The following is a 57671-nucleotide window of genomic DNA, read 5'->3' as shown; positions in this document are numbered from 1 at the left end:
AAAACCGCAATAGGTAGCCGGGTTGCTCCGCGGTGTGCGGCCGATAGGCGATTGATCTATCTCCACAACCTTGTCAACATGCTCCAGCCCTTTTACCGATTTATACGCCATGGGAGCCTTCTTGGAATGATAGGCATGCTGCGATAAAATGGGATACAGTGTCTCATTGATGAGGGTTGATTTGCCGCTGCCGCTGACACCGGTCACCACGATGAGTTTACCCAACGGAAACTTCACGCTCACATTCTTTAAATTATTGCCGGAAGCTCCTTTCAGTTCCAGCGTATTTCCGTTGCCTTGTCTTCGGGTTGCAGGCGTTTCAATTTTCAGATGCCCGTTCAGGTAGCCCGCGGTAATTGTATCCAGCTTCCGGATCTCATTGGGGGTACCCTTTGCCACCACACGCCCACCATGATAACCGGCCTTGGGACCGATATCGATCAGGTAATCGGCCGCCAGCATAATGTCTTTATCATGCTCTACCACTAATACACTGTTACCGATATCCCGCAGGTTTTGCAGGGACGTAATCAGGCGATGGTTATCGCGCTGATGCAGCCCGATCGAAGGTTCATCCAGGATATACGTAATGCCCTGCAATTGCGAGCCGATCTGTGTGGCCAGCCGTATCCGTTGCGACTCGCCTCCGCTCAGGGTTCTGGAGGGGCGGTACAGTGTCAGGTAGGTAAGTCCCACATCCAGCAGGAACTGCAGCCGCTCACGGATTTCTTTCAAAATATCCTTGGCAATCGTATTCTGTTTTTTTGACAACCGGGATTCGATCCCCTTCAGCCAGAGCCCCAGCTTGTCCAGGTTTAAGTTACTGAGCGCTGCAATATTTTTTTCATCTACCCGGAACCACAGGCTCTCCTTTTTCAGGCGATCGCCATTACAGGAAGGGCAGGATTTCAGCATCATAAACTGCTCCACCCATTCCCGCAGCCATTCGGATGTTTGGGTAGAAAAGAACCACCGTTTGAGCATGGGGATAATACCCTCGTAACTGCCGGTGTACATATCGGGGATGGACTCATCTGCGCCATCCAGGTCCAGTTCCTGGCTTGCCCCCCCATCTCCATATAATAGCAGGTCCAACTGACCGGCCGGCAAAGCCTCCACCGGTTTATTCATATTGATCTTATGCTTTTTTGCAAAAGCCACTACCTGCTGAAACACGCTGGCATTGCGCTCTTCCCCCAGCGGCGCTATTCCACCCTCGCTGATGCTTAGCCGGCGATCGGGCAATACCGATCCCATATCTATGGCATAGGCCGTGCCAATACCTTTACAATAAGGGCAGGCGCCATAGGGTGAGTTGAAGGAAAAGGAATTAGGAGAAGGCTCTTCATAGCTGATACCCGTATCCTCGCACATCAGCTGTTTGCTGTATTGAACCGGCTGATCCGATTGTTCTACGAGCAAAAACATCAGTTCCTTTCCCAGTTTCAATGCAGCCTGCACACTCTGGCTCAACCGCGTTTTGGATGCAGCATTTACCTCCAGCCGGTCTACCACAATTTCAATATCATGGATCTTATACCGGTCAACCTGCATTTTGGGCACCAGGTCCCCGATCTCCCCGTCAACCCGCACTTTTAAAAATCCTTTTTTTCGCACATCTTCAAACAACTCCCGGTAATGTCCCTTACGCCCGCGCACCACCGGCGCCAGCAGGTTGATTTTCTGATTCCGGAACCGCTCAAAAATATTATCTACAATTTCTTCCTCGCTCCATTTCACCATCTTCTTCCCGGTATTATAAGAATACGCTTCGCCTACCCGGGCAAACAACAGCCGGAAAAAATCATACACTTCCGTAATGGTGCCCACCGTTGACCGGGGGTTTTTATTGGTCGTTTTTTGTTCGATGGAAATCACAGGGGAAAGCCCGGTGATTTTATCCACGTCGGGACGCTCCATATCACCGATAAACTGACGGGCATACGCCCCGAAGGTCTCCATGTAGCGGCGCTGCCCTTCCGAATAGATCGTATCAAAGGCCAGCGATGATTTTCCGCTGCCGCTGATTCCAGTGATCACAACCAACTCGTTTTTCGGAATAGCAATATCAATATTCTTTAAATTGTGCACCCGGGCTCCCGACACCTCAATGTGTTCCTTATCCGCTTTCACTTGTATATTAAATTTGGAATGATCAAAAAAACAGGCACAAACGTACATTAAATTTTTCATCCATAAATTACATATAGGATGGACGAATCCCGAATGCTTTCGGGAAACAGGAGCGCTCCCTGGCCGAAAAGCAATAATAATTTACAGGAAAACCCTACACTTTTTTTTCTCAATTTGCCAATTCGCCGGAAATGAACAGACCTCCGGAAACATTGAAACTCAATTCATACAAACCGTTTGACTGCAATACCCGATCAAAGAACCCCGCAGGAAGATTATAAGCAAAAATTAAAATATATATTTTTCCGGTTAAACTCCGTGTTTGGCATAATAATTTCAGTATGTAGGATAATTTGAATCATTCTTAAATAAAACGTATTTATGAAAAAAAGATCACTTCTTACATTCATTTTAGCAATAGCCATAACATTGGCAACTTTTGCTCAAACAAGTACCCCTGAGGTTCCCCGGAATTATAAACCACAACCCAAGGAATTACTTCCCATGCCGGATTCGATTACCGAAAACGAAATCTTCCCGGTATTGGGCGCATTTGACCTTACGGATCCCAAGGGGACAGCCTCACACGTAACCATTACCAGGGATAGCGAAAACAAAGGCATTGTATGGGTGAACGGGTTGCCACAGGGCAAGTTCAAGGCCTTAATAAAAGATGCCCCGGCCACTTATAAAATCCCGGCGCAAAAAGCCCTGGCAAATGATGATGCAATGGAAACAACCGAAGAAGATGCAGCGACCACAAAAACCAAAAGCAAGGTGGTAAGCGGTCGCTCCATACAGGAAGGCACATTGATCTTTGATAAAGATGCCAATACATTATATTTAAACATTGGCAACAAATACAATGAAGAGCAGCCTGCCGCCGTATTTCCTGAATTGAACGCGACAGCAGAAGATGCCGCAGCTGTAGCAGAAGTCACCGATGATACCGCTAAAAAATCTCAAAAGGCCACCGCTAAAAAACCGGCTATTAAAGGCATTACCTATACCGGAACAAAAACGGATATAGCAACGTCAGCAATGGAAGTAGCCCCTGCTCAAAATTAATCAGGATCAATTAAAATTGTTAAAATCAAAGGGTTGCCTCAAAACAGGCAACCCTTTTTAACGGATACCGGTCTTTAGCTCAAACTGTCAAATTTTCAAATTACGTTTTGGCATACTATTTGGCAAAACATGAATATCAAAAGAAAAAACATGAAACAACTGAGAAATTTATCGTTTGGAATTGCATTGACCGGGCTAACACTTGCAGGCTGCGATTCTATGAACCGGACGCAAAAAGGAGCAATCATCGGTACCGGTGGTGGCGCTGCTATGGGAGCTGTAATTGGGAAAGCTGCTGGTAACGCGGGGCTGGGTGCCATCATCGGCGCCACTGTAGGCGGGGTAACCGGCGCCATTATTGGCAAAAAAATGGACAAACAGGCAGAGGAGATCAAACAACAGGTTCCGGGTGCAAAAGTGGAACGTGTGGGAGAAGGCATCACCGTTGAGTTTAACAGCGCCGTGCTGTTTGGATTTGACCAATCTTCTATTTCAACAGCCGCACAAAGTACCCTGAACGATCTGATCACCATCCTGAACAAATACCCCGATACCGACCTCGAAATCCAGGGGCACACGGACAATACCGGTACTGCAAAATACAACCAGGCATTATCCGAAAGAAGGGCTTCCAGCGTAGCCAACTACCTGGGATCACATAGTATTTCCCTGGAGCGGATGAGTACAAAAGGCTATGGCTTCAGCGTTCCCAAATATTCCAACGACACGCCTGACGGCCGGGCACAGAACCGCCGCGTGGAATTTGTGATCTCTGCCAACGACAAGATGAAGGCTGATGCTGAAACAGAAGCCAAGAAAGGATAAGAGCAACACTCAAAAAAAATTGATCATTAAACCTATAATTTTATGAAAAAGAAAAATCAGTTATTAAAAGCATTTATGGTTGCTGCAGCAGTCAGCATTTCCGGTGCCGCAATGTCGCAGGTAGAAATCGGCATCCGGGCAGGAGCCAACTTCTCCAATGCAACGATCAAAGATGCCAATGACAAAAAAGCAGACACCAAGCTGAACCCTGGTTTCCACGCGGGAGTAACTTTCGACATTCCCGTAGCAGACGAGTTTTACGTACAGCCAGGCGCGCTATTCAGCACCAAGGGTTTTAAAACCTCGGGCAGCGGAACCATAGGCGGCGCCGCCTATAGCGGAGAATCCAAATGGAATGCCTCTTATATTGAAGTGCCGGTTAACTTTATTTACAAACCCGAGTTGGGAAGCGGAAAACTGTTGTTAGGCGCCGGGCCCTATGTGGCCTACGGCATAGGTGGTAAAGTAAAAACAGACGGAAGCTTTTCAGGTGGTGGCATAAGCGGCAGCAGTTCCAACAGCAGGGACCTTGAATTCAAAGGAGATTACAATGATGGCTCAAGTGACAAAATCATCTATGGTAAACCTTTTGACGCCGGCGCCAACCTCCTTTTTGGTTATGAATTTGCCAACAAACTTTCCTTCCAGCTGAATGGTCAATTGGGTCTTTTAAACATTGTACCCAATAATGATGGTAACAAACCCGATGCAAAAATGAAGAACTCCGGATTTGGAATTTCCGTAGGATATAAATTCTAAAAACAGGTAATCCCAACTCATGAAACATAGAGCCGCCCCCCGGGGCGGTTTTTTTCATACTGGGCATTGACGAAGTCATGCTGAGCACAGCCGAAGTATAATTTTAACCAAATTTTGCATGCCTATGTGCAATGCGCTTTAAAAAACGTATTATCTTAACCCCACAAATAAACTGTTCATAAAAACCGGTTCATTGCTTATGAAGCATCCAGACTTAATACTCCGCATGCTGATCGCCTGTCTGCTTTGTTTGCCCGCCTCCCTCCTTACAGCGCAAACAAAAGTCAGTTTTGAAGGTGGTCCCAATCTGTCTAAAGTGTCCTGGAAAGAATCTTCAAACAGTCCCGCTATTAAAAACAAATGGAACCCCGGCTACCGGCTGGCCCTGCTAACCACCATCCCCATCACCCTGGAGCGGCATTCCCTGCATCTGCAAACGGGCCTGGCTTTTAGCACCAAGGGATACCGCCAGGACTATGATGATGGCAGCGGCAAAGAAGGGGTGCTATCCGTTGACCCCTGGTATGCGGAACTTCCGCTGAATATTCTTTATACCATCCCCGGCAATATTGACCGTTTTTTTATAGGGGCCGGCGGCTATTATGCCTATGGGCTGGGCGGCAAATGGACCCTCAATTACAAGCCCCGCGGCTGGGATAATGGCATCATCGAATATACCGACATCAGTAAACAGAACCCTTATGATAAAAAATTCAACTATGGCCGGAGGCCCGATATGGGCATCAACCTGCTGCTGGGTGTCTTCCTTTCCCCCGATTTTACCCTCGGGATAGCCGGCCAGCTCGGACTGAAAAATATAGCACCACCCGAAAATCATAAAATAACTAAAGAGGAATTCCGTAACCGGACACTGAGCCTTTCAATAGCCTATAATCTTTGATGCCACCCCCTATCTTTGCTCCATGATACAGCCGGAATTAACCTTCATAAAAAAAGCCACTGTCGAAGATGCCGCCATCATCCACCAACTGGCGCAGGAGATCTGGCCAAAGGCCTTTGAACAGATACTCAGCCAGGCGCAACTGGATTATATGATACAGATGATGTACGCCCCCGCGGTTCTCCAAAGTGAAATGGAACGCGGCATTGAATTCTATATCCTCCGTTATAACGGAAAAGACAGCGGCTATACCGCCATTGAACAAAAAGCCCCCCACTCATGGAAACTGCACAAGATATACCTGTCGCAAAAACTGCATGGAAAGGGATTGGGCAAATACCAGTTAAGGAACATGGAAAACCTTGTAAGGGTGTACGGCGCACAGGAGCTATGGCTGAATGTAAACCGGCAAAACAAGGCCGTTGATTTTTACAAAAGCCAGGGGTACCAGATCATAAAAACAGAAGATATCGACATCGGCAACGGTTATTTTATGAACGATTATGTGATGCGGAAAACACTCGGCTGATGCAAACATGATCTTGTTTTCCCTCAGAAACACAGAGATTCCGTTATGCCACTGAGATTCTGAAGGCAATAAACGCCACAAAGACACAAATGCACGAAGCAGCACGAAGTATTAGACAAAGCCGCCGCATCTTTGCTCCTTTGCACCTCCGCGTGAAATATACCGCGATATGCCACTGGCACACCGAATCATTGTACTTCCGTCCTTCAGTGGCATTTACAGAGGAACCAAATGATGGCATCTGGCTGGAGCCCCGCCTATTGCGTACTTTGCGGAAACCCTTGCGTGCTTTGCGGTTAAACAGCTACAGAGTTCAGGTACAGATTTTTGATCTGCCGCTTTGCAAAGTCCTTTTGCCGGGCGAATCCGTCCCCAAAGACCATCAGTGTTTCAGTGCTTCAGTGGCAAATACAGGAGATACCTATTGCCGCTATTGACCTGTTCATTTTTGAAAAGTCAATTTTCTGCAACTGATCCCTTACAACGATATAGCACCCCCACCGGCCCGCATTTACCGCTAGCCAATTCATCTAATTTTTTGTCCCAATACGCTATCCAAACCAGCACCCGGAATCGTGATCTGCAGCTATCGATCCAAAAACAAAACAACAAAACAAATCATAAATATCTACTAATCAATATATAAAAACAAGAACAAATTTCAAATCCCTAACTTTTCCATCCCGCCTTGATGGGATAGGTCCAAAAAGATTTTACACTTTCCAAAAATTCAAACAAGCAGGCCGTTTCCTAAATAGACGGTGTGTATTGCGCTATTCCATTAAAAATTTGTCTAATTTTACAAGCACTCAATTGGATATATTTAAATAACAATTCAAGTTTTATAATGAGCAACGCTACTACATTGTTTGATAAGGTTTGGGACGCCCATGTGGTGCGCCCTATCGCAGATGGCCCGGATGTACTGTTTATTGACCGTCATTTTATTCATGAGGTAACCAGTCCGGTGGCATTTCTTGGTCTTGAAAACAGGGGAATTCCTGTAATGTACCCGCAACGCACTTTCGCTACAGCGGATCATAATACGCCAACAATGAACCAGGACCAGCCCGTCAAAGATCCTTTATCAGCCAACCAGCTGGCAGCGCTCTCCAGCAATGCCACCAAATGGGGCATTTCTTTGTGGGCATTGGGCAGCCCTAAAAACGGGATCGTGCACGTGGTGGGGCCGGAGAACGGCATCACCCAACCGGGAATGACCATTGTTTGCGGCGACTCGCATACTTCTACCCACGGTGCTTTTGGAAGCATCGCATTTGGAATTGGTACTTCCGAAGTGGAAATGGTGTTATCATCCCAATGCATTATGCAGCCCAAACCCAAAAAAATGCGGATCACCATCAACGGCAAACTGGGCAAAGGAGTACTGCCCAAAGATGTGGCGCTGTATATGATCTCCCAGATCACAGCCAGTGGCGCTACAGGTTACTTTGCAGAATATGCCGGTGAGGTTTTCGAAAATATGAGCATGGAAGGCCGTATGACCGTGTGCAATATGAGCATCGAAATGGGTGCACGCGGCGGTATGATTGCACCTGATCAAACCACGTTCGACTATATCAACGGGAAAGACAAAGCGCCTAAGGGAGCCGATTGGGATACCGCCCTTGCGTACTGGAAAACCCTGAAAACTGATGAGGATGCTGTATTTGATAAGGAACTGCACTTTGACGCTGCCGATATCGAGCCCCAGATCACTTACGGTACCAACCCGGGTCTTGGAACAGGTATCACCAATCATATCCCCAAAGCTTCAGAAGTAAAAGACGGTGAAGCCTCCTACAAAAAATCACTGGCTTATATGGACTTTGCAGAAGGGGATGCGATCCTGGGTAAAAAGATCGACTACGTATTCCTGGGTAGCTGTACCAATGGCCGTATTGAAGATTTCAGGGCTTTTGCATCCATTGTAAAGGGCAAAAAGAAAGCCGATAATATTACCGCCTGGCTGGTTCCCGGCTCTCATATCGTGGAAGCCCAGATCAAAGAAGAAGGCATCCTGGAGGTGCTGAACGAAGCCGGTTTTGAACTGCGCCAACCCGGATGTTCCGCCTGCCTGGCGATGAACGAAGATAAGATCCCCGCCGGCAAATATGCGGTAAGCACCAGCAACCGCAACTTTGAAGGCCGCCAGGGACCCGGAGCCCGTACCCTGCTGGCAAGTCCCTATGTGGCTGCTGCGGTAGCGGTAACCGGCGTGGTAACCGACCCGCGGGAGCTGATAGAAGAAGTGAATGGTTAATAGGCAATAATCAATGGTTATTTACCCAGCTACAATACTACTATCAGCTGCGTTGCGTCGCACACTTGTACTGCAGTACTGATCCGGGAGTTTACGCAACATTAGAAGATGAACGTTCCTTCACTACTATACATCAATAACAAAGAACAGGAACCTGAAACTTTAAACTTTAAACAAAAAAAATGGCATACGATAAATTTACAATACTAACATCCACGGCGGTTCCTTTACCCATCGAAAATGTGGATACCGACCAGATCATTCCCGCACGCTTCCTGAAAGCCACGGAGCGTAAGGGTTTTGGCGATAATCTCTTCCGCGACTGGCGTTATAATAACGATGATACCCCCAAACAAGACTTTGTTTTGAACAATCCCATCTACTCCGGCAAGATCCTGGTAGGTGGCAAAAATTTTGGCAGCGGCAGCAGCCGCGAGCATGCGGCCTGGGCCATTTACGACTATGGGTTCCGTTGTGTGATCTCCAGCTTTTTTGCAGATATCTTTAAAGGAAACTCGCTCAACATCGGTTTGCTGCCGGTAACTGTAAGCGAGACCTTTGTTGACAAAATATTCAGGGCCATCGAAGCCGATCCTAAAACCGAAATTGAGGTAAATCTTGCCGAACAAACCGTTACCATCCTGGCCACCGGAGAAAAAGAAGGTTTCGACATCAATGGTTATAAAAAGCATAACATGATGAACGGCTTTGATGACATCGACTACCTGCAATCCATGAAGGAGGAAATTGGCGCCTTTGCAGATAAAAGTCTGTATTAAAATAGTTTTTCAAACATTCCTAATAACAATTCCATCACTGATAAAATGCGGGATTGAAAGTTTTTGAGGCCGAACCGTCTAAAAACAGGATATTATACTTTTTGCGTAACTTTGATATAAATTATATCAAAAAGCAAGATTTTAAATAACAATAATATGCTGCAAATTATTGACCAATACCGTCTGATAAAAGAAAACATTCCAAAACTTTTGGATATCTCCGGCTATCGCAATGATTTTATTGCGAAAAAAATAGGGCTTAGCGCTTCCGCATTTGCCGTAAAAAAGCAGCGCCAAAGCTGGACCGATAAAGAAGTGAAGGATATTGTGGAGGCTATAACCGGTGTAAATGAAGATGTGGAAGACTATGTAATGCTCGAAATCATGCGTAGCCGGAAATCTGAAGAAACCCTGTCACTGGATGATTATAAAAAGCTAACCGCGGAATGGAAGTAAAATTCAAACCGTCTTTTTTTAAAGATCTGAAAACACTGCCCGCAAAAGTAAAAAAGGATGTAGATACTTGTATACATCAACTTGTAATTGCGGCCACGCTCGAATCGGCGGAAGGAATCGATTATAAAAAAATGAAAGGAAAAAAGAACGAGCACTATTATCGGATAAGAATAGGCAATTATCGGATAGGTTGCGAGTACATAAGACCCGATATTATACTGATAACAGTTATGAGCAGAGGGAGTATCTATAAAAGCTTCCCGTAGTATGTAAAATTTTAAAACGCCGGATCGCTTAAAACTTATTTATTAAAAAATGTCTTCCCAAGTTAAATACAATTCAAAAGCAGGAGCCGCACCTTACTATATCGAAATAATGGATACCACACTGCGGGACGGAGAACAGACCAGTGGTGTATCTTTTTCAGCAACAGAAAAACTGACTATTGCCCAGTTACTTCTCACGGAAGTAAAGGTAGACCGTATCGAAATTGCCTCTGCCCGTGTTTCGGAAGGGGAGTTTCAGGCGGTAAAACGCATTACAGATTGGGCAAAGGAAAACGGGCATCTGCATAAAATAGAAGTACTGACCTTTGTGGATGGCGATACTTCCATCAACTGGGTGCAAAAAGCAGGCGCAAAAGTGATGAACATCCTTACAAAAGGATCGCTGAATCACCTCACACACCAGCTCAAAAAAACACCGGAAGAACATTTCAAAGACATTGCCTCCGTTATTAAAAAAGCACAGAAAAAAGGAATCGACTCCAATGTATACCTGGAAGACTGGAGCAACGGGATGCGCAATTCCAAAGAATATGTATTTCAATATCTGGACTTTATTGCGAAGCAACCCATTAAAAGAGTATTGCTGCCCGACACACTGGGCATCCTGATTCCGTCCGAAACCTACGGCTATATTGCGGAGATCACAGAACGGTATCCACAGCTGCATTTTGATTTCCATGGGCATAATGATTATGACCTTGGGGTTGCCAATGCACTGGAAGCGGTAAAAGCCGGCGTCCGTGGACTCCACCTTACGGTTAACGGCATGGGCGAACGGGCGGGAAACACGCCATTAGCCAGCATTGTAGCCGTACTGAATGATTTTCAGAAAACCGTTAAGACCGGCGTCAACGAAAAAGCATTATACAAAATCAGCAAGCTGGTGGAAGCATTTTCCGGCTTTCGGGTATCGCCCAACAAACCGGTAGTCGGCGAAAACGTATTTACCCAAACCGCCGGCATTCATGCCGATGGTGATAAGAAAAAGAACCTGTATTACAACGACCTGATGCCCGAGCGCTTTGGGCGCAAACGCAAATATGCCCTCGGCAAAACATCCGGCAAGGCCAATATCGAAAACAACCTCCAACAATTAGGCATCCAGCTGGCGGATGAAGATCTGAAGAAAGTAACCCAGCGCATTATTGAATTGGGCGACCGGAAAGAAACGGTAACGCAGGACGACCTGCCCTTTATCATTTCTGATGTGCTGGACAGCAATACCGTTGCAGAAAAAGTGCATGTTGAAGACTACGTGCTCACCCACTCTAAAAATATGCGCCCTTCTACCACCGTACGCATCAGATTTGAAGATGGCATTGTAGAAGAGAACGCACAAGGCGATGGGCAGTATGATGCATTTATGAATGCGCTCGGCAAGATTTATGCACAAAAAAAACTACCCCTGGCCAAGCTCACCGACTATATTGTACGGATCCCGCCCGGCGGAAAATCGGATGCGCTTTGTGAAACGATCATTACCTGGAACCACAACGGGCGCGAGTTTACCACCACCGGCCTGGATAGCGACCAAACGGTAGCGGCCATTAAAGCCACGCAAAAGATGCTGAATTTGGTATAGAAAAATTGCAGGGGCATCTGTTTGCCGCAGAAGCGCTGAGACACTGAAGGCTTTGGGCTTTTCCAATTGAAACAGCAATGCAATCATCGCAGCATTAAAAGAATCTGTATTTCTGCGTTTCAGTGGCAATGACACAAAAGGTCCGCAGTTGAAACTCAACCCAGAAGCAAACACACCGCATAACCGCCCCTGCCGGACAGCTGTTGCAGCAAAAAAGGTCATTCCTTATTTTTTTGAAAAAAATAGGTGCGCTTCCTGTAACTTAGAGGCCCACCAGGACGGTCTTTTAAAAAATTTCTATAAAAACGGGTGAACTGGTTAAAATCAAATAAAACAAACGCATGAAAAAAAATATTCTCATTGTGCCCGGAGACGGGATCGGACAGGAAGTAACTGCTGTAGGTAAAAAAGTACTGGATAAAATTGCAGCAAAATATGGTCATGAGTTCACATACGATGAAGCGCTGATCGGCCATGCGGCCATCGAAGCAACCGGAAACCCGCTCCCCGATGAGAGCCTGGAGAAAATGAAAAAATCGGATGCGGTGCTGTTTGGCGCCGTGGGGCATCCGAAATACGACAATGATCCGTCTGCCAAAGTACGCCCGGAACAGGGTTTGCTGAAAATGCGGAAAGAGCTGGGACTATATGCCAACCTGCGCCCCATCAAACTTTTTGATGAACTCCTGAGCGCCTCCAGCATTAAACCGGAGATCCTGAAAGGCGCTGATATTCTTTTTTTCCGCGAACTGACCGGTGATATTTATTTTGGCGAAAAAGGCCGTAAAGACAATGGCTACACGGCTTTTGATATTGCACAATACAGCCGCTATGAAGTGGAGCGCATTGCACGCAAGGCATTTGATGCGGCTATGACCCGTGGAAAAAAACTATGCTCCGTTGACAAAGCCAACGTAATTGAAACCAGCCGCCTTTGGCGCGAAGTGGTACAACAGGTGGCTAAGGAATACCCCGAAGTGCAGGTAGAGCATCAGTTTGTAGATGCAACTGCCATGCTGCTCATTAAAGACCCCAAACGCTTTGATGTGGTAGTTACAGCCAATCTTTTTGGCGACATACTTACCGATGAAGCCTCCCAGATTGCAGGCTCCATGGGGATGCTGGCATCGGCCTCCATCGGGGACGGAACCGGAGTTTACGAACCCATTCACGGATCCGCACACGATATAACCGGCAAGGGAATTGCAAATCCTATGGCATCCGTGCTATCCGCAGCACTATTGCTGGATATTTCCTTTGGAATGAAACAGGAAAGCGAAGATGTAATCAATGCAGTTGACCAGGTACTAAAAGCGGGTTTCCGTACCGGCGACATTGCAGATGCCACAACGCCTAAGGAAAAAATACTGGGCACCGATGCTATTGGTGAAGAGTTGCTGAGCAGGATCTGATCATAAATCCTGTTTAGAGCGGCAGCGCTAAAAAAACGCGCCGTATACAAAAGTTAAGAACAAAAGCGGGCCCCGGTCCGCTTTTACAATTCCGGCAGCTTATGAAAAGCGATAGCTACGCGGTTGAGCATGTTCATGTGCGCTATGGCCAATGCCAAATCAGTAAGATCCTTGTCATTAAAATACTGCCGCGCCACTTCAAAAACAGAATCGCTCACTTCCCGGCCCGGCAGCAAGGTCATATCCTCTGCAAACGCCAATGCGGCTTTTTCTGCTCCCGTAAAAAAAGGCATATACTTCCAGTTAGAAATCCCGTTCAGCTTTCGTGGCTTCTCTCCCGCCGCAACGGCATCTTTCCAGTGCAGGTCTACACAATAGGGACAACCATTGATCTGCGATACCCGCAGGTACACCAGGTGCAAAAGGGCCGGAGCCAGGCTCGTTTTTCTTAAATAGCCATACATGGCCAACAGGGTCTTATATCCTTCGGGAGCCGTTGCTGCATAATCGATACGCATAAAAATTATTTTGAGCGCTAAAATAATGATATTTTTTTTGGAGCCCGGCACCCGGATCCCCTTCAGGTTGAATGCCCATGCTCACATTCCCGCATCTGCAAATTTTCAAATTTTCAAATTTTCAAATCTCATATCTTTGCGCCATGCAAAAAGTAGGGATTCTTGGAGGCGGTCAATTGGGAAGAATGTTGCTGCAAACAGCAGCCAACTATCCTGTAGAAACATATATTCTCGAAAACGATGACCATTGCCCGGCAGCCCACCTGTGCCATCACTTTATAAAAGGCGACATCCGCGATTATGACGCAGTATATGCATTTGGGAAGGGGCTGGATGCGCTTACCATTGAAATTGAAAACGTAAATGTAGATGCGCTGGAAGCCCTGGAAAAAGAAGGGGTCACTATTATTCCGCGGCCATCTGTACTGCGTACCATCCGCAATAAGGCGGCCCAGAAAAAATACTATACCGACCATCAGATCCCCACGGCAGCGTACATCCTCACCCACAATATCCAGGAGCTATCTGAACAGGCGCATTTCTTTCCGGCTGTGCATAAAATTGCAGAAGGCGGCTATGATGGACGCGGCGTTCAGATCATCGAAAACGAAGAAGACGTGGCAAAAGGTTTTGACACCATGTCGGTGCTCGAAAAAAAAGTAGATGTAGCGAGGGAAATTGCAGTAATGATCGCCATCAGCCGTTCGGGCGAGATCGCCATTTATCCTGCCGTTCAGATGGTGTTTGACAAAACACTGAACCTGCTCGACTTTCAGCTATGCCCGGCAGATCTCGAAGAAAAGACCTACTGGAAGGCGGAGGCCATCGCTTTATCAACGGTAAAAAACTTCAACTCTCCCGGCATTTTTGCCGTGGAATTGTTTGTAACCCCCGATGGTGAAGTGCTGGTGAATGAAACCGCCCCCCGGGTACATAACAGCGGGCATCATACGATTGAAGCCCACTACAGCTCCCAGTTTGATATGGTATGGCGCATCCTCCTAAACTACCCTTTGGGACATACCGATGCCATTATGCCCTCGGTAATGCTCAATATCCTGGGTAAGGAAGGCTATTCCGGCGATGCGGTGTATGAAGGATTGGATGAGATGCTGAAAATAGAAAACGCTTTTTTTCACCTGTATGGGAAAAAACAAACAAAGGCGGGCCGTAAAATGGGGCATGTTACCATTATGAGCCATGAAAAAGCCGATCTACTGCACCAGGCCAACAAGATCAAACACGGCCTTTCGGTAATTGCAAAAGAGTAATGTCTAACCGTCTTGTGTAAAAAGCCGGCAGACTGCATCCTGAAAAAAATCCTTTACAGGCCAAAACATTTACGCGCATGAAAAAACAATGCTTCGCGTTTCTGACTGGATTGCTGTTGAGTATTACGGCTGCATTAGCACAAACGGCTGCAGGCCTTCCAACGGTGTCCCCGCTTTTTATTGTGGATTCTACCATCATCGACAACCTGGACTACCTACCTCCCGAAGACATTGAATCCGTTACCATATTAAAAGGAAAAGAAGCGGTTGCTCTGTATGGCAGCAGGGGCGCCGGTGGTGTTGTCGTTGTACATACCAAGGATTCCCGGCAGTACCTTAGCGCAGAAGATTTTTTAGCCCTGCACCAAATAAAACTAACGCCTTATACGGTGCTGATGTTGAATGACCGGCTGATCCCCGACCCCTGGCGTTTCCGGATCGACACTTCACAAATTGTACGGGTGACCCGTTCAACATTCCACAACCTTTCCTATCTCGATACTGCCAGTAAAAATCTACAGCTGATAAAGATTTACACAAAAACAGTGGAAGTTAACAGACCAGAAAAGCCGGCGGGAGCCCCGGCAAAAAATATGCGTCTCCCCGCCAATCCTCACACGGGTTTTAAAAACCTGCAGACCATCCGGTCGGCCGGATCACGGCTGATCTATATCCAGCGTTATTGGTTATCAAACGGGAAAAAGTTACTATAATGGAAGATCAGCACAGGAATATTACCGCACTCATTCAACTGTTATTAAATGCAGAGGACGCTCCAAAAGAGTAATCCCTACCTTGGTATAAGGCTCACCGGAAGGATCACCTCGTAAAACCAGCGCCTGCCGGGCGTTACAGGGTCCGGGGTTAACAGCCGGCCCATCCTGAAGCCAAAGGTAAGCGGATGCTGGTTCCACCATTGGGTATCCAGGTAAACTTCGCCTCCGGTACTTTGGAACCCTGTATAACTACCCCGCTGCCGGCCATTAACAGCCGTATAATCGTAAAAGGCGGCGCCTCTTACACGCCGCAGATAAAAAATATTGGCAAAGCCCCAATCCGGATACCACAGAGGCAAATGATAACTGGCCGTAACGGTTGCAATGCGGGCAGAATCGGGGCCGTTAAATCCTCTTGCGAAATTGATCCGGCTGCCAAAAAGCCGGTCTTTGGAAAAAGCCTCCTGGTAACCCGCGCCCAATATAAAGCTGTGGGTGGCAAAAAGCCCGGGCAGGTACACCGCTCCTTTTGCAACAAGCTGCTGGCTGCTCCATTTATTGATCGCATACCGGTACTGGCCGCTGATACTAAGACCCCAGCGGGGATAAATATCCTGTACGGCCTGCTGCACCTGTGTTCCAAAGCCCAGGCTATGAGTTATATAGCCAAAATCTGCCGCGGGAAACAATGCCTTGTTTACGCCCTTGGTACGGTCCTGGCGGTAGCCGATACTGCTGCCTGCATTAAAAAAGCGAAACCAGCGCCCGTCATTCCAGCTCAACGGAACCGTCAGCGACAGAAAATGATCCCATTGATCCCATTCCTTCAGCTTTTTTTGTACCTGCTGATGGCGGTTCATCCGGTATTGGGTATTAATACCAATATAAGGAAACCATCCTGCATACGTAATATTGCCGCCAACGGCATGCGTACGGTCATTTTCGTTATATAAATAATACAATTGTGTTTCGGTAGTGTTCAGTGTATTGTTGCCATAGATGGCAAAGCTGTATTCGGGATCATCATAGTTTGGCCGCCAGCTGTGGAGATTGATGGGTCTTGTCAATGATCCATATTTTTTTGAAACCGGTAGCGGAGCTTCCCCATCCAGCGGGCCGTTTCCCGCCATGAGCGTATCACTGATGATCCCCGTAGTACCGGCCGTAAAGAAACCGGGGCTCACCGGATCCCACTCAGCCGCCGCTGTTGGTAACTGCCGGAGCTGGAAACCATCGGCTGTAAACTGGCTCCAGGTAAGCCTGCCGGGCCCAGCGTTTACAAAGTAGCTGTTATTTTCCCTGCTCTTTAATTTTCGCAATGTGCCGGAAGTTATCGTTACCGAATAGATCTGGTCTTTTAAACCATCCGATCCGGTAAAATAAACGGTATCGCCTGCTATGGCAACCTGCCCTACCGTTTTAAAGGAAGCGGGGGTAAGCGCACGGACATGTTGCTGTTGAAGATCGATGATCCCGATATAAGAAGTCCCCTTCATCTCCCGGATAGCAGCCACTACCCGGTTGGCATCGATGATTTTCGGATTTGCAAAATAATCAATGCCGGCTGCCGAAAAAGCCCGGAGGAGGTTCCCGCTGCCGGCATCCAGCTCCACGAGGGAGGAATGTTCCTGCAAGTCCACTTTATTAGCAACAATCCGGCTGCCGTCTGTCGAAATATCCGGGGAAAAATAGCGGGTCTTTTTTGTAAGCCGCCGCTGTTTACCGGATTGCAGGTCCAGCACCCGCAGCGCGCTGTATGTTTTCCAGGCCCAGCGCGGATCCGTTTCAATGGCAGCATACACGATCCGGCCGTTGGCATAACCATACTGCCGCTCACTGCTGATATCCCTGAAACGCAGGCGATGCTCCCACTCCTTGCTCCGGATATAAAAAGCAGGCCGTTGTTTATTGGATACTTTTAAATAAAGCAGGGAATCGGCCCCTACCTGGTAAGGATAATAGTAACTGGTAAGGGTTTTGTGATCTGCCGGCAGCAAGGCAAGTGCACTATCCGTATAGGTTCCTGCTGTCTGCAAGCCATAGCGATCTTTATAAAAATCAAAGGCCTTGTTTGTAAACTTCCTGTACGAAAGCCCGGTATATCTTCTGATGGCTTGCTGCATGGGGTATAGCAATCCTTTATAAGCAGCGGCATCAGCAGCCACTTTTCCCCAAAAACCCGGTCCGTATTGCGCATAGCCATAGTTGGTAAGCAGGTAACCCAGGTCGTAATGATTGGGTACATAATCCTTCAATGATCCATTCCTCAGTTTCATCCAGCTATATTGCTTGCCATCATTCCACAAAGAGGGGTAAGCCTTTAAAAAAGAAGGCATACGCCCCCGGCCCTGGGCAGACAGGCTGGTTTCCTGGTAAACGGCATCTCCTTCAAAAAACCAGTTGGGCACCGCCGCACTCACGGCCAACGCATAGCCCTCCTGACCAAAAAGTGTTTTCATTACACGGCTAAGCCCCCGGTTAAAATTATTATACTGCTCTACATGGCGGTACTCATGCAGCGCCAGGTGATCGGGCCAATGCAGGCTACCCTGATCAAAATTATCTGCCGGCGGGGTAAGGTAAAACTCGCTCCGGAATGGCCCCAGGCTCACATAGCCATTGGAGTTCACGGGCTGGTTTTGCAAAACGACATCGATCTTCTTCAGCCGGTTTCCCAGCGGGTGGTAGGTTCCGGCGGCCAGGCGGTGAACAATCGCCGCCACGCGCCTTGCTGTGGAATCCAGCCCCCGGGGGTAAATGACCCGCACCGTATCTGTACTTATCTGCCGCCAGCGCACAGATGGAGGATTACCGCCAAACTGCTGTGCCCCGGCACCCGTTACTACCCCCAAAAGCAGGATCAAATACAATAATTTACGCATACCCGATTTTTAAATATACTTTCAGAAACGGTTGTGCAGCCCCTTGCAAAGCAACGCCGTATCCTTGTAATTAAAATTATAAAATTAATGATAGAACCTTCGCAAATTTGCCTGTACTCCCCGAATAAAGTACTTTTACAAATATTTTAATCGTGTAATTTACTGAAGAAACTAAAAAAGATATTACTCATTGTTGCGGGAACGCTTGCAGGCCTTGTTATTATCCTGTGGCTGGTGCTGCAAACGCCGGGAGTTCAGAATTGGCTCATCAGCAAAGTAACAAAACGCTTGTCAAAAGATCTTCAAACCCGGATTGATATCCGGCATGTTGATTTCTCCTTTTTTAATAAAATGCACCTGCGCGGAGTGCTGGTTGAGGACCGGCAGAAGGATACGATCCTGAGCGCAGGTTCCGTCACCGTCAATATTACCGACTGGTTCTTTATTAAAAAAAATATCGAATTAAAATACATCGGTTTAACCGATGCCTATATCCAGCTGCAGCGAACCGATTCCGTTTGGCGCCACCAGTTCCTGCTGGACTACTTCAGTACCCCGGCAAGCAAAACGTCCAAAAAGGAGGGGGCGGTCAATATCGCTTTTAAAGAAGTGGACCTGAAGAATATCCTTCTGAAAAAAAGAGATGGCTGGACGGGTGAGGACCTGACATTTTCCCTTACTTCGCTCCATTTAGATCCGAAACACGTTGATTTTGACAAAAAGCTTATCGATATCAGCACCCTGGTCATTAACAAACCCTATGTGGCCCTGCGTTCCTACAAGGGCAACAAACCTGAAATACCCAAAACAGACCGCCCGGCCAGCAAACCCAAACAGCCCAAAAACAAGGAACCCGGTGATCTTGAATGGAATAGCGGCAAATGGGAGGTCAAAGCAGGGAACGTTACCATCAACAACGGTACTTTTAAAACAGACAACGACTCCATACCTCCGGATGACGGCGCTTTTGACGGGCAGCATATCGAATTTTCAAAGATCGATATTGATCTTAAAAAAGTACGTTGGTGGATGGATACCATTACCACCCATATTGCCCTTACCACCCGGGAGCGAAGCGGGCTTGTAGTAAGAAACCTGGATGCCAATGCCAAAGTAACACCCAAAGAAATCACGTTTAACAACCTCGATCTGCAAACCAACGACAGCCGGCTAACGGACTATTTCAGTATGAAGTTTGCCAGCTTCGCCCAGATGAATCATTTTATTTCGGACGTTCATATGGAAGGACGTTTCAAAAAGGCGAATATCAACAGTGATGATATTGCTTTTTTTGCGCCGGCCATGCGCACCTGGAAAAAGAAGATTTTTTTAAGCGGAATCATTAAAGGACCCGTGGCCTCGCTTACGGGCCACAAGCTTGAGATCCAGGCAGGAAATCAAACCTATTTTACCGGGGATGCATCGCTGAGCGGGCTGCCCGAAATCGAAGAAACTTTTATTGATATTAAAGCGAACGACTTCCGTACCACATATTCAGATGCGCTTTCTTTTGCCCCCGCATTAAAAAAAATCGACATTCCGGACCTCTCCCGTCTGCAGTACCTGAATTTTGTAGGAAGCTATACCGGCTTTATCCGCGACTTTGTAACCTTTGGAACATTGCGCACAGGCCTTGGAACCGTAAAGACGGACGTAAATATGAAAATTCCGAAGGGCGGCAATCCCGTTTATTCCGGAAGTGTGTCCACGGACAATTTCAACCTGGGGCCTCTGTTAAAGAACGAGGAACTGGGGTTTGTCAGTTTCAAAGCCAAACTAAAGGGCGCCGGGTTTGACCCAACCAGCGGAAGTGTTGCCCTCGCGGCCAATGTCAATTACGTTGACTTCAATAAGTACCGTTATAAAAATATTATTGCCGATGGCGAGATCAACAACAAGGTCTTTGACGGCAAGCTCAAGGTCAATGACCCTGCTATAGACCTGGACCTGAACGGTCTTGTAGACTTTAGTAAAGCCACCCCTGCATTTAATTTCGTTTCCGATATCCGGACAATCAAGTTTAAAACCCTGAACTTACTGCAGGAGCACCTGGTGCTTTCTGGGAAAATCAATGCCCAGTTTACCGGCAAGTCCATCGATGACTTCCTGGGTCGCGCCACTATCACCGATGCGGTGCTGGTACGGAATGAGGCGCCTCTATCCTTTGATTCGTTAGCCATTGAGTCATCGCTCGCAGGCGATAAAAAAAGGCTTCATATTGCGTCCAATGAGTTTTCATTAAACCTGTTTGGCATCTATAATATCCGCGATCTTCCCAATTCAGTAACCGGATTCCTGAACCGCTACTACCCTGCCTATATCAAACAGCCATCCCGCACTGTTAAAGAACAGGCGTTTTCCTTTGAAATAAAAACACAAAACTTCGACAACTTTGCTCCTATCATTGACAGTAGTCTGGGAGGATTTAATAATACCGTTATCAACGGCAGCATCAACACATTTACCAATAGCCTGACGTTGGAAGCGGAAGTACCCTTCTTTAGTTACGACCGGTTTAAATTCAACGACGTTTCCATCTCGGGCAGCGGCAACTATGACAGCCTTTCCCTCACCGGGCGCACAACGAATATCCTCATCGGCGATAGTTTAAACGTGCCGTTGGCCCTCTTTAATATTTCGGCTAAGAGCGATGTTTCGCGGGTGATGCTTTATTCGGGCGGCACTGCCGGTTTGGACCAGGCCCGACTCAACACCGTTGTACGCACCTATAATAACGGGGTAAAAATCGAGTTTGCTCCTTCATCATTTGTCCTGAACGGAAAAACCTGGAATATTGAAAACCAGGGCGAGCTGGAGTTTCGCCGGAATGTGCCGGCACACGGACAATTGGTGCTGCGGGAAAGCAAGCAGGAGATCCGCATCCGTACCCTGCCCTCGGATGTGGGCAGCTGGAACGATATTGCTGTTACCTTGAAGGATCTGAACCTGGGCGATCTTTCCAAATATATTGTACCCGATAACCGGCTGGAGGGAATGATATCCGGAGATTTCCTGTTGGAAAACCCTGGAAAAAACATGCGGGTCACTTCCAATAATTTTATGGGCAACGCAATCCGGTTCGACAATGATTCGATTGGTAACGTAACTGCCCGGATGGTTTTTGACCTGGCCACCATGGAGCTGGTAGCAAACGGGCAAACAAGACATCCGCAGCAGAAAGACCTGGCCTTTAACATGAATCTCTTTTTAAAAGACCGGCAAAGCCAGGCCAACAATATCATTTCATTGAATGCCACCAGCTTTGACATCCGGTATATCAACCGGTTTCTTGGTTTCCTGTTTTCCGATATGCAGGGAGAAATCACCGGAAAATTCGATCTGAAAGGGCCGTTTGACCAGCTAAATATTGTAGGCAAGGGAAGACTGCACAAAGCGGGGCTTCGTGTAAACTTTACACAGTGCTATTATGCGCTTGAGGACAATGAAATAGAGCTTAAAGAAAACGAGATCAACCTGGATGGCATCGTATTGCGCGATACCATTACCAACAATCCCGTTTATCTGCGGGGCAATATCACACATAGTTCTTTTAGGGATATGTTCTTTGACGTAAACGTATCTACCCGTAAACCCGGCACCCGCGGCGCTGCCAATAACCGGCCGGTACAGGTGCTGAACACTACGTACAATGACAACAAAACTTTTTACGGGAAGGTAAGGGCCACGGGTTCCTTTTCGCTGGTGGGGCAAGAGGACAATGCCTACATGAAAATAGATGCCATCGCCTCCCCAAGGGATGAAAGCAGTTTCACTATTGCCTCATCCAGCTCAAAAGCTGGACAGATGCCCGATTGGCTGGTAGAACGTAAATATGGGGAAGCCATGGACGACAGCATTTACCGCGATAAAACCAGCAAGATTACTTACGATCTGGATGTAACCGCCAACCCAAAGGTGGAAATGAAATTCGTGATGGACGATCTTACGGGTGATGAAATCAAAGGGAGAGGATCCGGCACCCTCAACATCCACTCCGGCACTACCGATCCCTTAAGCATTCACGGGCGTTTCGACATCACGGAAGGGAGTTATAATTACACGTTCCAGTCTTTCTTCAAAAAACCATTTGAAATAAAAAAGGGGGGCGAAAACTACATCTCCTGGACGGGAGATCCGGTGAAGGCCAACCTGAACCTGGAAGCCCAGTATAAAGCCGAACGGGTAAGTTTTTCGCCGCTGGCAAAGATCAACATCGACCAGGCCTATGCCAACACCCGGGAAAACGTATATGTAACAGCGTTGCTTACCGGGCTGTTATCGAAACCCGATTTCAAATTCCGGCTGGAGCTGGACCCCGGCAGCAAGTACCGCAACGATTTTAATGTTACCAATGCCCTGCAGCAGATAGAAAACAATGATAATGAAGTAACCCGGCAGGTAACCTACCTCATCGTATTCAACAGCTTTGCCCCACCGGAAACAGGAGCCAACTTTGGCAGTACGGTAAATGAGTTTACCTACAACACCATTTCCAGTTTATCGGGGCTCTTCTTTAATGAGATCAATAAAAAGCTGAACAATGAGCTTACAAAGATCCTGGGGGCCGACGTGAGCGTTGTCTTTAACGGCTCTGTATACAACCGGAACATTCTGGCCACCCCCAGCAGCAATTTTGACATTAATCAGGCCAACGTAAACGGGGCCATACTGGTTCCCCTGTTTAAAGACCGGTTTGTGATTTCGTTGGGTAGCTCGATGGAAGTACCCCTGCAATCTTCAATCCAGCAAACAGTGCAGTTTCTGCCCGATGTTACCGCCGCCTGGATGCTGAACCAGAGCGGCAGCATCCGTCTGAATTTCTTTTATCGTGAAAACCTGGATTACCTCACCACCAATAGCACGGGTGCCGCAAAACTAAAACGGACCGGAGGGGGTATTTCCTTCCGGAAAGAATTTGATACACTCGGCGAGATCTTCCGGAATGTACGGAGACAAACGCAGCGGGAAATGCTGCTGCAAAACCCTGGGCGACCGGATACTTCTAAACCCGCCGTACCGGATTCATCCCTGCAAAAACGGGTGGAACCAGCGGTTGTGGATCAAAAGAAACAGCCGCTTTCGGCATCACCGAAGGAGAAAGTGGATTGAGGGCAATGTGGAAATTTGAAAATTTGAGGACGTGGAAATGTGGAAATGGGATTGCACACAGGATATGAAACAACAGCTAACGTTGAACCTTAAACTTTAAACCTCAAACAAATGACTTAAACCCTAAGCCCTTCCGTTGTAACGGTTATTTTTTCGCTCATCATTTCCCTTACAGTGGTTGCAATGCCATCGGCATCAAATCCGCACTCCCGGTAGAGTTCCTTTGGTGTCCCATGTTCAACGATACGGTCCGGGATACCCAGGATCCGCACTTCGTTCTTATATCCATGCGCAGCCATAAACTCCAATACTGCAGATCCAATACCACCAGCTACCGTGCCATCTTCCACGGTAATCAGTTTGGGATATTGCTGAAAGGCTTCGTGCAACAGCGCTTCATCGAGGGGCTTTGCAAAACGCAGATCATAATGTCCCGGCAGTATACCATCCTGTTGTAATGAACGGATGGCGGCGGCGGCAAAATTTCCGGGGTGACCAAAACTCAGGATGGCTATATCTTTTCCTTCCTTCAGCCTTCGGCCCCTGCCGATGGTAATTTCTTCCATCGGCCTACGCCAGTCCGGCATCACCCCTTCCCCGCGCGGATAGCGGATCACAAACGGCTGGCCTGTTTTTTCCAGCTGGGCCGTATACATCAGGTTCCGCAATTCGGATTCATTCATCGGCGCACTAACAATCATATTGGGAATACAGCGAAAATAGGCAATATCATAGCAGCCATGATGTGTGGGGCCATCATCGCCTACCAGCCCCGCACGGTCTAAGCAAAAGACCACCGGCAGTTGCTGAATGGCTACGTCATGCACGGCCTGGTCATAGGCCCGTTGCATAAACGAAGAGTATACATTGCAGAAAACACGCAGCCCCTGGGTGGCCATACCCGCACTGAGCGTAACAGCGTGCTGTTCGCAAATGCCCACATCTAATGCCCGGTTAGGCATTTGCTCCATCATGTATTTTAAGGAACTGCCCGATGGCATAGCCGGGGTGATCCCAAAGATTTTATCATTTTTTTCGGCCAGCTCAATAATGGTTTTACCAAATACATCCTGGTATTTGGGGGGCTGCGGCGTATCAAAGGTTTTGCGGATAATTTCACCGGTCACTTTATCAAACAGGCCGGGTGCATGCCACTTGGTCTGATCTTTTTCTGCTAATGCATACCCTTTCCCTTTTGTGGTGATCACATGCAGGATCTTGGGTCCCCCGATCTGCTTCAGATCTTTTAAAGTGTCTACCAGTTTGGTGATATTATGCCCATCAATAGGCCCGAAATACCGCAGCTTCAACGCTTCAAAGAGGTTGGCATTGCTGTTGAGCATCCCTTTTAATCCTTCAGCCAGTTTATGCCCGATGCTTTTGGATATGCTCTTGCCCACCGGCAGCTTATTCAACGCATTCCACACATCGTCTTTAAATTTATTGTATTTGGGAGAAGTGGTAATATCAGTGAGGTACTCTTTCAGCGCACCTACATTCGGATCGATACCAATACCATTATCGTTAAGGATGATCAGCATATCCGTATTGGATACGCCGGCATGATTCATTGCCTCAAAGGCCATACCTGCCGTCATGGATCCGTCACCAATAACGGCTACCACTTTCCGTTCGTTTTCACCCTTGTATTTAGCAGCAATAGCCATACCGAGGGCGGCGGAGATGGACGTAGACGAATGGCCCACTCCAAATGTATCGTAAGGGCTTTCTGCTATTTTGGGAAACCCGCTCAGTCCGTTATATTTCCGGTTGGTTTCAAAACGATCCCTGCGGCCGGTGATGATCTTATGGCCATAGGCCTGGTGCCCCACATCCCATACCAGCAGATCCTCGGGGGTGTTGTACACATAATGCAATGCAGTCGTCAACTCCACCACTCCCAGGCTGGCGGCAAAGTGCCCACCGTGCACACTCACCACATCGATGATATACTGCCTTAGCTCATCACAAAATTCATGAAGTTTGTCTTCCGGTATCTTTTTCAGATCTGCAGGTGTATTCACTTGCTGCAAAAGAGGTCCTGGAGTTATTGCCATTCGCATCCGATTATGCTGCAAAAGTACATAAATATTCCCTTTCAGGAAAGATCCAGCGTTTCATAAGTGGTCAGTCCATTGTCAAACACCGAAAAAACCGCCGGATAGCCTTTTTTTACAAACCCAATGCGATCCTCCATCCGGATAGCCCGGGCAGGCCGGCTGGTAGCCATCGCCACGGCCTCCTGTAATGAAACCCCAACAAACTCCATCGCATTCCTCATCGCTTCAGGTATTGAGATGGCCGCCCCTGCCAGATTTCCGGCTTTATCACGGTAATATCCGTCAACCATTTCAATATCCAGTCCCTCCCAATCGAACCGCGGCATCTGCCGGCCAAGGAATGAAGCATCGCTGATGAGGAACAATTTATCTCTTTTCTGCCGGTAGGCGATCCGGGCCGCCGCATAATGACAATGCCCGCCATCCAGAATAACGGGTGCATATACCGCCTCATTGTCAAAAGTTGCGCCCACCAGACCACATTCGCGGTGTCCCAGTTGGGTCATGGCATTAAAAAGATGCGTAACCAGGTTAATTCCCATAGAAAAATAACGCTGTGCCTGCTGGTAGTTCATCATTGAATGGCCGGCAGACAACACTATATCCGTTTTGAGCAGGCGCTCCAGCTGTGCATCGGTAAAACACTCGGGTGCAATCGTCATTATCTTTATTACACCCTTGCCCTGCTCAATAATCTCATCCAGCTCCCGGTCCATAGGCTTACGGATCACCCGTTCATTATGCGCCCCCTTTTTTGCAGGATTCATAAAGGGACCCTCCAGGTGCATGCCCAGCAGCCCCGGCCGCTCCGCGTTAAAATGACGGGTCGCATCAATAGCCGCATGGATTACCGGCTGCGGAGAACTGATGAGGGTCGTAAGGAAAAAGGGCGTGGCATGGATCCTGCTTGCCTGGTACATATCCCTGAGGGTTTCCCTATCCGGGTCTTTTGAAAAGTAGCGTTCCCTGCCACCGTTCAGCTGGATATCGACAAAACCCGCGGCAATGTTTTTGCCACCCAGGTCAACCGGCATGGCGGCTTCCGGAATCTCCTTTTGTACGGCAAGAACCCGGCCTTCATGCACCAGGATACAATGTTCCGTTAGCACCTCATTGCCTGTGTAAATAACACCGTTGTGGATGGCCTTCATCATAATGGGGTTTATGCAAATATAATGGTATTCGACAGGAGGTTTGAAGTTGAACGTGCAGCGCACTGGTAATCATTGCGGGTAGTACAAGTCCGGCTTGCGAAATTACCGCCACGCTGCGGCTGCGGGAGGTTTTGGACGCTCATCGTTATAAGGGTCAACAGCGCGCTGCACCTGTTTGCCATTAAAAGATGCGATCCTCCTGACTTGAAAGGCTTACCCGTGCTATATTTCATGGAAACAGACCGCTTCCTAAGTTGGCGCACATACGCAAAGCGGCACAAGTCCCGAAACTTCAGGAATGCGCCAAACCCAATACCCTCCCCGGATTTACGTCTTCCCGGCTCAACATCTGGCTTGAGGAAACGGTATTGATTTCCCGTCCCCCCATTCTCACACTTTCACACTTTCACATTTTCACACTTTCACATCCTCAAATTTTCAAATTATCAAATTGCTCTATCTGCTGTATATTTACAGGAACAGAAGCAATATGTCAAAGAGAACCGACTACATTTCCTGGGACGAATATTTTATGGGGGTGGCCCTGTTATCGGGTAAGCGAAGCAAGGACCCTTCTACCCAGGTGGGCGCCTGCATTGTTAACCAGCAGAATAAGATCGTAGGAGTGGGATATAACGGATTACCCTCGGGCATCAGTGATGATGATTTTCCCTGGCAAAAAGAGGGTTCATTCCTGCAAACCAAGTATCCCTATGTTTGCCATGCAGAGCTGAATGCGATCTTAAACAATATTGGCATGAACCTGAGTGGCTGCAAGATCTATACCGCCCTGTTTCCCTGCAATGAATGCAGCAAGGCCATCATTCAGTCCGGCATTAAAGAGGTCATTTATTTATCCGATAAACATGCGCATAAAGAAAGTGCTATTGCTTCAAGGAAGATGTTACAAACGGCCAACATTGCATTAAGAAAAATGACCCCGCGCATTAATGAAGTGGTACTCTCACTCGATGAAAAGGATGTTTGAGGAACGCGCTCCTACCGTACACAAAGTAACGCAGCTGCCACCACGCCTGCCGTTTCTGTACGTAACCGGGTGGCGCCAAGGGTTACCGGCTGATATCCGTTTGCCAGTGCGGCACCAATTTCTTCCGTTGTAAAATCACCTTCCGGCCCTATCAGGATGATGCTGTTCTCATCCGCCCGCCGGCTGCTGAGGGAATACTTTTCATCTTCGAGGCAATGTGCAATCAGCTTCCGGGGTATGGTCAGCACTTCCGGGTCTTTTATAAAGTTTGCAAACTGTACCGGCTCCGGCATTTGCGGCAACCATACCTGGCGGCTTTGCAGGAGTGCGCTCACCAGGATATTCTGCAGCCGTTCTGCCTTTGCACGTTCCTTTTCGGTACGATCGCAGATTAGCGGAATGATGCCCGCCACGCCGATCTCCGTTGCTTTTTCGAGGAACCATTCAAAACGATTTGCATTTTTTAATAAGGAAATAGCGATAGTGGTCTGTGGATTTCGGCGTGTCGTAAAAACGACATCGGATACGGTTGCGGAGCAATGTTTTTTATGCGGTTCTGCAATGGCGGCCGTCAGCAGGTGCCCTTTTCCATCTGTAAGATGCAGGGGTTCTCCTGCCTGCATCCGCAATACCTGCACGATATGGCGTGAGTTATTTTCATCCAGTACGATGTTCGTTTCACCGGGCGTGTATGCGCTGATATAAAAAAAAGGAAGTTGCAAAATGCAAATGGTTGTTTCAAGTTCGAGGTTTCAGGTCCCAACATGGAACCCCGGGCTTTAAACCCGGAACAAATTAAAAAGGCGCATCCTCCAGGTTGTCAAACTCATCATCCTTCATCTTATTCATCTTGCTTTCTACCTGGAACAATTTCGCCCCGCCGCCGCCGCCTTCTTCCTCATCAATCCGCTTCCAGCTGCTGCCGGGCGTGGCCATAATATTATAGGGATCTTCTTCCCAGCTAATGAATTTTTGAATATGCAGCAGCGCTTTCAGTTTAATCGTTTCGAGCGAGCCGTTCCGGTGTTTGGCAATTTTCACCTCGGTAAGTCCCCGCTGGTCTTCACCCTCTGCATTCGTGTTCATATCATAGTATTCCGGGCGGTACAGGAACATAACCATATCAGCATCCTGCTCAATAGCGCCCGACTCCCGAAGGTCACTCAACTGTGGTACCCGGTTACCGTCTTTGGAGCCCCGCTGTTCCACAGCACGACTTAACTGGGATAGTGCAATAATGGGCACACTCAATTCCTTCGCCAATCCTTTCAGGTTCCGGCTGATGGAGCTGATCTCCTGTTCCCGGTTGCCTTTGGAATCGCCACTGCCGCTCATCAGCTGCAGGTAGTCGATAATGATCATACCGATGTTGTGTTTATTTTTGAGTTTGCGGCATTTTGCCCGCAGCTCAAAAATGTTCAGCGCCGGTGTATCATCAATAAACAAAGGCGCCTGTGACAAACGCTGGATCCCCTTGGTATAGAGCTGCTTCATCTCATGATCTTCCATTTTGCCCCGGGCAATCTTTTCCAGCATAATCTCACTTTCTGCCGACAGCACCCGCTGTACCAGCTGTGCCGCACTCATCTCCAAAGAAAAGAAAGCCACCGGCGTTGGATGCTCTTTCATCTTGTTCATGACGGCATTCCGCGCCAGGTTGAGCGCAAACGCCGTTTTTCCCACAGCAGGACGTGCCGCAAGGATAATAAGGTCCGTATTCTGCCAGCCATAGGTAACCTTATCCAGCAGTTTAAATCCGCTGGGCACCCCGGTAATATCTTCATTCCGGTGCCGCAGATCTTCAATCCGTTGGATGGTTTTAACCAGCACCGAATCAATCGGTTGAATCGTACTGCGCAGGTGCGAGTTGGTTATTTCAAACAATTTGGATTCCGCATCATCCAGCAGTTCAAATACATCCGTACTGTCTTCAAAGGCATCATTAATGATTTCACCACTGATCCGGATCAGCTCCCGCTGGATGAACTTTTGCAGTACAATGCGGGCATGCGATTCAATATTGGCCGCAGAAACCACGGCATTGGTGAGCCGGGTCACATAATATGCCCCACCCACTATTTCCAGTTCCTCCCGGGTCCTTAGTTCTTCTACCACCGTGAGGATATCGATAGGCTGACTTTTATTGGCCAGCGACTGCATGGCACGAAAAATCCGCTGGTTGGCATCTACATAAAAACAGTCTGGCTTTAATACTTCGATAACAGCATCAAACGCATTTTTCTCCAGCATAATGGCGCCTAAAATGGCTTCCTCAAGCTCCCGGGCCTGGGGGGGCACTTTCCCGTAAACCATCGTTCCCAGGTCAACCGCTGTTCTGCGTTTCTGCTTCCTGTCTTTATTTACATTCGATAATTCCATTATACTAAAAGCGCTGTTTTTCCGCCATTAAGACAGAACCTCCTGTACCATCAGTGATGCGCCGATGATCTTCGGGGGCATTTTTCCAACCTTAAATTTATTGATTTTAGAGGGGATGCCGCTACAATCCCTGTGAAATCAGGAAGCGAATTTAGACCCTTAAAAGGGTAGAAAAAAATCTTTATTTCTGGACCACTTATTAACAGGGTTATACACAGGCGTTTTTTTTGTTCCAGGTTTAAAGTTCAAAGTTTAACGCTGGATTTCGTTTCATACTCAATGAGCAGAACTGTGAACTGAAAGCCCGTCTCCTTCCCATTCACTATTCAATGTCGTTTCCTTAAGCTTTTTTATCGCCTGCCCCATGCATATATTTCAACACAACTCTTAGTAAAATTGCATCTAACCTGAAACGTTAAACCTCAAACCTGAAACCCGCTCTTAAGAAAACGGTATTGATTGACTATTCACTATTGCCTATTGCCACATTCTCACATTTTCAAATTTTCAAATTTCCAGGTTTCCAAAAATCGTTTTCTTTGCAGAATGGATATCGTGCTGAAATACTTTGATGATTTTACCCCTGCGCAACTGGAGCAGCTTAAGGCCCTGGAGGGATTGTACCAGGAATGGAATGAAAAAATAAATGTGATCAGCCGTAAGGACATTGGCAGTCTTTATGAAAAACACGTGCTGCATTCCCTGAGCATTGCCACGATGTTCGGCTTCCGGCCGGGGACACAAATCGCCGACCTGGGTGCTGGCGGCGGGTTTCCGGGCCTTCCGCTGGCCATCTTCTTTCCCGAAGTTGATTTTTTGCTGGTGGATAGTATTGGCAAAAAACTAAAAGTGGTAGATGCCGTGACGGAAGCGATTGGTTTAAAAAACATCCGCACCCGGCATTGCCGTATCGAAGATGTAAAAGATAAAAAATTTGATTTTGTGGTATCAAGGGCAGTGGCCCCGTTAAAAGACCTTTGGCAATGGAGCCGGCCGCTGATCCGGAAGGACCAAACAGCCCATCCCCTCCGGCTGATTGAAAAAGGCGAACATGCTCCCGGTCTGATCTGTTTAAAGGGCGGCGACCTGGCACAGGAAATCTCGGAGAGCGGCACCCGTCCGCATATCATCGCCATCAGCGACCTGTTTACCGAGCCGTATTTTGAAGAAAAGTACCTGGTTTATCTGCCCAAATAATTCAGGGTATAAAAAACTGTCTAAATTTTAATTGACAAAAGATATACAATAAACCAAACCGACTCAAAAACCATTAAGTTAAGATTCATTAAGAATCAAGTCTACTTAATGGCTCACAATGCCTCAATGGCATTTCAATAATCCTTAATAGGGGCCATCGGTGCGTTGTCATCGATTAAAGCCATGCTTTAGCGCGGCTTTGAAGCGTACAATGGATCCCATGAGCGTCATAGCTACAACACCTGCCATGCCCCGGGCCGATGGCGCTCCATTGCTCTTTGGTAGCTTTATAAACGGGTCGAAACCGGTTTTATTGAATTGTTCTTTAAACAGCTTCCAGGAGGTCATCCTTCCCCGGGATCAATACCATCCTTCACCGTATTTGTAAAACGCACCACCTGTACCTTTTTGCCGTGTCGTATTGTTTCCGACACCACCGTTCCGCCTTCTACACGAACCGGGGTTTTACCCCAGCTGGCGCGAAGCTCCTGGTCATAGATCACCAATGGCATCAGTGAGTCCACAATGATTATGCGGATCCATTTTTGATTGCGTTCCGGAGTATCTACTTCATTTTGCAGGTAATAAAATTTCCAGTTTAGCCTCCCGGAGTCCTCAGAATATTGAAATTCCACATCAAAAAGGCCGGGTTTATAGCGCTGCGCTTTTACATAATTCAGGGCCAGCCTCTGGGCCAGCTCATAATGATGCAATGTTTGTTCCAGGTGAAGAAAAAAGCGTGGAAAATCAATTTTCAGGACCTGACCAAGCTTATCGAAGCTCATTTCAAAACAGTACTCCTGAACCCGCATTTCGGGAAAAGAAAAAATAAACCAGAGCCGGTAGTTGGGTATCAGCCGATAGTTTGATTGTGCCAGCATCTCATCTTTAAAAAAGCGTTCGGGACTGTACACCTGAGCACTATGAAAAGTCACTTTATCCGCCCATTGTTGAAGGCTATCGGCCAACACCTGCTTTGCAATTGTCTGGATTTTGATTGGCAACTGATCAAATTTGTTAACGAGCTCTGGAAGATAGTCGCCCTCGTTCTTCCAGTAAGCCTCCGGGCCAGGTTGAATGCGACCAAAGGAGCCATTGCCTGCATGCGGCTGATACACCATGGGAGCTTCCGGATCAAAAGGCACCGGACGATATGGACCATTCATAAGCTTATTTTTAATAAAGTTATAAAAACCATACTACAACCCCTTAAAAGCAGTACACCCCGGGAAAAGGATTAATGCACTTCAATATTCTACATTTTATATTTTGCATTCTAAATTTCCGCCCCCGCAGGATAGGCCATAAAGAAATAATTGTACCCTTTTTCAAACTGGCCAATGAATTCATGACGGTTAAAGCCCGGCTGGCCTTTAAGGAAATACTGCTGCAGGGAAAGGGTATAGCCCAGTTCATCAAAAAAATCAAACACCAGTTCCGGTGTGGCGCCATAAAGATCACTGCCGCCTTTTCCAAACTCAAACAACACCAAGGGCTTATACTGTTCCAGGATGCGTCTTGCGCCCTTTAATACTTCCAGCTCAGCGCCCTCCACATCAATCTTGATCAGGTGAACGGGCTGGTTTCCGGGTACCAGGTCTTCCAAACGCTCCAGCTTTACCCGTATCTTTTCTGTATCATAATGGGCATCCTCAAAACTCCGCTCTTTTAACCCGCTCACAGCCGGGCGATCCTTAAACACCGTAAACTCTGCTTCGCCTGCCTCACTGGAAAGGGCCGTATTAAAAAGACGCACCCGTCCGCCATATTTTTTTTGGAGCTGATTGAACAAATATGGAATGGGCTCAAACCCTATATGCCGGCCGGCCGGGGCCGCCTTCAGGATCGCCTGCAGAATCTCTCCTTTATGCGCCCCGATATCAATGCAGTTGCTATCTTTCCGCAGCACCCGTTTGAGCACATCAAAGGTTTCAAAATCGTACCGGTCAAACGGCGGCTGTAATACTTTTTCTGAAAAACGGTAAAACCGGTAGGCTATTTTTTTAGCCACCGTTGTTACCAGCTGCGGAACATACTTGCGTTTCATGAACTGTAAAAATAGGGCATACGAACCGCAAAGGAGGCAACGGCGCGTAAAAGAATATCAATATTTCAGCAGGATCCGGTTATTACTGCGTTTTACATCTGCCATCCGCTGCGATGGGTCTATCTCTGCCGCAATGATATCTGTTAGCCGGTGATTGGTTTCTACGATATAATATTTGTTTGTCCAGGGCCAGGGCTGATCAACCTGCCATTTGACTGCCGTATCTTCCGGTGGCTTGGCGTTGTACATCAGGTCAAGCGGAACATTATGCATTTCCCGTGAACTATCCCTGAGCGTGATCAGGAAATCTACCGGCATCGGCATCAGTCCATCGTTGCGCAGCCGGATCCGCGTTTTTCCCCCGGCTTCCCACAAGCTATCAATCGCATAGTCGATAGTCCGGGTGGTATAAATCCAGTAATCGCGGTACCAATCCAGCACTGTACCACTTGTTTTTTCAGCGGTCCGGATCAAATCCTCCGGACCCGGGTGTTTGAATTTCCACTGCTGGTAATAATTCAGTAATACCTGGTCGCGGACGGCATCGCCCAGGATATAACCCAATTGCACCAAAAACAAAGCGCCTTTAATATAGCTGCCTTTGGAATAGGCAAAGTTCGTATTAAAATGATCCCCGGGGGTACTCAACGCTTCTTCTTTACCGCTTTTTACCAGGTCGAGGTAGGAAAAATAGGTAGAGTCTGGTTGACTGTAGCCCGGCACCCCCTGCTGATTCAGCCAGGCAGAAACACGGGTATCGGCATAGTCGGCACCGCCCTCATCCATCCAGGGGTACCGTGTTTCATTGGTGGCCAACCGGCCATAAAACCACTCATGCATCCATTCGTGCAGCCAGGCACCGGGCGATGCCAGCAAGGTGGCCATCGGATACTCCATGCCCCCATCGCCCCCGGTAATAAAAGAATACTGCTTGTAGGGATAGGGACCAAAGGTTCGCTCAATATAAGGCAATGCCCGTTCTGCATCGGCCAGGACCTTCTCCCATTTTTCGGGTTTGGATTTCGCCACTTTGTACAGCAGGTGCAGGGTAAGATCATTGCGGACCTTTTTTGACTGATGGATGAATTCCGGATCTGCGGCCCACATAAAATCATGTACTTCCGGCGCTACAAATTTCCAGGTAAGCCTGTCGCCCGCCGGCCGCACCACGGTAGCCCCCTCCGCTTCATATCCATAACCAATCTGATTGGCATTGGTCAGGTACCCCGTGCCTCCCAGTATATATTTTTTGTCGATCGTGATATTTACTTCAAAATCGCCAAAATTTCCAAAAAACTCACGTCCCACATAAGGATCGGGGTGCCAGCCCTCCTTATCGTAAACGCTGATCTTTGGATACCACTGGCTCATCGAATACCGCACTTTGGTATCGGGGTTATCCCTTCCGCTTCTGCGGATCTGCAGCGGCACCTGGGCTTCAAAGCTCATATCAAAAATCACTTTCTGGCCGGGCAGTATCGGTCGCGTAAGCGTTACCACCAGGATGGTGCCGCGTGTTTCATAGGGCTGGGGTGTTCCGTTCATAGTAAGGGCACTTACTTTCTGGTACCCGATCTCTTCCGGCTTCAGGTTGCTGATCCGGTCCTTAACCCGTTTATCCCAGTCGGGCTTATCCCCCATCAGGATGGTTCCCTGCCTCCTGCTTCGCTCGTCCATCATACTGCCCGGCTGAAAAGCATTCCAAAACAGGTGGTAATATACCCGGTGCAATGTATCGGGTGAATGGTTCCAATATTCCAATCGTTGTTTTCCTGTAAACCGGTTGGTTTGTACATCCATGTCAATGTTCATCACATATTTTACCCGCTGCTGCCAGTAACCATTCTGTGCTTTTGCCGGAAAACCGCTTATAACCAATAAAACAAACAAACACCCTTTTAAGGTACGCATGATCCCAAATTTTAATTTCTGCGAAAAATAGGCAAAAAAAAGAAAGAAAGGCTGTTAAAATTGAGGAGCGTCAGGCAGACCTTCGTGTGCCTGCACGTGCAGCAGCTTTCCCGATTCACTAAAATAATGATATCGTTTAGCCGCCGGAGTATCTTGCAATTGGAACCGGTAGGTTTCATAACCGCTTGGAATGGAAAGGATATCAACATCCGCCACAACGGCATCCCCGAGCCGCGACTGCCTGAAGCCGGCCTTTATCTTTTCCGGAAGCCGGTCAAAACTAAAATCCATAACCGTGTACTTCCACTCATTTTTTTTATACACGGCTTCATACTTTTCATTCTTCATCAGGAAATCGATAGTTGTCCTGCCGCCTTTTACAAGGCATTTCAGATCCGTAGCATAGGGGTATTGGATATAAAACAAATCGGCAATAGCCCGGGGTACACCGGCGTTTTGAGCTCCGGCATACGCCCCCCCGGCAGCCCAGCAAAACATTATGCAGGACAGCCGTATCACTACCCGATACCATTGCTGATAAAAAGCGCCTTTCAACTACTTCGTTTATTAATTATTTTCCCAACTCATTCCGGAGTGCACGCACTTCTGTTTGCAGGGTCTGCACCTTATTCAGCAAATGTGCAATAGCCTCCAGCCCTTCTATGTTAATATCCAGATCGTAGTGCATATACATATACTTTTCAAGATTGGCCAGTTGTTCAAACCCGATAAAATAATGCGTATCCTGTTGTATTAACTCAATCAGCCCATGTTCATTCAGGGACTGAACAAATGCCACTTCAACACTATAGTAAGAACAGCATTGTTCTATGGATATACTATTTGTCTGCTCTGTCATGATTTGTTTTCAGCCTCCTTTGCCAGTTCTTTAAATAATGCAATTTCCTTTTCGGATAAATGTTTTGGCAGCTGTACCCGGTATGTAATATAAAGATCGCCAAAGTTTCCTTCTTTTTTGTAAACCGGGAATCCTTTTCCTTTCAGACGCACGGTTGTTTCATTTTGCGTGCCCGGTGCAATAGTAAGTTTCACCTTTCCGGTTATGGTATCAATCATTTCTTCCCCGCCCAACACCGCTTTGTAAAGGTCCAGTGCCAGATGGGCATACAGATCGTTTCCCTTGCGGGCAAACGCCGTATCATTCACAATTGTAAACGTGATGTATAAATCCCCGTTGGGGCCGCCATTGGCGCCCGGTGCGCCATGACCGGCAATCCGGATTTCCTGCCCGTCCTCAATCCCGGCAGGAACCGTAATGCGAATGTTTTTGCCATTTACCGTAAAGGTTTGCTGATGGGTTTGATAGGCTTCCGATAGTTTCATCTGTACGGCCGCGCGGTAATCCTGGCCCTTAAACCGTGCAGCCGAGCGTCCTCCGCTGCTACCCCTGGCACTACCAAACATGGAGGAAAAAAAGTCGGAAAAATCACCTTCCTCACCGCTGCTGTAGCTATAGGATTCCCTGCCCCCGAACGGCGCCTCCTGGCGGCCGGAAGACTGCTGCCTGCGGGCCTGCTCAAACTGCTCCGCATGCCTCCAGTCGGCCCCGTACTGGTCGTATTTTTTTCTTTTCTCGGGATCACTCAATACTTCATGCGCCTCGTTAATCTGCTGAAACAATTTTACCGCTTCTTTATCATCCGGGTTCAGATCCGGATGATGTTTACGGGCCAGTTTCCGGTAGGCTTTCTTAATGTCATCCGGTGATGCGTCCTTCGAAATCCCGAGAATTTTATAGTAATCGATATAATCCATTTATCTTAAAATATTTTTCAAGTTAAAACATAAATGGAAAAAATCCAATAAACAGTCCCTGCTTATTAAATGTTTGTGTTTCTGGACATAGTTATTATTTTTACTCAAATTAAGTTCAATGGAAGTAGCAATTGAAGATTCCTGGAAGAAAGAATTAGCGGAGGAATTTCAAAAACCTTATTTTGAATCACTGGTACAGCATCTGAAAATGGAAAAGCAGGCAGGGAAAGTCATCTACCCCGCCGGTAAAAATATTTTTAATGCTTTTAATACCACTCCATTCGACCAGGTAAAAGTGCTGCTCCTCGGACAAGATCCTTACCATGGCCCCGGCCAGGCACATGGTCTTTGTTTTTCCGTTCAAAAAGGCGTACCGCCTCCCCCATCGCTGGTTAACATTTATAAAGAACTAAAAGCAGATCTTGGTGTTCCTGCCCCCGAAAGCGGCGATCTGACTCACTGGGCACAGCAGGGTGTTTTTATGCTCAATGCTTCGTTAACGGTGCGCGCGGGCGAACCGATGAGTCATTCAAAAATTGGATGGGCAACCTTTACGGATGCTGTTATCCGGAAGGTATCGGAGCACAAAACCCATGTGGTCTTTATTTTATGGGGGAAATTTGCACAGGAAAAAGCTGCGCTGATTGATGCATCAAAACACCTGATCCTGCGGTCTGCACACCCTTCCCCCCTCTCCGCCTACAATGGTTTTTTTGGAAGCCGGCCTTTTTCAAAAACCAATGAGTACCTGGTAACGCAGGGCATTGATCCCATCGACTGGAAAGTTTGATGTTTGACGTTCAATGTTTGACGTTGAATCCGTTATTATGCTTGATGTAAGATGTTGGATACCATATACCAGATACTAGATATTAGATGCTAGATACTAGATACTAGACGCTGGATACTGGATACCAGATGTTTATCTTCTAATATCTATCGTCTAACGCCTATAGAATATCCATATTCCCAAATTTTCAATTCTGGTTTATATTTGCAGCTATGTATCGTCTTTTACGAAAGTTTTATTTTACTTTTTCACCGGAGCGCGCGCATTATATGGCCATGCGTCAATTGCATTTGCTTACCGGGAACCGGCTGGGCAAATCAATTGTCCGATCGTTTACCGATGCTCCGTTGCGGGAAACCCGGTTCCTGAATCTGACCTTTAAAAACCCGGTAGGTCTTGGGGCCGGCTTCGATAAAAATGCACTCTATCTTAATGAACTGGAAGCATTGGGCTTTGGGTTTGTTGAGGTTGGTACCGTTACCCCCCTGCCACAGGGCGGCAATGAGCAGCCACGCCTCTTCCGGTTACCGGCCGATAAAGCGCTGATCAACCGTATGGGTTTTAATAATGATGGCGTTGATCAGGTTGCGCGGCGGCTGGAAGCCTGGAGCGCCAAAAAGGCGGAAAGCCGTGAAAAGTATCCCCTGATCATTGGCGGAAATATTGGTAAAAACAAGATCACGCCCAACGAAAATGCCTGGCAGGACTATGCCACCTGCTTTACCCGGCTTCATCCCTTTGTGGATTATTTTGTAGTCAATGTAAGCAGCCCCAATACCCCCGGCCTCCGGGAGCTGCAGGACAAAGACGCACTCCGTAAAATTTTGCTAAACCTGGCAATGATCAATAACGGCAAGGCTTTTGCCAAGCCCATACTCCTTAAAATAGCGCCGGATCTTACCCGGGAGCAGATCGATGATGTAATTGCACTGGCCCTCGAAATCAAGCTGGATGGCCTGGTAGTTACCAATACCACCATCGACCGGAGCAACCTTGTTACACCTGGCAACGAGGTTGATGCCATTGGTGCCGGCGGGCTGAGTGGCAAGCCGGTGCAACAAAAAAGCACGGCCATAGTAAAATACATTACCGAACAAACCGATGGCGCTATTCCCATTATTGCATCCGGCGGTATCTTTACCGCAGCTGATGCAAAAGAGAAGCTGGCTGCCGGTGCCTCACTGGTACAGATCTGGACCGGCTTCATTTACGAAGGACCTACTATAGTAAAAAACATCTGCACACAATTATAAACCAAATCGTACTATGCAATTTTTAATAATTTCAACCACTGAAATATTCACCGCAGACTCCCTGATCAGTTTCCTGATCCTTTCCATTTTAGAAATTGTGCTGGGCATCGACAATGTCATTTTCGTAAGCATTATTTTAAACCGGCTTCACAAGGACTCACGAAAAAAAGCCCGCCGTGTGTGGATGATCACCGGCATCTTATCCCGCTGCCTGCTGCTGATGGCGCTAAGCTGGCTGCTGGCGCAAAAAGGAAAACATATCATTCCTGAGTCCTGGTTTGGCAAAGGGCTTGACCTGGCGAGCATTGTAATGCTGGTGGGCGGTCTTTTCCTGATTTATAAATCAGTAAAAGAGATCCATCACAAGCTGGAAGGGGAGAATCCGTCTGAGGCCACTCAAAATCAAAAACAGCTCAGTTTTGGACAGGCCATCGGACAAATACTGGTTATTGACGCCGTTTTTTCGTTCGACAGCGTGATTACGGCGGGTGGCACGGCCAAACACATCGAAATCATGATTGCTGCAGTAATCGTTGCGATGTTTGTAATGTTTACCTTTAGCGCGAGGATCTCTGATTTTATACAGAATCACCCCACTATAAAAATGTTGGCCTTATCCTTCCTGGTCATGATCGGTGTAAGCCTGATTGTAGAAGGATGGAACTCCGAGATGGCGCATGAGCTCCATCTGAAAAATTACATCTATTTTGCAATGGCGTTCTCTTTCATCGTGGAATTGCTGAACCTGTTCATGCGTAAAAAACAACAACGGCAGCATGTTGTACATTTAAACGGACCGGAACTGCCCAAAGACGAAAACCAGGGTTAGAAGCGGGTCAAAATCATGCCCCGGGCCGATGGGGCACCCTGTTGCTCTTTCGTAGCTTTACAAACGGGTTGAAACCCCTTTTTGTAAGATCCTCCGAGGCAATACCCCTCTCCCGGCCAATGATTGGATGGCCCTGGTTTTTACGGACAAGAGCCAATTTAAAACTGTGGGCGACGTCTTCAAAAAAGGCACACTCAGCTGCTTTGCCAATTTATCGTGCAAACGGCTTCTGAGAGTCAGTTTCCCGTTAGGCTGCGGGCCTTTCTATGGTTGATCTGCGCCATTCAATCTGCGGGAACAATCTCACGGGCTTAGCGAAACAATTTTGATTAAATGCTTCATTTACCGCCCCCCATTCCCACATTATCACACTTCCCAAACTTTCACATTTCCCACACTGTCAAATCCACCAACCAGAAATATTCGGGTAAAATTGTGTAAATTACTTCCGGATCGCATCATGAATAAAATCGTTTTTATGAAAACAATACATCATTCATTGCTGATCTGGTTATCGGCAATCAGCATTTTGTCCTCCTGCACTTCTCAAAAACAAACAGCCGGCACGTCCGCTGCCGTAGCGGAGGCCATTACAACCCAGCAGTATACATTTGTAGCCAGCAGTGTTTTTCCTACAGAAGATAGCCGGTTCAATCCCCGGGTATTAATTCCCAATGCCAGTAATCTTTACCAACTCACATCGCGCTATGATGTAAGGATTACACCGGATTCGGTTATCGCTTATCTCCCGTTCTTTGGCAGGTCTTATACCGCACCGATAGACCCTGCAAAGGGAGGCATCAAATTCACTTCCACAAAATTTGAATATAAGAAAACCCTGCGCAAAAACAACTATGAAATAGAAATCACTCCAAAGGACAACAACGAGGTACGATCACTTTACCTTACGGTTACTCCTTCGGGGTTTGCATCGCTGCGGGTAACAAACCTCAACAGAACCCCTATTTCGTTTAACGGCGATATAGAGGCTAATAAATAATCACACAAAGTTTTAACATCAGAAAACAGGAAAACAAATTTTCATATCGTACTTTCATCAAAAATCCAATATGAAAATACTGCTTGGTTCCCTGTTGGTGTTTGCCGGTGCCTGTACCAGTGTAAAATCCATTCAGCCGGATGCGCTTCTTTCTGGTCAATGGAAGATCACCAACAGCGATATCATTTCAGAAACAAACCCCCTTCTTTCACCCGGAAGCATACTCAGCTTTGGTAAGGACCATATACTAACCTATATACAAAAAGACGGGCAGGAAGTTGCCGGCAAGTGGTATACAAAATCGGAGACAGAAGCCTATTCACCTTTCCAGGATCAATTCAGTCCGTTTTACAGCAATACCCTGGGCGAATATGACTACCAGCGACAGGTTTATTTTGACAATGGCAAAGAGTATAAGAAGCACCGGTTATATATACAGCTCCCCTCCGGGAATCCGGACAAATCCGGCAAGAGCTTTTTTGTACTGGTGCCGCAAGGCAGGAACCGGGTAAAAATAAATCTGGACCCTCTTGACCAGGCCATACTATCCCTGAATACAGACTTTTACAAGCTGAAACGCATCCGAAAAAATTCTTCACGCACAACGGGTACCGAATAAATTAATTTCAAAATCACTATTTTCGGGATCATGATGACCCTGACCCGGAAAATAAAAACCATAAAACATATTGTTTTCATTGCACTCCTGATCTTTTTCGTGCAAAAGAGCAACGCGGCCCTGCCGGAGGACATTGCACCTAAAAGCTCTCCGGAACAGGCGCTGCAATACCTCAGCAGTATTAAAGAGCTTCGCCAGAGCAAGTGGTGGCCCAATGTTGCGCCGGAGCGATTGCTCCAGAACCTGAAAACTTTTACAACACAACCCTTTGCATTTTACGAGGGCAAGACCACCAATTTTTGCGCCTACTCTGCACTTACCTATATCCCGCTCTCCTATGACCCCCTGGGCTTTGCACGGTTTATGGTGGAACTTTACAGGAACGGCCAGGCCAACATTGGCAAGACCCAATTGAGGCCCAGCAAACCGGTGCGCATGGAGGCGGGGCTATTGCGCTATAAAGGCTCCCTGGACATTAACCCCGCCGGCCAAATGTGGTTTCTTGCCCTTGCAGACCATTTTAAAGGTTATCTCAACTTTTTTAACCGGCGCTTTCAAAAGGGTGATGAAAATACCTTCTGGGCTTCTACCAATTTTGCAAAGTTTAACCGGATGCTCCGGCGCCTTTTCAACGGCAACGTAAAGGCCCAGGGTGCAGATCTTTTCCGGCCTTCTATCAGGGACCTCCCGGCACACCTGGAGGCGCAAATGCAAAAAGGCCTGGTGTTCCTTTACCTGAACAATAAAAAGCTCTACAGAAAATCGCACACAGAATCACTGATCAGCACCCCCACCCATTATGTATTACTTACCGATATCCGGCGGCTTCCGGACGGCAATATCCAGTTCGAATACTGGGACTATGGTGCAAGGGCCGTACAGCAGCTCTCACCGGATTTTTTAAAGAACATTATCTATGGGGTCAGCCTGTGGATCCCAAAGGCTTCAAAATGAAAAAGGACACATTCATATTAATCGTGATCTTCGGGCTGCTAAGCACCCTCGGGGGCTGTTCCTACCCCAGAAACTTCACCGCAAATTTCTACGCAAAAAATGAGCAGCAGCTGGAAAGCATAAAAAATGATTTTAACCGGTTATATAGCCAGCATCCTTTCTCCATCCTGTTTGAAGAAAAGACCTTTACCAACATTTCCTTCGAATTCAACGAGGACAGCATTAAATATATTTATCATTTCAATATCTATGGGCCCGCTTTTACAGACAGCCTGAAAGCGCGTCATTATAATGCCCCTCAAATAAAAAAATTGGTGGAAGATATGCGTGCTATCCAATGCACATGGATTGCAAACGTTGATTATTATGAAGGACTGCAGGCCCGCCGGCTTATCCAGATGTCTGTCAGAAATAAGGCACTTAACAGTACCCTGAAGGGTGAAAGCTACTGCACGTTGGTGTTTTTTGAAACACCCCAGCCGTTTAACAATAAAGGTGTTTTCCTGGACCGGTCTGACCGCAAAAGACGGCGGCAGATCAATGGAAATGTATTGAAAAGAGTCAATGACAAAGTAGGTTATACCATTACCAAAAAATACCGGTAAGTGTTAAATATACACAGCTGTTAGTAATTCTTGAGCAGGATTAAGTACCATTAAGGCTTCAATCGCTATTTTTGCAGGATGGCGATGGAAAAAGAATGTGTTCGCTTTGCAATACTGGATTTAAATGACGGGCATCCTAACCAGGGAATGCGTTGCATTAAAGAGATTGTGTACCGGTGGGCAAACGAAAAACAGGTTGACCTGACTTACGATGTATTTGACGTTCGTGTAAACAATGATTTGCCCGATATGTCGTACGATATCTATATCTCAAGCGGCGGACCCGGAGACCCGTTAAGCACCCGTTTTGACGATTGGGATATTAACTGGAACAAGTGGCTCAACGAGGTACTGCGGTGGAATGAGAACCCGGGTAATGAACAAAAAAAATATGTATTCTTCATTTGCCATTCCTTTCAACTGGCCAGCCGGTATTTTAATGCGGGGCTGATCTGCAAACGGCGGTCAACATCTTTTGGGGTATTCCCCATACATATACTTCCTGAAGGAAAGATGCATCCCGTATTTGAAAACCTAAACGATCCTTTTTATGCGGTTGACAGCAGGGATTTTCAGTTGATACAACCAAACCTTTCTTTACTGAACGACATGGGCGCTTATATTACCTGTATTGAAAAGGAGCGGCCGCATGTACCCTATGAAAGAGCCGTGATGGGCATCTCATTCAATCCTTATATGTTTGGCACACAGTTTCACCCCGAAGCTGATGCAGATGGAATGCTGAAACATTTTCAATCGGAAGACAAACGCAATACCGTAATCGAAAACCATGGCGAGGCGAAGTTGACCAGCATGATCGACCAGCTAAAGGATCCGGACAAGATCCTGTGGACAAACAAACATTTAATTCCGAATTTCTTAAACGAAGCATACAATCACATTGTATCGGCCAGTCTTGTTATATAATTTTGATACCGGTTTATTATTAGCGTGCTCTTTTCCGGCATCAAAAAAAAAGAGACTGTCCCATTCTGAGACAATCTCTTTATATGCAATTCAGTGACCGTTGTTAAAACTTAAGATCCGGCCAACCCTCACGGTAAGTACGTTTTACATATTGATTGGCTTGCTCAAAATTGGTCACCTTCATATTATCGCCATCCCACTGCAAAGTAATACCTCTTCCGGGGAATTTGCCATTTGCATCTTTATGGTTAAAGCTGCGGATAGCCAGGTTACCCATCAGGATACTTTCGGTTAATGGTACGGCATAGCCGATAAAGGGCGAGTCTACCATTTTATGTCCCTTTTCATAACCTGCAATACAGGCATCTACCCATTGTTTGTAATGTCCATCGGCACCACCGGGTATGCGCGCATATTTACGGGAGACTTTCAATCCTTTCATTTTCGAAACCGGCAGCAAGGTAGGATCCTGGCCATACACGCCACACATCATCTTGCCCTTGGTTCCCACAAAGAGCGCGCCATTGCCTACGTCATTTTTGCCGCCCATAATATCATTGGGTCCCAGCTCATCCGGCCGCTCCGGCTGAATACCTCCGTCCATCCAATGGAGTTTAATGTCTTTGCCGTTCTTTCCTTTGTATTTAAAATGAATGGATGAAGAAACCGGGGGGCTATCGGGCGCATACATCTGCGTCCAGTTTTTAACATAAGGCGTAGACAGGCTGCAGGTAACTTCCGTTGGAAAGCCCAGCCCCAACACTTTAAATACGGGTCCTACTATATGGCAGGCCATGTCGCCCAGGGCGCCGGTACCATAATCCCACCAGCCCCGCCAGTTAAAGGGAACTACATTGTCTTCGTATGCACGGTAGGGAGCCGTACCCAGCCAAAGGTCCCAGTTAAGCCCCTTGGGTACCGGTGGTTTTTCTGAAGGCCATACGATACCCTGCGGCCATACCGGCCGGTTCGTCCAGCAATGAACCGACTCAATTTCACCAATCAGGCCGGCTTCATACCACTCTCTCAGATCCCGCACTCCATCGTTTGATGAGCCCTGGTCGCCCATTTGGGTCACCACTTTATACCGTTTTGCCGCATCTCCCAGCATACGCGACTCCCAGATATCATGTGTGAGGGGCTTTTGCACGTATACGTGTTTTTTGAGCTGCATGGCATGAAAGGCCACAATAGCATGCGTATGATCCGGAGTGCTTACACTAACGGCATCAAAGTGTTTGCTTTCTTTATCCAGCAGTTCGCGCCAATCGCTGTAATACTTTGCATTTGGAAAACGTTTCCGGCTACCCGCTGCCTGGCGATCGTCCACATCACAAAGGAAGGCGATCTCCGCGTTCCCGCTTTTGTGAAACATACTGATGTCACCAGAGCCTTTTCCGCCAACGCCCACGCCGGCTATTATCAGTTTATCGCTGGGAGCTACAAAGCCTCTTCCCAATACGTGCCTTGGCACTATAAAGAAGGCCCCGCCGGCCAGCGCTGCATTGCGGACAAACTTTCTCCTGGAATTTTGATTCTTTTGATCCATAATTGCGTCAAAAATTATTTGAACATGATAAAATAAAATAGCCGCTTAAAGGGTCAGGCTGCCCCAGCCTTCGCGATAGGTTCTTTTTACAAACCGGTTGGCCTCATCAAAGTTGGTAATCTTCATATTTTTTGCATCCCACAGCAGTTTTTTACGGCCGGTAAATTTGCTTTTACCCCAGCCGGATACGCTTGGGTCCATAAACAGAGCGCTCCGGATAGCCAGGTTGCCCATCAGGATGCTTTCAGTAAACGGTCCGGCATATTCAAATGGCGAACTGGTTACGCCTTTTCCATAACCGGCAATGCAGGCATTCACCCATTGCAGGTAGTGTCCTTCTGTACCACCCGGCACACGCGCAATAGTTTGTTTTACGGCTTTTGCGCTCTCATTCTTCGACAGTGGCAGCAATCTCGGATTAGCGCCATAACAATCAGCCAGCAGCTTTCCTTTGGTACCAATAAACAGCACCCCGCCATCCCAGTTACCAAAGGATTCTTCGGGCTCCAGCTCATCCGGACGTTTGGGAAGCAGTCCCCCATCGTACCAGGATACTTTCAGAGTGGCTTTTTTATCTTTTCTCGGGTATTCAAGGTGAATGATCGAAGCCACCGGGCAGCTGTCCACATTGTTCGCTTCCTGGTTCATGCCCGTCCATTGGTTGGCAATACTGCACTCTGCCGATGTAGGGTAATCAATGGGAAGGATCCGGTAAATAGGATCCATAATATGGCAGGCCATATCGCCCAGCGCCCCGGTACCATAGGCCCAGAATCCTCTCCAGTTAAAGGGCACATAAGCAGGATTGTAGTCTTCTTTGGGTGCGGTACCCAGCCACAGGTCCCAATTCAATTCGCTGGGCACCGGATGGTTGCCCGATGGTTTGGCTACACCCTGCGGCCAGATGGGACGGTTGGTCCAGGCCTGCGCTTCCACAATATCGCCAATCAGCCCGGCATCATATATCTCTTTCATCCGGCGCACCCCATCGCCGGATCCGCCCTGGTTACCCATTTGCGTAACTACCCGGTATTTTTTTGCAGCCTGCGCCAGTATACGGGCTTCATATATATCATGTGTAAGGGGCTTTTGCGTATACACATGTTTTCCCAGCTGCATGGCTGCCAGCGTAGCCACGGCATGGGTATGATCCGGGGTACTGATGCTGCAGGCATCGATATTCTTCGCTTCTTTTTGCAGCATCTCCCGGAAATCTTTATAAAAATTGGCCTTGGGAAATCGTTTCCTTGAATTTACCGTCCCCAGACGATCATCCACATCACAAAGCGCCACAATATTTACATTGGGGCTTTTTGCAAAGTTGGCCAGGTCGCTTTCACCCTTTCCACCAGCACCAATACCTGCAATGTTCAGTTTATCGCTGGGCGCTACATGCCCCCGGCCCAGCACATGCCTTGGTACAATAAAAAAGGCACTCCCTGCAAGCGCCGAGTTCCGGATAAACTTTCTTCTGGAATATTGATTTTTTGGTTTCATAATGGCAAAATATTTTAAATTTAGTTTTAAAAAGCAATCAAAGTAATAAATTTCGTTTAAACAGCATATTAACAGTTGATAGTTTTTGGCTTTTTTTAAAAATTATTTAATTTAAGGGGGTATTTACCTTACTTTTTATTTCGTCTTTAAATACCACATCCACTTTAAACTGCATGGGCACGTAATAAAGCTCCAGTACTTTCCGTATTTTCTCTTTTGCCTGTTCAATATACATGGTATAAGTTTCCATCTGTTTGCGGGTACCGGTATACAGTTTTTTTTCAACCGTACTGTATGCTGCTTCTCCCGGGCTTACGAGCAACCCTTTCCGGGTCATAGCATCCGCACGATCCAGACGCAATTCATAGCTAAGAAGTTGCGGCGTGGGCAAAACAATATATACCTGCTTGTTTTTTTCCTCAATTGTGAGCTGCTGTGCCGCCAGGTCTACACCATATTTGGCAATATACGGAACCGAAATGTTCAGGGTTTGCTCCGTAAACATTTTTTTCAATTCATCAGACAGGCTGCCATCGTTCGCAATATTGGTGGTTTTAATACTGGCGGTGCCCTGTACTTCCAGTGATGACAGCTCGGCCACCTCCTGTACAAAGGCGGCATTGAGCGCAACATGATCAACGGTCCTGGTACCGTTCCGCTTTCCGAGAAAATAGGCCAGTACCCCAATGCCCACCACACAAAACAGGATCACAACAGGTAAACAGCTTTTTTGCATAAGTATACTTATTTGCAGGGGTTCAAATTCCCGTTAAAATTAGCCGAAAATCATTTAAAACGGGCTTTCGCTGAAGAACTTAAAAAAATAGGCAGAGAACCTGTTTAAATTTTTAAACATTTCATTGTATCTTGGGTCACTATTTTAAAATTTAAAACAGGCCATCTGAAATGAAAGAATTGCAAATTAAAAAACAAGGCAAGAAATATGATGTGGTGATTGTTGGTTCCGGCGCAGGCGGTGGTATGGCTGCATATACGCTTTCAAAAGCCGGACTAAGTGTGTGTATGCTGGAAGCAGGGCCCATGTACGACCCTCAAAAAGAAATCTTTCAGTTAAAAAGGCCCTGGGAATCAAAACGAAGAGGCCGGGCAACCAAGTACCGCCCCTTTGGCGATTTTGACGCCTGCTATGGCGGATGGGAGCTTGAGGGAGAACCCTATACAAAAGAAAGCGGCACCGATTGGGAATGGTTTCGGGCACGTATGCTTGGAGGAAGAACCAACCACTGGGGGCGCATCTCCCTTCGTTTTGGCCCCAAGGACTTTAAAGGTTACAGCCATGATGGTATTGGCGCCGACTGGCCAATTAGTTATGAAGATATAAAACCCTATTATGATAAGGTAGACCAGCTCATTGGCATTTTTGGAAGCGTAGAAAACTTGCCTAATGAGCCGGATGGTATTTTTTTACCAGCCCCCAAGCCCCGCCTGCACGAGCTGTTTATCAAAAAAGGAGCTCAAAAATCCAATGTGCCGGTAATTCCCTCCCGCTTGTCGATCCTTACCAAAAAAATAAATGATGACCGGGGCGCCTGTTTCTTTTGCGCACAATGCGGCCGGAACTGCAGCATGGCCAAGGCCGACTTCTCTTCCACAAATGTATTGATTTACCCCGCGCTAAAAACCGGCAAACTGGAAGTGATCGCCAATGCCATGGCGCGGGAGGTGCTCACTAATTCCGAAGGCGTGGCTACAGGCGTTTCCTATGTTAATAAAGACGATATGCTGGAGTACCAGGTAGAAGGCCGTGTAGTGATCCTTGCGGCCAGCGCCTGCGAAACGGCAAGACTGTTGCTCAATTCAAAATCACAACGCCACCCCAATGGTTTGGCCAACAGCAGCAATGTGGTGGGCAAATACCTGCAGGATAGTACCGGCGCTGCCATGGGCGGTTATATTCCCGAACTTTTTGGCCGCAAACGATACAATGAAGATGGTGTGGGCGGTATGCACGTTTATTCGCCCTGGTGGGGCGATGATAAAAAACTGGATTTTCCACGGGGGTACCACATCGAATACTGGGGCGGATTTGGTCAGCCGGCTTATGGATTTGGGATGGGTATTGAATCCTTTAATGGCAAATACCCCGTAAACGGACAGAAAAAAGAAGCAGGGGGCTATGGTAAATCCCTAAAAGAAGACCAGCGTTATTTCTACGGAGCCAGCGTGGGCATGGCCGGACGGGGTGAAGCCATTGCCTATGAACATAACCGCTGCGAAATCGATCCCAACGTGGTAGATAAATATGGCATCCCGGTTTTAAAATTCAATGTGAAGCTCAGCGATTATGAAGTTAAGCAGGCAAAACACATGAAGGAAACCTTTAAGGAAATCATGCACAACATGGGCGCCGTAATCACCTGGGGCGATGACGGGCCGGAAAACAATTATGGTATTGACAAACCAGGGTGGATCATACATGAGGCGGGAACAGCGCGTATGGGCGATGATGCAAAAACATCGGCGCTTAATAAATGGAGCCAGGCACACGATTGTAAGAACCTGTTTTGTGTGGATGGCAGCCAGTTTACTTCCCAGGCCAATAAGAATATTACCTGGACCATCCTTGCACTGAGCATGCGCGCCAGCGAATACATTATTGATGAAATGAAAAAACAAAATCTTTAAAAACATTAGAGGTTAAGAGTTTGAGCTTTGATATTAAACCTCGAACCTCAAACATTAAACGTCAAACATCAAATATGAAAAGAAGAGATTCCTTAAAATATATCGCGGCCGGGGCATTGGCCACAGGCTCCCTTGCCATTGGTTGTAACCCGGGCGAAAAGAAAGGTGAATCCACTACGGCCACTCCTGATAAAAAAACCGGGCTTCACCGGTATGAAGACGAAAAAAAACATGAGGAAGAGGTGGAAAAAATGCCGGACTTTTTTAACGCCGGGGAAATGGCTACCATTACGATCCTTGCAGACATTATCATTCCTAAGGATGAAGTGAGCGGTAGTGCCAGTGACGCAAAGGTTCCTGACTTTATACAGTTTACTGTAAAAGACCAGCCCGGATTGCAAACGCCGTTAAGAGGCGGACTTCGCTGGCTTGACATGCAATGCCTGAAAAAATATGGCAAGGCATTTAAGGACTGTGCCGGGCAACAGCAAATTGAAATGGTAGACCTTATTGCTTACCCGGAGAGGGCGAAAGGAAAACCGGAACTGGCCCAGGGCGTGGCATTTTTTTCGCGGATGCGCGATCTTACCGTTACCGGTTTTTATACCTCCGAGATCGGAGTAAAGGATATCGGGTATGCCGGCAGCCAGCCCAACCAATGGAATGGCGTACCGGATGATGTACTGAAGCAATACGGGCTTGCCTATACAGAACGGGAACTGAAGGAATGCCTGAGCTTTTAGTAAGCTTATATAAGAAACAAAAGCTGTTTGAATAGTTATTTTCAAACAGCTTTTTTTTACGCTGAAATACGTTAAACATCTTTGCGAACCCGCAAATTCCTTGCGCACGAACCCTGACGCCAAAAGAAGTTTACAAGCATGCTTTGCACCCGCGTCTCATGAAACACGCTGACCCATCAATTTTTGTAGTAAATTTGGAAGACCCATTCCTATTGCCGTCCATTTTAACAAGCAATTCAATAATCGACAATGAGCCATTCCATCCCCCGTGTTCCGCCCCCTGTATACGTCTTGCTCGCGATCATCCTGATGGTCCTGCTTGACCGGTATTTTCCCGTTTTGCGCTGGCTGGAATCTCCATACCGGTATTCCGGGATCCTGCTGATCGTTGCCGGATTTCTTCTCAGTGCCGCTGGCAGCATACTTTTTCGTAAACTGGGTACCCGTCTGCGGCCGGGAGCAAAGGCTACAACGCTGGTTACCGGGGGACCATTCCGCTTTACAAGAAATCCGATGTATCTCGGATTGGTAACCATACTTACGGGAGTCGGTATCGTCCTGGGTACGCTTACACCACTGGTAATAATCCCCATGATTATCCTGTTGCTGCACGTCCGGTTCATACTGCGCGAGGAGCAATGGATGGAGTCGTGGTTTGGCGTGCCCTACCTGAATTATAAGAAAAAGGTACGCCGGTGGCTGTAACAATAGCAATCTAATAACTCAATCAACAACAAAACCAATGACACAACGCATATACCAGGTAGATGCCTTTGCCAGCGAAGTATTCTCAGGAAACCCGGCAGCGGTATGCCCGCTTCAGCACTGGCTTCCGGACACTGTACTGCAACAGATAGCAATGGAGAATAACCTGGCCGAAACCGCCTTTTACGTACCACATGCAGACTATTACGAAATCCGCTGGTTTACTCCAACCGTTGAAGTAGATCTCTGCGGCCACGCTACACTGGCGGCGGCATTTGTATTGTTTCAACGGGAAGGACATACAACCAACAGCATCCGGTTCCATTCACCCCGGAGCGGCACACTGACTGTAACCCGGAATGGGGAGCTCCTGACCCTCAATTTCCCAACCGACCCCCTGCAGCCCGCAACATTGTCTGACGAGCTGGCGAGCTGTTTCAATATCCGGCCCGGTCTGGCTTTTAAGGGAAAAACCGATTACATGCTGGTGTTTGACAATGAAGACGCTATCCGGAGCCTGGTGCCGACGTTCCAGGTTATTGAAGCATTAAATGCACGCGGGGTCATCGTTACGGCGCCGGGCAGGAGCGCCGATTTTGTATCCCGTTTTTTTGCACCGCAATCCGGAATCAATGAAGATCCGGTAACTGGCTCCGCTCATACAAGTCTTACTCCTTACTGGGCAGAGCGCCTGGGAAAAACGGCACTTTCAGCCATGCAACTTTCTGAGCGTAAGGGCTTTTTGCAATGCCGCCATTTAGGCGACCGGGTAGAGATCAGCGGCCGGGGAAAACTATATCTGGAAGGGCAGATCTATTTGGAATAGCCGGAAGAATATTTAATTCCCTTTTTACATCAGGTTTCATGTAATTTCGGCCCGTGATTTCCCAGAATACCATACAGGAGATTTTGTCCCGGATCGATATCCTGGATGTAGTGGGCGAATTTGTAAAGCTAAAAAAAAGAGGAGCCAACTATCTTGGCGTTTGCCCCTTTCATAATGAAAAAACCCCATCCTTCACCGTTTCCCCTTCCAAGGAAATTTATAAATGCTTTGGATGCGGCAAAAGCGGGAATACGATCAGCTTCATTATGGAGCATGAAAAATACAGCTATGTAGAAACATTGAAATGGCTGGCAAACCGGTACGGTATCGAAGTGGAAGAAACCTTTGCCAGCGCTGAACAAAAAGAGCAGTACCAGATTGCAGACAGCCTCTTCATCATCAATAGTTTTGCAGAACAATATTTTTCCCAAAGCCTGATGCAATCTGAAGAAGGGAGGGCCATCGGTCTCAGTTATTTCAAAGAGCGGGGATTCCGGGAGGGCATCATTGAAAAATTCCGGCTGGGCTATGCCCCTGCGGAACGGGATGCTTTTGCCAAAGAGGCCCTGGCCAAACAATACAATAAGGAACTACTCTTAAAAACCGGATTGGTAGTAGAACGGAACGGCACACTCCTCGACAATTACCGGGGGAGAGTCATTTTCCCCATCCACAACCACAGCGGTAAGGTATTGGGCTTTGGCGCGCGTATTTTAAAAACCACCGACAAGGCACCTAAGTACATCAACACCCCTGAAAACGAGATCTATGTAAAAAGTAAGATTCTCTACGGATCCTATTTTGCCCGGACAGCTATTGAAAAAGCAGACGAATGCCTGCTGGTGGAGGGCTACACCGATGTAGTCTCACTTCACCAGGCCGGTATTGAAAACGTAGTTGCATCCGGCGGTACATCGCTTACGGTAGACCAGCTGCGGCTCATCAAAAAATACACCAGCAACCTTACCATCATTTATGATGGCGATGCAGCGGGCATCAAGGCCGCACTGCGGGGCCTTGACCTGGCGCTGGAGGAAAGTCTGAATGTAAAACTGGTATTGATCCCGGACAAGGAAGACCCGGACAGCTATGTGAATAAAGTTGGTGCTGCCGCATTTACAGAGTTCATCAAAAAACATAAAAAGGACTTTATCCTGTTCCAGCTGGAGTCCTCCCTGAACGCCATCGGCGATGACCCGGTAAAGAAATCGGAGCTGGTTAACAAGATCGCTGAATCCATCAGCCGGATCAACAAAGCCGAGGACTTTACCAAACAGCAGGATTATATAAAGGAGTCTGCAGCCATCCTGCAGATCGATGAAGCGGGCTTGCACGCATTGGTAAACAAATACATCCGCGATAAGGTAACCGCCATGGAGCGGAAGGCCGCCGGCAATGCCCAAAAAGAGCAGCAGGCCCCTGATGCAACCCTCACCAATTATGATGATGCGACCTTTGACCTGCTGTTTAAAGACCAGTTGCAGGAAAAAGAGCTGGCCCGGATCCTGCTGGAATACGGGAACCGGCAATGGGATGAGAACTCACTGATAGCCCAGCACGTTTTTGATGAAATTGATGAACTGGAAATCGAAGATCCCGAAGTAAACCTGCTGATCACAGCCGTTAAACAGTTGCTGCGTAACCAGCCCGAGCAATTGAATGATAAATATTTTATTTACAACGAAGATAAAAAGATCAGTGCCTTTGCCGTGTCGCTGCTCAACCACCCTTATGAGGAAAGTGAGCGCTGGGCGGCCGATTTCAGCCCCAATACCGGCTATCAGCGCGACCTCTTTAACCAGAGCTTCGAGGCGTTTTCGCGGGTCATCAGCAAGGGTAACGAAAACGACCTCAACAAATACAAACTGATCTCAGAAGACCGCACTAATCAAAAAGTGGAATCTGCTATTCAATACCTCAAGCTCAAAAAGATCCGCCGGATGCTGCTTCAGAACCAGAACGATATGTCAGGGACCTTAAGCGAGCATAAATTCAAGGAGCTCCATTTTATTCACAAATCATTAAAAGATATGGAGCGGGACATCACCAATCTTTTAGGAACCGTGATCCTGCATTAGTACCCCGCGGCATTACAAGGTTGTTACCAATCTTTTTTTTATAGTCTTTGGGGTTTCCCGGGTCCAGACTTTGAAGGCACGCCTAAAAGCGGGAAGGTCATTATAACCCAACACTTCGGCTACTTCTGTAATGGTACCGGTATGGTTTTTCATCAGGTGCAGCGCCAGTTCTTTTTTTACTTCGGCAGCAACTTCCCTGAAGCTGGTTTGCTCAGCAGTCAATTTTCGCTGCAGGGTGCGTACAGTCATATCCAGCCCAGAGGCAGCATCCTCGATGGTGGGTATCTGCCCTTTATGCTGCATCAGCAATAAGTGCTTCACTGCATCTCGGCAACTGGATTGTATTGCCAGCGATTTTTTTTGCCCCAGTATACTATTAAACATCTCAAATAAGGAAGCATCGCTTGTTATGACCCGAGTGTCCACATCTTCCGCCCGGAATAGCATGCGGTGCAAAGGCGCATTAAACAATACCTGGCAATGCAGTATATCCTGGTAGGTTCTTACGGCATCCTTTGCATACTCCACTTCTATTGCCTGCGGATAAATATGCCTGCCGCAGAGTGTTTTTATAAAATGGAGCGTTGAGGCCAGCACAAAATCAATCGCAATCCTTGCATTGCGGGGGTACATCGACTTCCAGAGGGCATTCTGGTGCAATTCAACAATGGCAAATTTCCCTTCTCTTTTATAGGTATAGGTAATCATCGGACACACCATTTGCCCGTATTTGCAGTATACATCAATGGCATCTTCCAGGTTTTTACTGGCCTGCATCATAAACCCTACCATACCTGTAATAGCCATAGAAACATCACCACCCATCACCAGCCCAATCTGCTCATTCTGCGTGATATCGGCTAAGAGGTCGTATAATCTGGCAGCTTTCTGCCACTCGACTACCTGCCCCGAATCGCTTATTTCATCCTGCGTAAAGCCGGCCATTTCCCGTAAGGTATCGTAAGCCTCCCCGTAAGTAGCCGCAGCATAGAGTATGTCCCTGATCGCAGTTGCTTGTAGTCCCATGGCGTAAAATGACCCTTTTAAGGCACAAATTACACTTTTTCCGGCATTCATATCGCCGTTGTTTTGCAGTCTAAACAACAACATACAATGCATACAAAATCAACAGACGCCGTTCATCCTGTTACCCGGATTAGCGATGCTTCCAAAAGAAAAATCTTATTTGCCAATATCCCGGCAGACGGTCATTTTAGTCCTTTGACGGGGCTTGCCATCCAGTTAAAAAATGCCGGGCACGATGTAAGGTGGTATACCGGCGCCAGCTATGCTTCGAAGATCGAACAGCTGGGTATTCCTTTTTATCTTTTTAAGAAGGCCAAGGAAGTAACGATCCACAATATTGACGAAGTATTTCCGCAAAGGAAGCAGATCAAAAATCATGTCAAAAAGGTCATCTTCGACATCTGTACCTATTTCATAGCACGGGGCACTGAATTTTATGAAGACATAAAAGATATCAACGAAAGCTTCGATTTTGATATCCTTATCTGCGACAGTGCTTTCACCGGAATGTCGTTTGTAAAAGAAAAGCTCCATAAGCATGCTGTTGCCATCGGCATTCTTCCCTTATGCGAATCCTCCCGGCAGCTACCTCCGCCCATTATGGGACTTACCCCCGCTAAAACCCTGGCAGGCAGCGCCGCACACGCATTCCTGCGCTTTCTTACAAACCGGGTATTGTTTAAAAAGCCGCACACACTCATTGATGAGCAATACCAGAGGGCGGGCATGTCGACCAATGGTAAAAACCTGTTTGATCTACAAATCGACAAAGCAACGCTTTTTTTACAAAGCGGCACACCGGGGTTTGAGTACAAACGGTCAACAATGAGCAGCCATATTCATTTTATTGGCCCCTTGCTGCCCTATAACAACAGCAAACCCCAGACATTGGACTTTGAAGATAAGCTTCGTCAATATCAAAAAGTGTTACTGGTAACACAAGGGACCTTTGAAGGCGATGTAAACAAGCTGATTGTTCCAGCAATAGAAGCGTTCAAAAACACTAATTACCTGGTGATAGCAACTACGGCAGGCTGGCATACCGCCGTATTGCGCGGGCGATATCAAGCGTTTGACAATATAATTATCAGGGACTTTATCCCATTTAACCAGGTGATGCCCTTTGCAGACGTATTCATTTCAAACGGCGGGTACGGCGGCGTAATGCAGAGTATCTGTAACAAACTCCCTATGGTAGTTGCCGGTATACACGAAGGGAAAAATGAAATATGCGCCCGTGTAGGTTACTTTAAGGTGGGTATCAATTTGCGCACCGAGCACCCCAGCCCGGAAAGAATAAAGAACGCAGTGCAAAAAATCCTGAGCAACCCGGTTTACCAGGAAACTATTGGAGGGCTATCCGCGGAATTTGGCCGGTACAACCCCTCTTCCCTGTGCGAACTATTGATTGATCAGTTGCCCCTGCATCGCCGGCCATAATCCTTTTGCGTCATAAGCAGCATCCGGCCGTTCTGATTAAGCTGCTGCTTACTGCTTCAGCCACATGGGTTTTTTCTTAAGAATCTTCTTATACGTGGGGCAATCTTCCGCGTGGCAGCCCGGCAGGTAACCGGTACTCATTAAGAATTCGTTTACGATTTCGCCACCGGTAAATTTAAACTGCTTTTTAAACAGCACCACCCATTCTTCTTTGGTTTTGGGATGATGATGATTCAGCCAATTCTTAAAAGATCCGAATTCTTTTTGAAGGGCGGTGATGGTTTTGGCATTTTCGATGGCCGCATTTATCTTAAGCCGGTTGCGGATAATGCCTGCATCCCCCATCAGCATGTCAAATTTTTTTTGCGTATACCGGCTTACTTTATTAATATCAAAATTATCAAATGCCTTATAAAAAGCCTCCTTCTTTTTCAGGATCGTCTCCCAGCTCAGCCCCGCCTGGTTGATCTCCAATACCAACCGGGCAAATAACTCATTATCCGATTCCAGCGGAAAGCCATATTCCGTATCATGATAGATCTCATGAACAGTACCCTTCCCCTTCTCCTTAACAAACCTGCAGTAAAATGACATGCTGCAAAATGCAATAAATTTTTTTGAAAAATATTTTGAATATAAAATAACTTCCCCTTATCTTTGCAATCCCTTTACGGAACAACACACTGTAAAACAGGGACAAAGAAGCTTCAAAAGGAGCATTGACATATCGGGAGTTTAGCTCAGTTGGTTCAGAGCATCTGCCTTACAAGCAGAGGGTCGGGGGTTCGAGCCCCTCAACTCCCACAACAGCCTCGCAGATCGCGGGGCTTTTTATTTTGCCTATGTTTCACGTCTATATTCTGCATTCTGCAGCCAAAGACAAATATTATGTTGGCTTTACCGCCGGCAACCTGCAGGAACGCCTCAGAAGACACAATTCCAATCACAAAGGATTCACCGGCCAAAGCAATGACTGGGTCATTGCCTATTACGAAGCCTTCACCGATAAACCGTCTGCAATGAAACGGGAAAAAGAAATTAAAGCAAAGAAAAGCAGGGCTTACATTAAGGAATTAATCGATGGCTCAGAGCATTCCGGCTCTTAAGCCGGAAGGGTCGGGGGTTCGAGCCCCTCAACTCCCACAACAGCCTCGCAGATCGCGGGGCTTTTTATTTTGCCTA

50 protein-coding genes and 1 tRNA gene (1 of these 51 only partly in view) are annotated in these 57671 nt (G+C 47.3%); 32 read left to right on the top strand and 19 right to left on the bottom strand.

Features of this window, described 5'->3' with window-relative positions:
* Positions 1–2181, bottom strand: the 5' portion of a protein-coding gene (uvrA, locus tag GGU45_RS16600; RefSeq protein ID WP_435226757.1) for an excinuclease ABC subunit UvrA. It extends 702 nt beyond the left edge of the window; the window shows 2181 of its 2883 coding nt (coding positions 1–2181); its start codon is at positions 2179–2181; the stop codon falls past the left edge of the window.
* 333 nt (positions 2182–2514) lie between these two features.
* Here uvrA and GGU45_RS16595 point away from each other — a divergent pair, with 333 nt between their 5' ends.
* The 11 genes from GGU45_RS16595 to leuB all read left to right on the top strand — a co-directional run bounded on the left by GGU45_RS16595 (position 2515) and on the right by leuB (position 12994).
* Positions 2515–3201 carry a hypothetical protein gene (locus GGU45_RS16595; protein ID WP_435226610.1) on the top strand — a complete coding sequence of 229 codons (687 nt, stop codon included), beginning with the start codon at positions 2515–2517 and terminating at the stop codon, positions 3199–3201.
* Positions 3202–3351: 150 nt separating this feature from the next.
* Complete coding sequence (locus GGU45_RS16590) at positions 3352–4026, top strand: YiaD family glycine zipper/OmpA-like lipoprotein (protein ID WP_435226608.1); 675 nt, start codon at positions 3352–3354, stop codon at positions 4024–4026.
* A 42-nt stretch (positions 4027–4068) separates the two neighbouring features.
* Positions 4069–4785, top strand: coding sequence for a porin family protein (locus tag GGU45_RS16585; protein WP_435226606.1), 717 nt, complete (start codon positions 4069–4071; stop codon positions 4783–4785).
* A 199-nt stretch (positions 4786–4984) separates the two neighbouring features.
* Positions 4985–5686 (top strand): outer membrane beta-barrel protein, encoded by a 702-nt coding sequence (locus tag GGU45_RS16580; protein ID WP_435226604.1) that lies wholly within the window; start codon positions 4985–4987, stop codon positions 5684–5686.
* 22 nt (positions 5687–5708) lie between these two features.
* Complete coding sequence (locus tag GGU45_RS16575) at positions 5709–6215, top strand: GNAT family N-acetyltransferase (RefSeq protein WP_435226602.1); 507 nt, start codon at positions 5709–5711, stop codon at positions 6213–6215.
* Between the two features lie 847 nt (positions 6216–7062).
* Entirely contained in the window at positions 7063–8478 is a 1416-nt protein-coding gene (leuC, locus tag GGU45_RS16570) for a 3-isopropylmalate dehydratase large subunit (RefSeq protein ID WP_435226600.1), read from the top strand.
* A gap of 182 nt (positions 8479–8660) precedes the next feature.
* On the top strand, positions 8661–9257 hold the full coding sequence (gene leuD, locus GGU45_RS16565) for a 3-isopropylmalate dehydratase small subunit (protein WP_435226598.1): 597 nt from the start codon (positions 8661–8663) through the stop codon (positions 9255–9257).
* 156 nt (positions 9258–9413) lie between these two features.
* On the top strand, positions 9414–9713 hold the full coding sequence (locus GGU45_RS16560) for a hypothetical protein (RefSeq protein ID WP_435226597.1): 300 nt from the start codon (positions 9414–9416) through the stop codon (positions 9711–9713).
* Complete coding sequence (locus tag GGU45_RS16555; protein WP_435226595.1) at positions 9704–9979, top strand: type II toxin-antitoxin system RelE family toxin; 276 nt, start codon at positions 9704–9706, stop codon at positions 9977–9979. The genes GGU45_RS16560 and GGU45_RS16555 overlap by 10 nt, the downstream gene beginning before the upstream one ends.
* A gap of 49 nt (positions 9980–10028) precedes the next feature.
* Positions 10029–11582 (top strand): hydroxymethylglutaryl-CoA lyase-like TIM-barrel protein, encoded by a 1554-nt coding sequence (locus tag GGU45_RS16550; protein ID WP_435226593.1) that lies wholly within the window; start codon positions 10029–10031, stop codon positions 11580–11582.
* A gap of 341 nt (positions 11583–11923) precedes the next feature.
* The gene (gene leuB, locus GGU45_RS16545) at positions 11924–12994 is read left to right on the top strand and encodes a 3-isopropylmalate dehydrogenase (protein WP_435226591.1); all 1071 of its coding nucleotides are present in this window, start codon (positions 11924–11926) and stop codon (positions 12992–12994) included.
* An 83-nt stretch (positions 12995–13077) separates the two neighbouring features.
* On the opposite strand, the gene GGU45_RS16540 is transcribed toward leuB, so the two are convergent.
* Complete coding sequence (locus GGU45_RS16540) at positions 13078–13512, bottom strand: carboxymuconolactone decarboxylase family protein (protein WP_435226589.1); 435 nt, start codon at positions 13510–13512, stop codon at positions 13078–13080.
* A 143-nt stretch (positions 13513–13655) separates the two neighbouring features.
* Here GGU45_RS16540 and GGU45_RS16535 point away from each other — a divergent pair, with 143 nt between their 5' ends.
* Together GGU45_RS16535 and GGU45_RS16530 are read left to right on the top strand one after the other, a co-directional pair.
* A complete protein-coding gene (locus tag GGU45_RS16535) occupies positions 13656–14783 on the top strand; it encodes a 5-(carboxyamino)imidazole ribonucleotide synthase (RefSeq protein WP_435226587.1) in 1128 nt (375 codons plus the stop codon).
* A gap of 77 nt (positions 14784–14860) precedes the next feature.
* On the top strand, positions 14861–15496 hold the full coding sequence (locus GGU45_RS16530) for a TonB-dependent receptor plug domain-containing protein (RefSeq protein WP_435226586.1): 636 nt from the start codon (positions 14861–14863) through the stop codon (positions 15494–15496).
* Between the two features lie 77 nt (positions 15497–15573).
* Here GGU45_RS16530 and GGU45_RS16525 read toward each other — a convergent pair whose 3' ends face one another.
* Positions 15574–18381, bottom strand: coding sequence for a TolB family protein (locus GGU45_RS16525; protein WP_435226584.1), 2808 nt, complete (start codon positions 18379–18381; stop codon positions 15574–15576).
* 234 nt (positions 18382–18615) lie between these two features.
* On the opposite strand from GGU45_RS16525, the gene GGU45_RS16520 reads away from it, so the two are divergent.
* Positions 18616–23490, top strand: a complete 4875-nt coding sequence (locus tag GGU45_RS16520; RefSeq protein WP_435226582.1) for a translocation/assembly module TamB domain-containing protein — start codon at positions 18616–18618, stop codon at positions 23488–23490.
* A gap of 116 nt (positions 23491–23606) precedes the next feature.
* Here the strand turns inward: GGU45_RS16520 and dxs are convergent, their stop codons facing one another.
* Both dxs and nagA read right to left on the bottom strand, forming a co-directional pair.
* Positions 23607–25547, bottom strand: coding sequence for a 1-deoxy-D-xylulose-5-phosphate synthase (gene dxs / locus GGU45_RS16515; RefSeq protein ID WP_435226580.1), 1941 nt, complete (start codon positions 25545–25547; stop codon positions 23607–23609).
* A gap of 41 nt (positions 25548–25588) precedes the next feature.
* Positions 25589–26704, bottom strand: coding sequence for an N-acetylglucosamine-6-phosphate deacetylase (gene nagA / locus GGU45_RS16510; protein ID WP_435226578.1), 1116 nt, complete (start codon positions 26702–26704; stop codon positions 25589–25591).
* A 490-nt stretch (positions 26705–27194) separates the two neighbouring features.
* On the opposite strand from nagA, the gene GGU45_RS16505 reads away from it, so the two are divergent.
* Positions 27195–27692, top strand: a complete 498-nt coding sequence (locus GGU45_RS16505) for a deoxycytidylate deaminase (RefSeq protein WP_435226576.1) — start codon at positions 27195–27197, stop codon at positions 27690–27692.
* A gap of 11 nt (positions 27693–27703) precedes the next feature.
* On the opposite strand, the gene GGU45_RS16500 is transcribed toward GGU45_RS16505, so the two are convergent.
* Together GGU45_RS16500 and dnaB are read right to left on the bottom strand one after the other, a co-directional pair.
* Positions 27704–28414: an RsmE family RNA methyltransferase gene (locus tag GGU45_RS16500; protein ID WP_435226574.1), complete on the bottom strand. Its 711-nt coding sequence runs from the start codon at positions 28412–28414 to the stop codon at positions 27704–27706.
* Positions 28415–28487: 73 nt separating this feature from the next.
* Positions 28488–30071 (bottom strand): replicative DNA helicase, encoded by a 1584-nt coding sequence (gene dnaB / locus GGU45_RS16495; protein WP_435226572.1) that lies wholly within the window; start codon positions 30069–30071, stop codon positions 28488–28490.
* A 546-nt stretch (positions 30072–30617) separates the two neighbouring features.
* On the opposite strand from dnaB, the gene rsmG reads away from it, so the two are divergent.
* Complete coding sequence (rsmG, locus tag GGU45_RS16490; protein ID WP_435226570.1) at positions 30618–31268, top strand: 16S rRNA (guanine(527)-N(7))-methyltransferase RsmG; 651 nt, start codon at positions 30618–30620, stop codon at positions 31266–31268.
* A gap of 168 nt (positions 31269–31436) precedes the next feature.
* Here rsmG and GGU45_RS16485 read toward each other — a convergent pair whose 3' ends face one another.
* The 7 genes from GGU45_RS16485 to GGU45_RS16455 form a co-directional block, all read right to left on the bottom strand.
* Positions 31437–31616, bottom strand: a complete 180-nt coding sequence (locus tag GGU45_RS16485; RefSeq protein ID WP_435226568.1) for a hypothetical protein — start codon at positions 31614–31616, stop codon at positions 31437–31439.
* Positions 31613–32434 carry a hypothetical protein gene (locus GGU45_RS16480; RefSeq protein ID WP_435226566.1) on the bottom strand — a complete coding sequence of 274 codons (822 nt, stop codon included), beginning with the start codon at positions 32432–32434 and terminating at the stop codon, positions 31613–31615. The genes GGU45_RS16485 and GGU45_RS16480 overlap by 4 nt, the downstream gene beginning before the upstream one ends.
* Before the next feature lie 110 nt (positions 32435–32544).
* The gene (locus tag GGU45_RS16475) at positions 32545–33315 is read right to left on the bottom strand and encodes an FkbM family methyltransferase (protein ID WP_435226564.1); all 771 of its coding nucleotides are present in this window, start codon (positions 33313–33315) and stop codon (positions 32545–32547) included.
* A 57-nt stretch (positions 33316–33372) separates the two neighbouring features.
* Positions 33373–35226 (bottom strand): M1 family metallopeptidase, encoded by a 1854-nt coding sequence (locus GGU45_RS16470; RefSeq protein WP_435226562.1) that lies wholly within the window; start codon positions 35224–35226, stop codon positions 33373–33375.
* Positions 35227–35280: 54 nt separating this feature from the next.
* A complete protein-coding gene (locus tag GGU45_RS16465) occupies positions 35281–35781 on the bottom strand; it encodes a hypothetical protein (protein WP_435226560.1) in 501 nt (166 codons plus the stop codon).
* 16 nt (positions 35782–35797) lie between these two features.
* On the bottom strand, positions 35798–36085 hold the full coding sequence (locus tag GGU45_RS16460; RefSeq protein WP_435226559.1) for a chaperone modulator CbpM: 288 nt from the start codon (positions 36083–36085) through the stop codon (positions 35798–35800).
* Entirely contained in the window at positions 36082–37002 is a 921-nt protein-coding gene (locus tag GGU45_RS16455) for a DnaJ C-terminal domain-containing protein (protein ID WP_435226557.1), read from the bottom strand. The genes GGU45_RS16460 and GGU45_RS16455 overlap by 4 nt, the downstream gene beginning before the upstream one ends.
* 118 nt (positions 37003–37120) lie before the next feature.
* Between GGU45_RS16455 and ung the strand changes: the two genes are divergently transcribed.
* The 8 genes from ung (at position 37121) to GGU45_RS16415 (ending at position 43979) form a co-directional block, all read left to right on the top strand.
* Positions 37121–37792 (top strand): uracil-DNA glycosylase, encoded by a 672-nt coding sequence (gene ung, locus GGU45_RS16450; protein ID WP_435226555.1) that lies wholly within the window; start codon positions 37121–37123, stop codon positions 37790–37792.
* Between the two features lie 212 nt (positions 37793–38004).
* Positions 38005–39045, top strand: coding sequence for a quinone-dependent dihydroorotate dehydrogenase (locus GGU45_RS16445; protein ID WP_435226553.1), 1041 nt, complete (start codon positions 38005–38007; stop codon positions 39043–39045).
* Between the two features lie 13 nt (positions 39046–39058).
* Positions 39059–39874, top strand: coding sequence for a TerC family protein (locus GGU45_RS16440; RefSeq protein WP_435226551.1), 816 nt, complete (start codon positions 39059–39061; stop codon positions 39872–39874).
* A 478-nt stretch (positions 39875–40352) separates the two neighbouring features.
* Entirely contained in the window at positions 40353–40874 is a 522-nt protein-coding gene (locus GGU45_RS16435) for a DUF4251 domain-containing protein (protein ID WP_435226549.1), read from the top strand.
* 70 nt (positions 40875–40944) lie between these two features.
* Positions 40945–41493, top strand: coding sequence for a hypothetical protein (locus GGU45_RS16430; RefSeq protein WP_435226548.1), 549 nt, complete (start codon positions 40945–40947; stop codon positions 41491–41493).
* A 30-nt stretch (positions 41494–41523) separates the two neighbouring features.
* Complete coding sequence (locus GGU45_RS16425; protein WP_435226546.1) at positions 41524–42447, top strand: hypothetical protein; 924 nt, start codon at positions 41524–41526, stop codon at positions 42445–42447.
* Positions 42444–43052 (top strand): hypothetical protein, encoded by a 609-nt coding sequence (locus tag GGU45_RS16420; RefSeq protein ID WP_435226545.1) that lies wholly within the window; start codon positions 42444–42446, stop codon positions 43050–43052. Before GGU45_RS16425 ends, GGU45_RS16420 begins: the two co-directional genes overlap by 4 nt.
* 78 nt (positions 43053–43130) lie before the next feature.
* Positions 43131–43979: a type 1 glutamine amidotransferase gene (locus tag GGU45_RS16415; RefSeq protein WP_435226543.1), complete on the top strand. Its 849-nt coding sequence runs from the start codon at positions 43131–43133 to the stop codon at positions 43977–43979.
* 103 nt (positions 43980–44082) lie between these two features.
* Here the strand turns inward: GGU45_RS16415 and GGU45_RS16410 are convergent, their stop codons facing one another.
* The 3 genes from GGU45_RS16410 to GGU45_RS16400 form a co-directional block, all read right to left on the bottom strand.
* On the bottom strand, positions 44083–45528 hold the full coding sequence (locus GGU45_RS16410) for a Gfo/Idh/MocA family protein (protein ID WP_435226541.1): 1446 nt from the start codon (positions 45526–45528) through the stop codon (positions 44083–44085).
* A 45-nt stretch (positions 45529–45573) separates the two neighbouring features.
* Positions 45574–47025, bottom strand: a complete 1452-nt coding sequence (locus GGU45_RS16405; protein ID WP_435226539.1) for a Gfo/Idh/MocA family protein — start codon at positions 47023–47025, stop codon at positions 45574–45576.
* A 106-nt stretch (positions 47026–47131) separates the two neighbouring features.
* On the bottom strand, positions 47132–47761 hold the full coding sequence (locus tag GGU45_RS16400; RefSeq protein ID WP_435226538.1) for a DUF4230 domain-containing protein: 630 nt from the start codon (positions 47759–47761) through the stop codon (positions 47132–47134).
* Positions 47762–47931: 170 nt separating this feature from the next.
* Here GGU45_RS16400 and GGU45_RS16395 point away from each other — a divergent pair, with 170 nt between their 5' ends.
* From GGU45_RS16395 to dnaG, 5 genes are all read left to right on the top strand, one after another.
* Complete coding sequence (locus GGU45_RS16395) at positions 47932–49671, top strand: GMC oxidoreductase (RefSeq protein ID WP_435226536.1); 1740 nt, start codon at positions 47932–47934, stop codon at positions 49669–49671.
* Between the two features lie 74 nt (positions 49672–49745).
* Positions 49746–50414: a gluconate 2-dehydrogenase subunit 3 family protein gene (locus tag GGU45_RS16390; RefSeq protein WP_435226535.1), complete on the top strand. Its 669-nt coding sequence runs from the start codon at positions 49746–49748 to the stop codon at positions 50412–50414.
* 249 nt (positions 50415–50663) lie between these two features.
* Positions 50664–51119, top strand: a complete 456-nt coding sequence (locus tag GGU45_RS16385) for a methyltransferase family protein (protein WP_435226533.1) — start codon at positions 50664–50666, stop codon at positions 51117–51119.
* Positions 51120–51156: 37 nt separating this feature from the next.
* Entirely contained in the window at positions 51157–51945 is a 789-nt protein-coding gene (locus GGU45_RS16380; RefSeq protein ID WP_435226532.1) for a PhzF family phenazine biosynthesis protein, read from the top strand.
* Positions 51946–51998: 53 nt separating this feature from the next.
* Complete coding sequence (dnaG, locus tag GGU45_RS16375) at positions 51999–54023, top strand: DNA primase (RefSeq protein WP_435226531.1); 2025 nt, start codon at positions 51999–52001, stop codon at positions 54021–54023.
* 12 nt (positions 54024–54035) lie between these two features.
* Here the strand turns inward: dnaG and GGU45_RS16370 are convergent, their stop codons facing one another.
* Complete coding sequence (locus GGU45_RS16370; RefSeq protein WP_435226529.1) at positions 54036–55049, bottom strand: AraC family transcriptional regulator; 1014 nt, start codon at positions 55047–55049, stop codon at positions 54036–54038.
* Positions 55050–55136: 87 nt separating this feature from the next.
* Here GGU45_RS16370 and GGU45_RS16365 point away from each other — a divergent pair, with 87 nt between their 5' ends.
* Positions 55137–56489 (top strand): glycosyltransferase, encoded by a 1353-nt coding sequence (locus GGU45_RS16365; RefSeq protein ID WP_435226527.1) that lies wholly within the window; start codon positions 55137–55139, stop codon positions 56487–56489.
* Positions 56490–56537: 48 nt separating this feature from the next.
* On the opposite strand, the gene GGU45_RS16360 is transcribed toward GGU45_RS16365, so the two are convergent.
* Positions 56538–57083, bottom strand: a complete 546-nt coding sequence (locus tag GGU45_RS16360; RefSeq protein WP_435226525.1) for a DNA-3-methyladenine glycosylase I — start codon at positions 57081–57083, stop codon at positions 56538–56540.
* Between the two features lie 135 nt (positions 57084–57218).
* Here GGU45_RS16360 and GGU45_RS16355 point away from each other — a divergent pair.
* A tRNA-Val gene (locus GGU45_RS16355) sits at positions 57219–57293 on the top strand.
* A 38-nt stretch (positions 57294–57331) separates the two neighbouring features.
* On the top strand, positions 57332–57595 hold the full coding sequence (locus tag GGU45_RS16350; protein WP_435226524.1) for a GIY-YIG nuclease family protein: 264 nt from the start codon (positions 57332–57334) through the stop codon (positions 57593–57595).
* Positions 57596–57671 lie beyond the last annotated feature (76 nt).

The sequence above is a fragment of the Niabella hirudinis genome, from assembly GCF_051201075.1.
In the GTDB taxonomy this organism is placed as follows: Bacteria; Bacteroidota; Bacteroidia; order Chitinophagales; family Chitinophagaceae; genus Niabella; species Niabella hirudinis.
The sequence above is the reverse complement of the archived record's forward strand: the minus strand, read 5'-3'. Positions and strand labels throughout refer to the sequence as shown.

Excerpts from the sequence above, each read along its gene's own strand:
- GGU45_RS16350 (WP_435226524.1), top strand. The coding sequence starts at position 57,332 with ATGTTTCACGTCTATATTCTGCATTCTGCAGCCAAAGACAAATATTAT.
- GGU45_RS16470 (WP_435226562.1), bottom strand. The coding sequence starts at position 35,226 with ATGCGTACCTTAAAAGGGTGTTTGTTTGTTTTATTGGTTATAAGCGGT.
- rsmG (WP_435226570.1), top strand. The coding sequence starts at position 30,618 with ATGGATATCGTGCTGAAATACTTTGATGATTTTACCCCTGCGCAACTG.
- GGU45_RS16395 (WP_435226536.1), top strand. The coding sequence starts at position 47,932 with ATGAAAGAATTGCAAATTAAAAAACAAGGCAAGAAATATGATGTGGTG.
- GGU45_RS16370 (WP_435226529.1), bottom strand. The coding sequence starts at position 55,049 with ATGGGACTACAAGCAACTGCGATCAGGGACATACTCTATGCTGCGGCT.
- GGU45_RS16560 (WP_435226597.1), top strand. The coding sequence starts at position 9,414 with ATGCTGCAAATTATTGACCAATACCGTCTGATAAAAGAAAACATTCCA.
- dnaB (WP_435226572.1), bottom strand. The coding sequence starts at position 30,071 with ATGGAATTATCGAATGTAAATAAAGACAGGAAGCAGAAACGCAGAACA.
- leuB (WP_435226591.1), top strand. The coding sequence starts at position 11,924 with ATGAAAAAAAATATTCTCATTGTGCCCGGAGACGGGATCGGACAGGAA.
- leuC (WP_435226600.1), top strand. The coding sequence starts at position 7,063 with ATGAGCAACGCTACTACATTGTTTGATAAGGTTTGGGACGCCCATGTG.
- GGU45_RS16380 (WP_435226532.1), top strand. The coding sequence starts at position 51,157 with ATGACACAACGCATATACCAGGTAGATGCCTTTGCCAGCGAAGTATTC.
- GGU45_RS16590 (WP_435226608.1), top strand. The coding sequence starts at position 3,352 with ATGAAACAACTGAGAAATTTATCGTTTGGAATTGCATTGACCGGGCTA.
- GGU45_RS16455 (WP_435226557.1), bottom strand. The coding sequence starts at position 37,002 with ATGGATTATATCGATTACTATAAAATTCTCGGGATTTCGAAGGACGCA.
- GGU45_RS16385 (WP_435226533.1), top strand. The coding sequence starts at position 50,664 with ATGAGCCATTCCATCCCCCGTGTTCCGCCCCCTGTATACGTCTTGCTC.
- GGU45_RS16365 (WP_435226527.1), top strand. The coding sequence starts at position 55,137 with ATGCATACAAAATCAACAGACGCCGTTCATCCTGTTACCCGGATTAGC.
- dxs (WP_435226580.1), bottom strand. The coding sequence starts at position 25,547 with ATGGCAATAACTCCAGGACCTCTTTTGCAGCAAGTGAATACACCTGCA.
- GGU45_RS16580 (WP_435226604.1), top strand. The coding sequence starts at position 4,985 with ATGAAGCATCCAGACTTAATACTCCGCATGCTGATCGCCTGTCTGCTT.
- GGU45_RS16505 (WP_435226576.1), top strand. The coding sequence starts at position 27,195 with ATGTCAAAGAGAACCGACTACATTTCCTGGGACGAATATTTTATGGGG.
- leuD (WP_435226598.1), top strand. The coding sequence starts at position 8,661 with ATGGCATACGATAAATTTACAATACTAACATCCACGGCGGTTCCTTTA.
- GGU45_RS16440 (WP_435226551.1), top strand. The coding sequence starts at position 39,059 with ATGCAATTTTTAATAATTTCAACCACTGAAATATTCACCGCAGACTCC.
- GGU45_RS16550 (WP_435226593.1), top strand. The coding sequence starts at position 10,029 with ATGTCTTCCCAAGTTAAATACAATTCAAAAGCAGGAGCCGCACCTTAC.
- GGU45_RS16410 (WP_435226541.1), bottom strand. The coding sequence starts at position 45,528 with ATGGATCAAAAGAATCAAAATTCCAGGAGAAAGTTTGTCCGCAATGCA.
- GGU45_RS16485 (WP_435226568.1), bottom strand. The coding sequence starts at position 31,616 with ATGACCTCCTGGAAGCTGTTTAAAGAACAATTCAATAAAACCGGTTTC.
- GGU45_RS16420 (WP_435226545.1), top strand. The coding sequence starts at position 42,444 with ATGAAAAAGGACACATTCATATTAATCGTGATCTTCGGGCTGCTAAGC.
- GGU45_RS16400 (WP_435226538.1), bottom strand. The coding sequence starts at position 47,761 with ATGCAAAAAAGCTGTTTACCTGTTGTGATCCTGTTTTGTGTGGTGGGC.
- GGU45_RS16585 (WP_435226606.1), top strand. The coding sequence starts at position 4,069 with ATGAAAAAGAAAAATCAGTTATTAAAAGCATTTATGGTTGCTGCAGCA.
- GGU45_RS16460 (WP_435226559.1), bottom strand. The coding sequence starts at position 36,085 with ATGACAGAGCAGACAAATAGTATATCCATAGAACAATGCTGTTCTTAC.
- GGU45_RS16405 (WP_435226539.1), bottom strand. The coding sequence starts at position 47,025 with ATGAAACCAAAAAATCAATATTCCAGAAGAAAGTTTATCCGGAACTCG.
- GGU45_RS16430 (WP_435226548.1), top strand. The coding sequence starts at position 40,945 with ATGAAAATACTGCTTGGTTCCCTGTTGGTGTTTGCCGGTGCCTGTACC.
- GGU45_RS16535 (WP_435226587.1), top strand. The coding sequence starts at position 13,656 with ATGCAAAAAGTAGGGATTCTTGGAGGCGGTCAATTGGGAAGAATGTTG.
- GGU45_RS16480 (WP_435226566.1), bottom strand. The coding sequence starts at position 32,434 with ATGAATGGTCCATATCGTCCGGTGCCTTTTGATCCGGAAGCTCCCATG.
- nagA (WP_435226578.1), bottom strand. The coding sequence starts at position 26,704 with ATGATGAAGGCCATCCACAACGGTGTTATTTACACAGGCAATGAGGTG.
- GGU45_RS16360 (WP_435226525.1), bottom strand. The coding sequence starts at position 57,083 with ATGTCATTTTACTGCAGGTTTGTTAAGGAGAAGGGGAAGGGTACTGTT.
- GGU45_RS16530 (WP_435226586.1), top strand. The coding sequence starts at position 14,861 with ATGAAAAAACAATGCTTCGCGTTTCTGACTGGATTGCTGTTGAGTATT.
- GGU45_RS16475 (WP_435226564.1), bottom strand. The coding sequence starts at position 33,315 with ATGAAACGCAAGTATGTTCCGCAGCTGGTAACAACGGTGGCTAAAAAA.
- GGU45_RS16575 (WP_435226602.1), top strand. The coding sequence starts at position 5,709 with ATGATACAGCCGGAATTAACCTTCATAAAAAAAGCCACTGTCGAAGAT.
- GGU45_RS16435 (WP_435226549.1), top strand. The coding sequence starts at position 40,353 with ATGAAAACAATACATCATTCATTGCTGATCTGGTTATCGGCAATCAGC.
- GGU45_RS16445 (WP_435226553.1), top strand. The coding sequence starts at position 38,005 with ATGTATCGTCTTTTACGAAAGTTTTATTTTACTTTTTCACCGGAGCGC.
- ung (WP_435226555.1), top strand. The coding sequence starts at position 37,121 with ATGGAAGTAGCAATTGAAGATTCCTGGAAGAAAGAATTAGCGGAGGAA.
- GGU45_RS16425 (WP_435226546.1), top strand. The coding sequence starts at position 41,524 with ATGATGACCCTGACCCGGAAAATAAAAACCATAAAACATATTGTTTTC.
- GGU45_RS16540 (WP_435226589.1), bottom strand. The coding sequence starts at position 13,512 with ATGCGTATCGATTATGCAGCAACGGCTCCCGAAGGATATAAGACCCTG.
- GGU45_RS16595 (WP_435226610.1), top strand. The coding sequence starts at position 2,515 with ATGAAAAAAAGATCACTTCTTACATTCATTTTAGCAATAGCCATAACA.
- GGU45_RS16415 (WP_435226543.1), top strand. The coding sequence starts at position 43,131 with ATGGCGATGGAAAAAGAATGTGTTCGCTTTGCAATACTGGATTTAAAT.
- GGU45_RS16525 (WP_435226584.1), bottom strand. The coding sequence starts at position 18,381 with ATGCGTAAATTATTGTATTTGATCCTGCTTTTGGGGGTAGTAACGGGT.
- GGU45_RS16555 (WP_435226595.1), top strand. The coding sequence starts at position 9,704 with ATGGAAGTAAAATTCAAACCGTCTTTTTTTAAAGATCTGAAAACACTG.
- GGU45_RS16390 (WP_435226535.1), top strand. The coding sequence starts at position 49,746 with ATGAAAAGAAGAGATTCCTTAAAATATATCGCGGCCGGGGCATTGGCC.